General features: G+C 48.9%; 44 protein-coding genes and 1 pseudogene (2 of these 45 only partly in view). 25 read left to right on the top strand and 20 right to left on the bottom strand.

The features are described from left to right. From topA to acnA, 3 genes are all read left to right on the top strand, one after another. Positions 1–2,444 carry the 3' portion of a type I DNA topoisomerase gene (topA, locus tag HA49_RS04705; RefSeq protein WP_038020773.1) on the top strand. 154 nt of this gene lie to the left of the window's left edge, so 2,444 of the gene's 2,598 nt are visible here — the last part of the coding sequence; the start codon falls outside the window, past its left edge; it ends in the stop codon at positions 2,442–2,444. 201 nt (positions 2,445–2,645) lie between these two features. Then, a complete protein-coding gene (cysB, locus tag HA49_RS04700; protein WP_038020935.1) occupies positions 2,646–3,620 on the top strand; it encodes an HTH-type transcriptional regulator CysB in 975 nt (324 codons plus the stop codon). Between the two features lie 421 nt (positions 3,621–4,041). Beyond that, a complete protein-coding gene (acnA, locus tag HA49_RS04695) occupies positions 4,042–6,699 on the top strand; it encodes an aconitate hydratase AcnA (RefSeq protein WP_038020772.1) in 2,658 nt (885 codons plus the stop codon). A 42-nt stretch (positions 6,700–6,741) separates the two neighbouring features. On the opposite strand, the gene ribA is transcribed toward acnA, so the two are convergent. Next, positions 6,742–7,341, bottom strand: coding sequence for a GTP cyclohydrolase II (ribA, locus tag HA49_RS04690; RefSeq protein WP_038020771.1), 600 nt, complete (start codon positions 7,339–7,341; stop codon positions 6,742–6,744). A gap of 210 nt (positions 7,342–7,551) precedes the next feature. On the opposite strand from ribA, the gene HA49_RS04685 reads away from it, so the two are divergent. The 5 genes from HA49_RS04685 (at position 7,552) to yciH (ending at position 11,136) form a co-directional block, all read left to right on the top strand. Continuing rightward, entirely contained in the window at positions 7,552–8,274 is a 723-nt protein-coding gene (locus tag HA49_RS04685) for a phosphatase PAP2 family protein (protein ID WP_046791674.1), read from the top strand. Between the two features lie 152 nt (positions 8,275–8,426). Continuing rightward, complete coding sequence (locus HA49_RS04680; protein ID WP_038020769.1) at positions 8,427–8,738, top strand: LapA family protein; 312 nt, start codon at positions 8,427–8,429, stop codon at positions 8,736–8,738. A 6-nt stretch (positions 8,739–8,744) separates the two neighbouring features. Further along, entirely contained in the window at positions 8,745–9,914 is a 1,170-nt protein-coding gene (gene lapB, locus HA49_RS04675) for a lipopolysaccharide assembly protein LapB (protein WP_038020768.1), read from the top strand. Positions 9,915–10,093: 179 nt separating this feature from the next. Beyond that, entirely contained in the window at positions 10,094–10,816 is a 723-nt protein-coding gene (gene pyrF, locus HA49_RS04670; protein WP_038020767.1) for an orotidine-5'-phosphate decarboxylase, read from the top strand. Next, positions 10,816–11,136 carry a stress response translation initiation inhibitor YciH gene (gene yciH, locus HA49_RS04665; protein WP_425427709.1) on the top strand — a complete coding sequence of 107 codons (321 nt, stop codon included), beginning with the start codon at positions 10,816–10,818 and terminating at the stop codon, positions 11,134–11,136. Before pyrF ends, yciH begins: the two co-directional genes overlap by 1 nt. 49 nt (positions 11,137–11,185) lie before the next feature. On the opposite strand, the gene osmB is transcribed toward yciH, so the two are convergent. From osmB to HA49_RS04650, 3 genes are all read right to left on the bottom strand, one after another. Next, the gene (osmB, locus tag HA49_RS04660; protein WP_038020765.1) at positions 11,186–11,401 is read right to left on the bottom strand and encodes an osmotically-inducible lipoprotein OsmB; all 216 of its coding nucleotides are present in this window, start codon (positions 11,399–11,401) and stop codon (positions 11,186–11,188) included. A gap of 338 nt (positions 11,402–11,739) precedes the next feature. Beyond that, positions 11,740–13,674, bottom strand: coding sequence for an exoribonuclease II (locus HA49_RS04655; protein WP_038020763.1), 1,935 nt, complete (start codon positions 13,672–13,674; stop codon positions 11,740–11,742). 123 nt (positions 13,675–13,797) lie between these two features. Beyond that, positions 13,798–16,107 (bottom strand): FdhF/YdeP family oxidoreductase, encoded by a 2,310-nt coding sequence (locus HA49_RS04650; protein WP_038020762.1) that lies wholly within the window; start codon positions 16,105–16,107, stop codon positions 13,798–13,800. Between the two features lie 245 nt (positions 16,108–16,352). Between HA49_RS04650 and HA49_RS04645 the strand changes: the two genes are divergently transcribed. Next, complete coding sequence (locus HA49_RS04645; protein WP_038020933.1) at positions 16,353–17,261, top strand: LysR family transcriptional regulator; 909 nt, start codon at positions 16,353–16,355, stop codon at positions 17,259–17,261. Here the strand turns inward: HA49_RS04645 and HA49_RS04640 are convergent. From HA49_RS04640 to pspF, 8 genes are all read right to left on the bottom strand, one after another. After that, positions 17,258–18,313, bottom strand: coding sequence for a hypothetical protein (locus HA49_RS04640; RefSeq protein ID WP_038020760.1), 1,056 nt, complete (start codon positions 18,311–18,313; stop codon positions 17,258–17,260). The two genes, HA49_RS04645 and HA49_RS04640, sit on opposite strands and share 4 nt — an antisense overlap. Before the next feature lie 213 nt (positions 18,314–18,526). After that, positions 18,527–19,315 carry an enoyl-ACP reductase FabI gene (gene fabI, locus HA49_RS04635; RefSeq protein WP_038020759.1) on the bottom strand — a complete coding sequence of 263 codons (789 nt, stop codon included), beginning with the start codon at positions 19,313–19,315 and terminating at the stop codon, positions 18,527–18,529. 141 nt (positions 19,316–19,456) lie between these two features. Next, complete coding sequence (gene sapF, locus HA49_RS04630) at positions 19,457–20,266, bottom strand: putrescine export ABC transporter ATP-binding protein SapF (RefSeq protein ID WP_038020757.1); 810 nt, start codon at positions 20,264–20,266, stop codon at positions 19,457–19,459. After that, positions 20,266–21,261, bottom strand: coding sequence for a putrescine export ABC transporter ATP-binding protein SapD (gene sapD / locus HA49_RS04625; RefSeq protein WP_038020756.1), 996 nt, complete (start codon positions 21,259–21,261; stop codon positions 20,266–20,268). The genes sapF and sapD overlap by 1 nt, the downstream gene beginning before the upstream one ends. Continuing rightward, positions 21,261–22,151, bottom strand: coding sequence for a putrescine export ABC transporter permease SapC (gene sapC, locus HA49_RS04620; protein ID WP_038020755.1), 891 nt, complete (start codon positions 22,149–22,151; stop codon positions 21,261–21,263). The genes sapD and sapC overlap by 1 nt, the downstream gene beginning before the upstream one ends. Positions 22,152–22,403: 252 nt before the next feature. Then, entirely contained in the window at positions 22,404–23,369 is a 966-nt protein-coding gene (gene sapB, locus HA49_RS04615; RefSeq protein WP_038020754.1) for a putrescine export ABC transporter permease SapB, read from the bottom strand. Beyond that, positions 23,366–25,012, bottom strand: a complete 1,647-nt coding sequence (gene sapA, locus HA49_RS04610; RefSeq protein ID WP_038020753.1) for an ABC transporter substrate-binding protein SapA — start codon at positions 25,010–25,012, stop codon at positions 23,366–23,368. The genes sapB and sapA overlap by 4 nt, the downstream gene beginning before the upstream one ends. 147 nt (positions 25,013–25,159) lie before the next feature. Continuing rightward, positions 25,160–26,170 (bottom strand): phage shock protein operon transcriptional activator, encoded by a 1,011-nt coding sequence (gene pspF / locus HA49_RS04605; protein WP_038020932.1) that lies wholly within the window; start codon positions 26,168–26,170, stop codon positions 25,160–25,162. 177 nt (positions 26,171–26,347) lie between these two features. Here pspF and pspA point away from each other — a divergent pair, with 177 nt between their 5' ends. The 7 genes and pseudogenes from pspA to tyrR all read left to right on the top strand — a co-directional run bounded on the left by pspA (position 26,348) and on the right by tyrR (position 32,132). Beyond that, entirely contained in the window at positions 26,348–27,019 is a 672-nt protein-coding gene (gene pspA / locus HA49_RS04600) for a phage shock protein PspA (RefSeq protein ID WP_038020752.1), read from the top strand. 48 nt (positions 27,020–27,067) lie between these two features. After that, on the top strand, positions 27,068–27,301 hold the full coding sequence (gene pspB, locus HA49_RS04595) for an envelope stress response membrane protein PspB (protein ID WP_038020751.1): 234 nt from the start codon (positions 27,068–27,070) through the stop codon (positions 27,299–27,301). Beyond that, positions 27,298–27,659, top strand: a pseudogene (pspC, locus tag HA49_RS04590) (envelope stress response membrane protein PspC). The gene pspB and the pseudogene pspC overlap by 4 nt, the downstream one beginning before the upstream one ends. Positions 27,660–27,692: 33 nt before the next feature. Further along, positions 27,693–27,941 carry a phage shock protein PspD gene (locus HA49_RS04585; RefSeq protein WP_038020748.1) on the top strand — a complete coding sequence of 83 codons (249 nt, stop codon included), beginning with the start codon at positions 27,693–27,695 and terminating at the stop codon, positions 27,939–27,941. Beyond that, entirely contained in the window at positions 27,922–29,319 is a 1,398-nt protein-coding gene (locus HA49_RS04580) for a YcjX family GTP-binding protein (RefSeq protein ID WP_038020746.1), read from the top strand. The genes HA49_RS04585 and HA49_RS04580 overlap by 20 nt, the downstream gene beginning before the upstream one ends. Next, complete coding sequence (locus HA49_RS04575) at positions 29,316–30,401, top strand: YcjF family protein (protein WP_038020745.1); 1,086 nt, start codon at positions 29,316–29,318, stop codon at positions 30,399–30,401. Before HA49_RS04580 ends, HA49_RS04575 begins: the two co-directional genes overlap by 4 nt. A 150-nt stretch (positions 30,402–30,551) precedes the next feature. Further along, a complete protein-coding gene (tyrR, locus tag HA49_RS04570; RefSeq protein ID WP_038020743.1) occupies positions 30,552–32,132 on the top strand; it encodes a transcriptional regulator TyrR in 1,581 nt (526 codons plus the stop codon). A 46-nt stretch (positions 32,133–32,178) separates the two neighbouring features. Here the strand turns inward: tyrR and tpx are convergent, their stop codons facing one another. Then, positions 32,179–32,682, bottom strand: coding sequence for a thiol peroxidase (tpx, locus tag HA49_RS04565; RefSeq protein WP_038020742.1), 504 nt, complete (start codon positions 32,680–32,682; stop codon positions 32,179–32,181). A gap of 243 nt (positions 32,683–32,925) precedes the next feature. Between tpx and HA49_RS04560 the strand changes: the two genes are divergently transcribed. From HA49_RS04560 to HA49_RS04545, 4 genes are all read left to right on the top strand, one after another. Then, positions 32,926–34,569: a peptide ABC transporter substrate-binding protein gene (locus tag HA49_RS04560; RefSeq protein ID WP_169748763.1), complete on the top strand. Its 1,644-nt coding sequence runs from the start codon at positions 32,926–32,928 to the stop codon at positions 34,567–34,569. 162 nt (positions 34,570–34,731) lie between these two features. Further along, positions 34,732–35,715, top strand: a complete 984-nt coding sequence (zntB, locus tag HA49_RS04555) for a zinc transporter ZntB (RefSeq protein WP_038020740.1) — start codon at positions 34,732–34,734, stop codon at positions 35,713–35,715. A gap of 387 nt (positions 35,716–36,102) precedes the next feature. Next, the gene (gene ttcA / locus HA49_RS04550; protein ID WP_038020739.1) at positions 36,103–36,996 is read left to right on the top strand and encodes a tRNA 2-thiocytidine(32) synthetase TtcA; all 894 of its coding nucleotides are present in this window, start codon (positions 36,103–36,105) and stop codon (positions 36,994–36,996) included. A 248-nt stretch (positions 36,997–37,244) separates the two neighbouring features. Then, entirely contained in the window at positions 37,245–37,517 is a 273-nt protein-coding gene (locus HA49_RS04545) for a putative hemolysin (protein ID WP_038020738.1), read from the top strand. A gap of 39 nt (positions 37,518–37,556) precedes the next feature. Here the strand turns inward: HA49_RS04545 and HA49_RS04540 are convergent, their stop codons facing one another. After that, entirely contained in the window at positions 37,557–38,555 is a 999-nt protein-coding gene (locus HA49_RS04540; RefSeq protein ID WP_038020737.1) for a 2-hydroxyacid dehydrogenase, read from the bottom strand. Positions 38,556–39,723: 1,168 nt separating this feature from the next. Between HA49_RS04540 and HA49_RS04535 the strand changes: the two genes are divergently transcribed. From HA49_RS04535 to HA49_RS21125, 4 genes are all read left to right on the top strand, one after another. Continuing rightward, positions 39,724–40,968: a hypothetical protein gene (locus HA49_RS04535; protein WP_038020735.1), complete on the top strand. Its 1,245-nt coding sequence runs from the start codon at positions 39,724–39,726 to the stop codon at positions 40,966–40,968. A gap of 303 nt (positions 40,969–41,271) precedes the next feature. Then, on the top strand, positions 41,272–46,278 hold the full coding sequence (locus tag HA49_RS04530) for an RHS repeat-associated core domain-containing protein (RefSeq protein ID WP_052752434.1): 5,007 nt from the start codon (positions 41,272–41,274) through the stop codon (positions 46,276–46,278). A gap of 420 nt (positions 46,279–46,698) precedes the next feature. Next, the gene (locus HA49_RS04525; RefSeq protein ID WP_038020733.1) at positions 46,699–49,317 is read left to right on the top strand and encodes a YdbH family protein; all 2,619 of its coding nucleotides are present in this window, start codon (positions 46,699–46,701) and stop codon (positions 49,315–49,317) included. A gap of 14 nt (positions 49,318–49,331) precedes the next feature. Then, a complete protein-coding gene (locus tag HA49_RS21125) occupies positions 49,332–49,556 on the top strand; it encodes a YnbE family lipoprotein (RefSeq protein WP_156994599.1) in 225 nt (74 codons plus the stop codon). Between the two features lie 31 nt (positions 49,557–49,587). Here the strand turns inward: HA49_RS21125 and HA49_RS04515 are convergent, their stop codons facing one another. Continuing rightward, entirely contained in the window at positions 49,588–50,187 is a 600-nt protein-coding gene (locus HA49_RS04515; RefSeq protein ID WP_038020731.1) for an FMN-dependent NADH-azoreductase, read from the bottom strand. 267 nt (positions 50,188–50,454) lie between these two features. Here HA49_RS04515 and hrpA point away from each other — a divergent pair, with 267 nt between their 5' ends. Next, positions 50,455–54,357: an ATP-dependent RNA helicase HrpA gene (gene hrpA / locus HA49_RS04510; protein ID WP_038020730.1), complete on the top strand. Its 3,903-nt coding sequence runs from the start codon at positions 50,455–50,457 to the stop codon at positions 54,355–54,357. Between the two features lie 44 nt (positions 54,358–54,401). Here hrpA and HA49_RS04505 read toward each other — a convergent pair whose 3' ends face one another. The 5 genes from HA49_RS04505 to rstB form a co-directional block, all read right to left on the bottom strand. Then, positions 54,402–55,211, bottom strand: coding sequence for a trypsin-like serine peptidase (locus tag HA49_RS04505; RefSeq protein WP_038020729.1), 810 nt, complete (start codon positions 55,209–55,211; stop codon positions 54,402–54,404). A gap of 110 nt (positions 55,212–55,321) precedes the next feature. Then, complete coding sequence (ydgU, locus tag HA49_RS22105) at positions 55,322–55,402, bottom strand: small membrane protein YdgU (protein WP_483855316.1); 81 nt, start codon at positions 55,400–55,402, stop codon at positions 55,322–55,324. A gap of 83 nt (positions 55,403–55,485) precedes the next feature. Next, positions 55,486–55,980: an acid resistance repetitive basic protein Asr gene (asr, locus tag HA49_RS04500; RefSeq protein WP_046791672.1), complete on the bottom strand. Its 495-nt coding sequence runs from the start codon at positions 55,978–55,980 to the stop codon at positions 55,486–55,488. Positions 55,981–56,161: 181 nt separating this feature from the next. Beyond that, the gene (locus tag HA49_RS04495) at positions 56,162–57,646 is read right to left on the bottom strand and encodes a carboxypeptidase M32 (RefSeq protein ID WP_038020726.1); all 1,485 of its coding nucleotides are present in this window, start codon (positions 57,644–57,646) and stop codon (positions 56,162–56,164) included. 1 nt (position 57,647) lies between these two features. Continuing rightward, positions 57,648–57,671 carry the end of a two-component system sensor histidine kinase RstB gene (rstB, locus tag HA49_RS04490; RefSeq protein WP_038020725.1) on the bottom strand. It continues 1,296 nt past the right edge of the window, so only the last 24 of its 1,320 coding nucleotides appear in the window; its start codon lies beyond the right edge, outside the window — the gene reads right to left on this strand; it ends in the stop codon at positions 57,648–57,650.

Below are 57,671 nucleotides of genomic sequence, written 5' to 3'. Positions count from 1 at the left end.
AGGCTAAAACAACGAAAACCGGTAAGAAAGACGAGAAAAGTGCGCTGGTCAACCGTATGGGCGTCGATCCCTGGCATGGCTGGAAGGCTAACTACCAGATTTTACCGGGTAAAGAAAAAGTCGTTTCTGAACTGCAGGCACTAGCTGCTGATGCTGACCACATTTATCTCGCAACGGATTTGGACAGAGAAGGGGAGGCGATTGCCTGGCACCTGCGTGAAGTGATTGGTGGGGACGATAAACGTTTCAGCCGCGTGGTGTTTAACGAAATTACTAAAAATGCTATTCGTCAGGCATTTGAACAACCTGGTGAACTGAATATTGATCGTGTCAATGCCCAGCAGGCACGGCGTTTTATGGACCGTGTCGTGGGTTATATGGTCTCGCCACTGTTATGGAAAAAAATCGCCCGTGGTTTATCCGCCGGACGTGTTCAGTCAGTGGCAGTCCGGTTGGTGGTAGAGCGTGAACGCGAAATTAAGGCCTTTGTTCCTGAAGAGTATTGGGAGGTTGATGTCCGCCTGAATACTCCGAAGGGGGATGAACTCCAGATGCGGGTGACTCACCAGGGTGAGACTGTATTTCGTCCGGAGAACAAAGCCGACACTCAGTCTGCTGTCGCGCTACTGGAAAAAGCCAGCTATCAGGTAACTGAACGTGAAGACAGGCCAACCAGCAGTAAACCAGGTGCGCCGTTTATCACTTCCACTCTGCAACAGGCCGCGAGCACGCGTCTCGGCTTCGGGGTGAAAAAAACCATGATGATGGCTCAGCGTCTGTATGAGGCAGGACATATCACTTATATGCGTACTGACTCTACTAACCTGAGTCAGGACGCGATTGAAATGGCCCGTGGCTATATCGAAGGAAATTTTGGTGATAATTATTTACCAAAAACCGCTACCGTATATGCCAATAAAGATAACTCGCAGGAAGCGCATGAAGCCATTCGTCCTTCTGATGTGAATGTGGAGGCCGATCAGTTGAAAGATATGGAAGCTGACGCGCAGAAACTTTATCAGTTGATCTGGCGGCAGTTTGTTGCCTGTCAGATGGTGGCTGCGAAATATGACTCAACCACGCTGACGGTCCAGGCGGGAGAATATCGTCTCAAGGCCAAAGGCCGTACTTTGCGGTTCGACGGCTGGACCCGTGTTATGCCGGCGTTGCGTAAAAACGATGATGATTTAACTCTGCCGGCGGTCGAGGTCGGTGAAACACCGTCGTTGCTCGATGTAGTGCCTGCCCAGCACTTTACTAAACCACCGGCCCGTTTCAGTGAGGCATCTCTGGTGCGTGAGCTGGAAAAAAGAGGTATCGGTCGTCCTTCAACTTACGCCTCTATCATTTCAACAATCCAGGATCGTGGCTATGTCAGGACCGAAAGCCGTCGCTTTTATGCTGAGAAAATGGGTGAAATTGTCACTGACCGGCTGGAAGATAATTTTCGCGAATTGATGAATTACGATTTTACCGCCCGGATGGAAGATAATCTTGACCAGGTTGCTAATAATCAGGCAGAGTGGCGTGCAGTGCTGGATCACTTCTTCACCGATTTTAGTCAGCAACTGGAACAGGCCGACAAGGATCCACAGGATGGTGGTATGCAACCTAACCAGATGGTGGTGACCTCTATCGAGTGTCCGACCTGTCAGCGTCATATGGGGATTCGTACCGCCACTACCGGGGTATTCCTCGGCTGTTCAGGTTATGCATTACCACCGAAAGAGCGCTGTAAACAAACGATCAATCTTATTCCTGAGAATGAAGTCCTTAATGTTCTGGAAGGCGATGACGCGGAAACCAATGCGTTACGCGCACGTCCTCGCTGTCGCAAATGTGGTACTGCGATGGACAGTTATCTGATTGATGAGAAGCGTAAACTGCATGTTTGCGGTAATAACCCCTCCTGTGATGGTTATGAAATTGAAGAGGGTGAGTTCCGCATTAAGGGTTATGACGGCCCGATTGTGGAATGTGAAAAATGCGGTAGTGAAATGCACCTGAAAATGGGGCGTTTTGGTAAATATATGGCCTGTACCAATGAGGCTTGTAAAAATACCCGAAAAATTCTTCGGAATGGTGATGTAGCTCCTCCGAAAGAAGATCCGGTACCTTTACCTGAACTTGCCTGTGAAAAATCGGATGCTTATTTCGTGTTGCGTGACGGTGCAGCCGGCATATTCCTTGCTGCCAACACCTTCCCGAAATCCCGCGAAACCCGCGCACCGCTGGTGGAAGAATTAAAACGCTTCAGTGATCGTCTGCCGGAAAAATTCAGCTACCTGACCGAAGCGCCAGTGACGGATCCAGAGGGCAACAAGGCAATGGTTCGCTTTAGTCGAAAAACCAAACAGCAATATATCTCTTCGGAAAAAGACGGTAAGGCAACAGGCTGGTCAATGTTCTATATTGACGGGAAATGGCAGGAAGCTAAAAAATAATGTTTTCTGTGAAAAAGGCCAGCTTTTGCTGGCTTTTTTACTTTTAACTTATATAGCTATTTGTTCTGTTGATAATATTTTAATGCTATAGTGGTTATAGAAAAAATGAATGTGCTGTCTGTTAAGGATTCGACAATTTTTACCAGATAACTCTTTGCAGGTATGCAGGCACTGAGTGCCCCTTGTCCTGAATGGTGGGCTATGAAATTACAGCAATTGCGCTATATCGTCGAAGTTGTAAACCATAATCTTAATGTTTCCTCGACGGCCGAAGGGTTATATACCTCTCAGCCGGGTATCAGTAAACAAGTCCGAATGCTGGAAGACGAGCTGGGTGTTCAGATCTTCTCCCGCAGTGGGAAGCACCTGACTCAGGTCACCCCGGCAGGCGATGAAATTATTCGAATTGCCCGCGAAGTCCTGTCTAAAGTTGATGCCATTAAGTCAGTGGCAGGTGAGCACACCTGGCCTGACCAGGGATCACTGTATGTCGCAACCACGCATACCCAGGCTCGCTATGCACTTCCTCCGGTGATCAAAGGTTTTATCCAACGTTACCCTCGTGTTTCACTGCATATGCATCAGGGTTCACCGATGCAGATTGCCGAAGCTGTCTCCAAAGGGAATGCCGATTTTGCGATCGCCACCGAAGCGCTGCATCTATATGACGATCTGGTCATGCTACCTTGTTACCACTGGAATCGCGCGATTGTGGTTCCTCCAGGACATCCACTTAGCGAAAAGTCTCATGTGACGATTCATGATTTAGCTGAGTATCCGCTGGTGACCTATACCTTTGGTTTTACCGGGCGTTCAGAGCTGGATTCGGCGTTTAATCATGCCGGACTCACCCCAAAAATAGTGTTTACCGCGACTGATGCGGATGTGATTAAAACCTATGTCCGTCTGGGTTTAGGCATTGGCGTGATTGCCAGCATGGCGATTGATCCGGTTTCTGACCCTGACCTGGTGAAAATTGAGGCGTCAGACATTTTTACCTACAGCACTACTAAAATTGGATTCCGTAGCAGTAGCTTCCTCCGGACCTATATGTATGACTTCATTCAGCGTTTCGCGCCGCATCTTACCAGAGATGTGGTTGATACCGCGATTGCGTTGCGGTCTAATGAAGATATCGAAGCGATGTTTAAGGATATCCGCCTGCCGGTAAAATAAAATATAGCGGACCGCATCTATTCTTATGCGGGGCATACGGTTTTCTCTTATGCTATCCATGCCTGTCAAGGATGACTCGCAAAGCAGTAACGCCTGTGTTGGTTTTGGGGGGCGTTATTCTTGTTTAACAGGGAGGTAATATGTTTTTTTCAGCTTTCATCGATGCAGTTCAACGTTTTTTTCATCCTGATAAGATTATTTCCCTCCATCTGTATCGACGTCGGATTTGGCTGACGGCTTTAACAGGTTGTACTTTGTTCTGGTTGTTAGCCGGGTTAGTTATTATTCGACTGTTTTCCTGTTAGTTTACTGTTTTAAGTTTGTTATTTAGTGTTATCAGGGAAACAACTCTTCTTATTTGGTCTATTTTTAAATAAACCCTGTTAATCTGCGGGGTCTTTGCCACTGCAAAGGAGGAGCTATGTCGTTATCATTACGTGAACGCAGCCAGAAGGTACTGGCGGTTAATGGCAGAAATTATAGCTATTACAGCCTTCCCGAACTGGAATCACTGACCCGTCCCTGTGCTGCACTCCCGAAATCACTTAAAATTCTACTGGAAAATCTCCTGCGCTGGCAGGACGATCAAACTGTTACGCAACAGGATATTCTGGCGGTTATTGATTGGCTGAAAGAGGCTAAAGCCGACCGGGAAATAGCCTACCGCCCGGCACGCGTACTGATGCAGGATTTTACCGGCGTACCTGCAGTCGTTGACCTTGCTGCCATGCGTGAAGCCGTTGCCAGGCTGGGCGGTGATGTCAGTAAAGTGAATCCACTTTCACCGGTCGATCTGGTGATTGATCACTCAGTTACCGTTGATTATGCCGGCCAGCAGAATGCCTTTATGCAAAATGTTGGCCTGGAAATGCAGCGAAATCATGAGCGTTATATCTTTTTGCGCTGGGGGCAACAGGCCTTCCGTCAATTCCGTGTTGTGCCCCCTGGTACCGGTATCTGTCATCAGGTAAATCTTGAATACCTGGGACAAGCTGTCTGGCAACAGGAAACAGAAAACGGCACGTTGATTTATCCTGATACTTTGGTCGGCACCGATTCGCATACCACCATGATTAACGGACTCGGAGTGCTGGGCTGGGGAGTGGGGGGTATTGAAGCTGAGGCGGCAATGCTTGGTCAGCCTGTCTCTATGCTGATTCCTGAAGTCGTTGGGTTCAGGCTAAGCGGAAAATTACGCCCCGGTATTACAGCCACAGATCTGGTATTAACTGTGACACAGATGCTCAGAAAGCACGGAGTGGTCGGGAAGTTCGTCGAATTTTATGGTGACGGGTTGGCCGATCTGCCACTGGCAGACAGAGCGACCATCGCCAATATGGCTCCGGAATATGGTGCCACTTGTGGATTTTTTCCGATAGATCAGGTAACCCTGGACTATATGGCTCTCACCGGTCGTAGTGATGAACAGATTGCGCTGACTGAAGCTTATGCCAAAGCTCAGGGTTTGTGGCGTGAAGCGGGTGATGAACCGGTATTCACCAGTACTCTGTCTCTGGATATGTCAGAAGTAGTCAGTAGTCTGGCCGGGCCGAAGCGTCCTCAGGACAGGGTGGCGCTGAATAAAGTTCCGGAAGCCTTTGAGTTGGCGGCACAGACCGGTCACTCTGCATCAGGTCCGGTATCTGAACATCCCGGGCTTCCCGTTGATGGATCTGTGGTTATTGCAGCGATTACCTCCTGCACAAACACCTCTAATCCCGCCGTCATGATGACCGCTGGCTTACTGGCTAAAAACGCTGTGGCGCGCGGGTTGAAACGCCAGCCGTGGGTAAAAGCATCGCTGGCTCCGGGATCCAAAGTGGTGACAGATTATCTGGCCTCCGCAGGATTAACAGAATCCCTGAATCAGCTGGGATTCAACCTGGTGGGATACGGCTGTACAACCTGTATCGGTAACTCCGGGCCTTTATCTGATGAGGTTGAAAATGCGATTAAAACAGCCGACCTGACAGTCGGGGCAGTATTGTCCGGAAACCGTAACTTTGAAGGGCGTATCCATCCGTTGGTCAAAACTAACTGGCTGGCCTCTCCGCCGCTGGTGGTTGCCTATGCGCTTGCCGGTAATCTGAACATCAATCTGGAAGATTCACCACTCGGTATAGGGAGTGATGGTCATCCTGTCTGGCTGAAGGATATCTGGCCGACGCCCGGGGAGACCGACCAGGCGGTCCAGAAAGTCAATAGTAGTATGTTTCATAAAGAGTATGCTGAAGTGTTTCAGGGAAGCGAAGAATGGCAGGAGATTTCGGTCAGTAACAGCGCGTTATACTCCTGGGACGCTGCTTCTACGTATATTCGTAAGGCCCCGTTCTTTGATCTAATGGACAGTTCGGTACCGGAAGTGGCGGACATACAGTCTGCCCGGGTTTTGGCCATGCTCGGTGATTCCGTGACAACAGACCATATTTCCCCTGCCGGGAACATTAAAGCTGATAGTCCTGCCGGCCGTTATCTGGCAGAGCAGGGGGTTGCCCCACAGGATTATAACTCTTATGGATCCCGACGAGGTAATCATGAAGTTATGATGCGAGGGACCTTTGCTAATATCCGTATACGCAATGAAATAGTCCCTGGCATCGAAGGTGGCTACACACGTTATTTTCCTCAGCAACAGCAGCTTTCAATCTATGATGCGGCGATGAAGTATCAGCAGGATGGTACGCCACTGGCGATTATCGCCGGTAAAGAGTACGGTTCAGGCTCCAGCCGCGACTGGGCAGCGAAAGGACCAAGATTACAGGGGGTAAGGGTAGTGATTGCTGAGTCATTTGAGCGAATCCATCGCTCAAATCTGATTGGGATGGGGATTCTGCCGCTGGAATTCCCTGCGGGGGTTAGCCGTAAAACACTGCAACTGACCGGTGAGGAAATTATCGATATTCATGGCTTAGCGGGGATTACCCCGGGAGCGAATGTCCCGGTGACTCTGACGGCAACCAATGGGCAGGTGCAGCAGGTGAATATGCATTGCCGGATTGATACTGCCACTGAGTTGTTGTACTACCGAAATGGCGGGATATTGCACTATGTTATCAGGAAGTTGTTGCAGGAAGAATAACGGGGAGTTGATGTCGCCCCTGTGACAGGGGCGGCGCAATGACTAATCGTCGTTATGGTGAAGCAGGTGGCCCATTTTTAACGCTTTGGTGTCCAGATAACCGGTGTTTTTAGGATTACGGCCAACCTCAAGCGGAACCCGTTCTGCAATATTAATACCGGCTTCGGTCAGAACTCTGACTTTTTTCGGATTGTTGGTCAGTAACCGTACTGCTGAGACTTCGAGTAGTTTAAACATATCAGCACACAGGGTGAAATCACGTTCATCAGCCGCAAAACCTAACTTCAGGTTAGCCTCGACGGTGTCATATCCCTGGTCCTGAAGCGAGTAAGCACGTATTTTGTTCAGCAAACCGATATTACGACCTTCCTGACGATGATAGAGCAGAACCCCGCGCCCTTCGGTGGCAATGGCATTCAGTGCTGACTCCAACTGAAAACCGCAATCACATCTCAGACTGAATAAGGCATCCCCTGTCAGGCATTCTGAATGAACCCTCGCCAGTACCGGCTCAGGTCCTGAAATATCACCAAAGACCAGTGCAACATGATCCTTGCCGGTACTGATTTCTTCAAAACCCACCATCTGGAAATCACCCCATGGTGTGGGCAGTGTGGCTTGAGCCACCCGCTTAAGTTTCATGCAAACTCCACTGTCTAAAACGTATTATTATCAGTACTCTGAATTCAGAGTTGAAACGATTATTGTGCCACAATCATCAGTAGTCTGCGTCATACTCTTCGACACAGAAAAAAGATAAAGCACAATCCGACTAGTGGCGCAGATTAACGTAATTCTCAATACTCAGAAAATGATAATTATCGATTTAGCTACGGAGAAAAAGTATATACGATGTTAAAACTGGTTAAACTTATCGGTAGCGGAATGCTGATTTTACTGCTTCTGCCGCTGGCATTCTGGCTGTCTGGCTGGCACTGGCTTCCCGCTCAAGCTGAAGGCTGGCAGTTGATATTGTTTGCTTTTACCGAAACAGTAACTCGACCGGCCGGTGTTGTGACCACGCTTTTACTCGGAGGCTGGCTGTTGTGGAAATTACGCCATGAGCAACGCACTTTACGGCAACGGTTAGTCGTTGTGCTGAGCGTCATTATCGTGGTGTGGGGCGGACAGGGAATCAATTCATTGATCAAACTTCAGGTCAAAGAGGCGAGACCCTACGTGGTGTGGTTACAGTCTGAAATGGCACAACCCACAGAGGATTTTTACCAGGTACCGGCAGTCGACCGCAGTGCACGGATCCATCAGTTTACCCGCGATAATCCGTTGTTGCCTGGTTGGTTAACCAAACACTGGGCTGCGGAAACAGGTTACTCTTTTCCGTCAGGGCATAGCATGTTTGCAGCCTGTTGGGCATTGCTTATGCTGTTCTGGTTATGGCCGCGGGGCCATGTTATCAGCGTTGTGATGACCTTTATTTGGGCAATGGTGGTCATCTGGAGCCGGTTAGCTCTCGGAATGCACTGGCCTCAGGATGTTAGTATGTCTGTCATTAATGCCGGATGGCTGGTGATAATTGTCGGACTGACAATAAATTCCCGTTATATCACCCGATAAAGCATGGAATGATGCGTTGAAACGTAAAGCTATATTGTAAATATGTTCTGCATCCCCATAATAGAAAGATGCAGGTGTGCCGGAAATGTCACTCGTCAGCGACAGAAGCCTTCCGTCGGGAGCTGACGGCAAAAACGATAACAGGATGCATTGTGAAATATTTAGTCATTTTTTTAATAGTTTTGGTCATTTTTATTATCTCAATCACTCTTGGGGCGAAAAATGATCAAGTTGTGACCTTTAATTATCTGCTGGCTCAAGGCGATTTCCGTGTTTCTACGTTGCTTGCCAGTTTGTTTGGCGCAGGATTTATTCTTGGCTGGGTTATCTGTGGTTTATTCTGGTTACGGGTTCGTCTGTCTCTGTCACGTGCCCAGAGAAAAATTAAGCGCCTTGAAACGCAGTTTAATACTCCGACTGCTGCCACCACCACGACCAACAATAAAGTTGTGGTGAAGGAATAACCCGGTATGCTCGAACTGCTGTTTCTGTTATTGCCGGTTGCTGCAGCCTACGGCTGGTATATGGGTCGTAGAAGTGCGCAACAGGATAAACAACAGGAAGCTAATCGCCTGTCGCGTGATTACGTTGCTGGTGTTAACTTTCTACTTTCAAATCAGCAGGACAAAGCGGTCGATCTGTTTCTTGATATGCTTAAAGAGGACAGTGGTGCCATTGAAGCTCACCTGACCCTCGGTAACCTGTTTCGATCCCGTGGTGAGGTGGACCGCGCAATCCGAATTCACCAGTCACTTATGGAAAGTGCCTCACTGGATTATGACCAGCGACTCCTCGCGATTCAGCAACTTGGTAGAGATTACCTTGCCGCCGGATTGTACGACAGGGCTGAAGATATGTTCAGCCAACTGACGGATGAAACAGATTTCCGTGAAGGGGCCCTACAGCAGTTATTACTGATTTATCAGCAGACCAGTGACTGGGCACAGGCGATTGAAACAGCGGAGCGTCTGGTTAAGCTGGGTAAAAATAAGCAGACCACTGAAATTGCTCATTTTTACTGTGAGCTGGCTCTGCAGGCCATGAGTAGTGATGACCTTGATAAAGCGATGAGTTTGTTGCGTAAAGGCGAGTCTGCAGATAAGCAGTGTGCCCGGGTATCGATTATGATGGGCCGTATCTACATTGAGCAAGGTGAAGAGCAGAAGGCGGTACAGTCCCTGCAGCGGGTTTTACAACAAGACCCTGAACTGGTCAGTGAAGTTTTATCATTACTGGAAGGTTGCTATCAACGACTCAATTCTCCACAATTGTGGCTGGAGTTTTTGCAACAGTGTGTCGCACAGGAAACGGGGAACGCCGCAGAGCTTTACCTGGCTGATATCATTGATAACAACGAAGGTTCTGAGGCTGCTCAGTTATTCCTGATGAAGCAACTGGAGCAGCATCCAACGACACGGGGTTTTCACCGGTTAATAAATTACTATCTGCAGGATGCTGAAGACGGCAGGGCTAAACAGAGCCTGGTAGTTCTGCGTGATATGGTGGGCGAACAGATTCGTATCAAACCGCGTTACCGGTGTCATAAATGCGGTTTTACCGCCCATGCAATTTACTGGCATTGTCCTTCCTGCCGAAGCTGGGCAACAGTTAAACCGATTCGCGGCCTCGATGGACAGTAAAATGACAGAACCTGAGGGTTCTGTTTTTTTAACACTCCGGTTAGTTACAACATACTAATAGCAATCATTTAAAGGAAACATCAGCAAAGTGCAAAACAGGTGACATCGCAGGCCAGGCAGGTAGAATAAGCGCCGTTTGCCCATATCTTTCACCTGCCTGATTTAAAAGGAACTCTGCAATGACTGATTTATCGCCATCTTCTGTTACTTCACCGGTAGTAGTCGCTCTTGATTTTGACGATATTCATCGGGCGTTGTCGTTGGTTGACCAGATTGATCCGACCAGTTGTCGGCTTAAGGTCGGTAAAGAGATGTTCACCCGATTCGGGCCAGAATGGGTTAAGACCTTGCACGCCCGTGGTTTTGAGGTGTTCCTGGATCTCAAATTTCATGATATTCCGAATACTGTGGCACATGCAGTTGCTGCTGCCGCAGATTTGGGCGTGTGGATGGTGAATGTGCATGCCAGCGGGGGGGCACGAATGATGAATGCTGCCCGTGAGGCTCTGCTGCCGATGGGAAAAGATTCACCGTTGCTGATTGCTGTTACGGTTCTCACCAGCATGGAGGCCAGTGATTTACAGGGACTGGGTATTGACCGAACACCGGCTGAGCAGGCACTGTTACTGGCTAGTCTCACCCGTGATTGCGGTCTGGATGGTGTGGTGTGTTCCGCCCGGGAAGCCGTTACTTTCAAACAGCAACTTGGTTCTGACTTTATGCTTGTGACCCCGGGGATCCGCCCGGCCGGTACTGAAGCACAAGACCAGCGCCGGATTATGACACCTCCTCAGGCTAAAGCTGCAGGTGTTGATTATATGGTGATTGGCCGGCCGGTGACGCAGGCTACTGATCCTGCCGCTGCACTATCGTCAATCCTACATTCACTTCAGGTGTCATGATGACTAAAGACTATCTGGTGTATTCCACAGAAAGTGGCCGTATTACTCCACAACAACAGCCCGTAGAACGTCCTAAAGGCGATGGTATTGTGCGTATTTCCCGTCAGACCTCTGGAAGAAAGGGTAAAGGCGTCTGCATTATTAGTGGCCTGGACCTTGAGGATAGTGAACTGTCTAAACTCGCCGCAGAACTAAAAAAGAAATGCGGTTGTGGCGGTGCAGTGAAAGAAGGTGAGATTGAAATTCAGGGAGACAAGCGCGATTTACTGAAAACATTGCTGGAAGCAAGAGGTTTTAAGGTCAAACTCGCGGGTGGTTAGGTGAGAAATAGCCGGAAAAGGGGTATCCACACTTTTCCGGCCTGATCTATTAATGGACCTGATGACCGACAACACCACCGACCGCCGCACCGCCCACAGTTCCTAAGGTGCTGCCACCGGTCAGGATATTCCCTCCGATAGCACCAACTCCGGCACCCAATGCGGTATTTCTGTCACGCTTTGACCAGTTTGAACAGCCAGACAGGCTGCATAAAATGAGTGTTGCAATCAGGGCAGAGGTAATGCTTTTTTTTGTGATTATCACAGTCAACTCCTTAATTATTCACCGTGTTTCCGGCAGACAAGACGACTGAATTATATTGATATCCACCTGAACCCAGGTGCCATATGATTAAACCCGGATATGTCGCTGCAGCAACCCGTGGCGATATCCGGCCCTATTTTATGCATTACCTGACCAGGGGGAATGGTGAATATTCCTAATCAGAGTTCAGCATTTTCTTAGTTTAGGCTGATTTTTAAAATTTGCAGTGGTGTATGCGGGTTTTGAGGTTTGCTTAGACCCGGGCATAACGTCCATGCCTAAATAGGGGGCCAGGGGAAATCAGCGCGCACCGGTAATCCGGTGCGCGGCTGTTGATGTCAGATGACAGGACGCGCAACAACATTACGGTTTTCCATTCGGACTTCCGCAATTGTGACTTCAATAATATCGGTGACCCGATAGCGCTCTTCACCTTTAATCTGTACGGTACCACTTTCCTGCGAACAGACTAATTCGTCACGGACACTATGGATAAATGGCGCTGGAATAAAGGCGACTGCACCGTTATCCGTTAACCGTACACGCATGCCGCCACGGGAGACATCGATAATTTCAGCGGTGAACTTTTGATCACTCCCCGCATAAGGCGCGAGGTAACGGGCATACAGCCAGTCACCGACGTCACGTTCCGCCATACGGTTCAGGCGGCGCCTTTCACCCATGATAGTCGTCAGTTCCGGGACAGGTGGCTGAGGCTGCTGCCCGAGAATAATGGCTTTCAGCAGACGATGATTCACCATATCGCCATATTTTCGGATAGGTGACGTCCAGGTAGCGTAGGCATCAAGTCCTAAACCAAAGTGAGGCCCGGGTTGGGTACTAATTTCGGCAAATGACTGGAAACGGCGAATTCTGCTATCCAGATATTGCGTAGGCTGGCTATCAAGCTCTCGACGCATCACCCTGAAGCCTTCGAGGGTGGCAATTTCTTTCGGATCCACGGTGATCCCATGACCCGCAAGAACACCGGCAACCTGTTCAGCATTTGCCTCATCGAAGCCTGCATGTACGTTATAAATTCCGAAGCCCAGCGATTCACTTAGTACTTTAGCAGCACAGATATTCGCAGTAATCATCGCTTCCTCGATCATCCGGTTAGCAATCCGGCGTGGTTCGGCGATAATTTCCAGCACTTCACCTTTTTCACCCAACAGGAAACGATAATCGGGACGATCTTTAAATACCAGCGCATGGGCCTGACGCCATTCACTGCGGGCGAGGCAGAAACGGTGCAACAGGGTGACCTGTTGTGCAATGGTTTCGCTGGCGGGTTGCCATTCTCCGGTGTTTTCCAGCCAGTCAGAGACATCGTCGTAAGCCAGTTTAGCTTTAGATTCAATCCAGGCGGCAAAGAAACGTACATCATTTTCCGGGGTACCGTCTGCTCCTATTGTGATGTGGCAGGCCAGTACCGGACGGCGTACCCCTGGGCGCAGCGAACAGACATCATCAGATAACTGGCGAGGTAACATCGGAATATTGAAGCCAGGCAGATAATTGGTAAAGGCGCGGAGTGATGCCAGTTTATCCAGTTCACTGCCTTCTGCAACATAGGCAGTAGGATCAGCAATTGCCACCGTCAGCCGCAGTTTATTGCCAGGCAATTCCTCAATAAATAACGCGTCATCCATATCTTCCGTACTGGCACTGTCAATGGTGATAAACTCCAGGGCGGACAGATCTTCACGCTCCAGTTTTTCATCCATCATCTCTCCGAAGGCAATTTCCGGAGCAGACCGTTCAAGGTTATGACGTGACAGCGTCACCCACCACGGAGCCAGATGATCATCTGAATAGGTAATGAACTCAGTGAGTTCGGCATAGAAACTACGATCACCTTTCAATGGGTGGCGGCGCATCTCAGCCACTGCCCAGTCACCCGACTGGAAATTATGTTCCACATTTCGGGCAGGGCGGCACTGAATGGCGTCTTTGAGCAATGGGTGGTCAGGTATAATGGATAACCGATCATCTTTTTTCTGAATTCGTCCGACAAAGCGGGTCAGAAAGGGTTCAACCAGTGTTTCCGGTTCGGCGCTCTCTTTACCATTATTCGTCTGTATGACAGCGACGATACGATCGCCGTGCATCACTTTTTTCATTTGCGGAGGCGGGATAAAGTAACTTTTTTGGGCATCGACTTCCAGAAAGCCGAACCCTTTATCGGTACCTTTTACTACACCCTCAGCGCGTGGAGTCTGGGCATGAAGCGTTTGTTTTAGCTGCGACAGCAGCGGATTATCCTGGAACATAGTTTTTAAGTTTCGTGGCCTAAAGCGGCAGACATTTTTACGCGAATCGTGGCGCCCGGGCAAGAGCCAAACGGCGAAAGATAAAAAAAGCCGGAGTCATCTCCGGCTTTTTCACTCAATAACTCAGGCAATTCTGAGAGATGGCTGTTCTGTGGTCAGTGACAGTTTTACCGGCACCGATTTCGAGGTTGGAGTACCACTGTCATCACCAAAGCTGGAGAGGGGGACCAGTGGGTTGGTTTCAGGGTAATAAGCGGCCAGATTTCCCCGCGGGATATTATAAGGCACCAAAACAAATCCCTGTACCTGGCGGGTTATGCCATCGTTCCACAGGGTTTCTATATCAACCTGCTGGCCCTCACTGAGTCCCCGGGCACTCATATCTTCAGGATTAATGAACACTACCTTTCTCTGACCATAGACCCCACGGTAACGGTCATCCAGACCGTAAATCGTAGTGTTGTATTGGTCATGTGAACGTAATGTCTGCAACACAAACGGCGCAGTTTCTCCGGCAAGTTGTGGAAACAGAGATACCGGCAACGCAGACGCATTAAATTCGGCTTTACGCGACGGGGTATTAAACTCCAGTCTTGCTGCTGCATTACCCAGATAGAAGCCACCGGGTTGGTCGCATTTTTGGTTAAAATCGCTAAAGCCCGGGATGGTGGCTGCAATATGATTGCGAATAATTCCATAATCATCGGCCATTCCCAGCCAGTCGAGTTTTTCTGAACCCAATACGGCGTTTGCAATTCCGGCAACTATCGAAGTTTCTGAGCGTTGGGTATCTGCCAGCGGAATGCCTACCCCTTCAGAAGCATGAACCATGCTAAAAGAGTCTTCTACGGTAATAAACTGTGAACCAGTAGCGCGAATATCGCGTTCAGTACGGCCCAGTGTGGGCAGAATCAGGCTATTCTGGAAACCTGGTACCAGATGGGTCCGGTTCAGTTTCGTGCTGATATGCACAGTCAGTGCGCAACGTTGTATAGCTTCTTCAGTGCGAGGGGAATCCGGAGCTGCCGCCGCCAGATTTCCCCCGAGGGTCACCAGTACTCTGATTTCATCACGTAGCATGGCCTCAATCGCTTCTACTGTGTTGTGGCCTGCTTCACGTGGTGGCTGGAAATCAAAATGGCTGGCCAATGCATTCAGGAATGGGGCATTGGGTTTTTCATCAATCCCCATAGTCCGGTTACCCTGAACGTTACTGTGACCACGGACAGGGCATAATCCGGCGCCTTTTTTTCCTAACTGACCAAACAGCAGTTGTAGGTTAACAATTTCACGCACCGTATCCACTGAGTGTTTGTGTTGAGTGATCCCCATTGCCCAGGTACAAATAACCCGTTCAGCGCTCTGATAGATTGCCGCTGCCTGGCGAATCTCTTCTTCCGACAACCCGGACTGAAAGGTTATCTGCTCCCAGGAAGTTGCATCTACTGCGGCCAGGTAATCATCCACGCCGACAGTATGTGACTGGATAAACTCGTCATCAAAAATCCCTGGCTTACCTTCAGCAATATTATTCCGGTGTTGTGCGAGTAAAGTTTTCACCATACCGCGGACTGCAGCCATATCACCACCCAGTTTGGGCTGGTAATAGGACGAGCTGATTTTCCCTGCCATCGGGGTGACGACTTCCAGTGGTTTTTGTGGATCAGCGAATCGTTCCAGACCACGTTCCCGAAGCGTATTGAATGTCACGATCTTCGCTCCGTGATCTGCCGCATGACGCAGGCTATGTAACATTCGCGGATGGTTGGTTCCCGGATTCTGGCCAAACACAAAAATGGCATCTGCGTGGTCAAAGTCATCGAGCCGGATGGTCCCTTTACCCACACCAATGCTACGTTTAAGACCGGTACCACTGGCTTCGTGGCACATATTAGAACAGTCGGGAAAGTTATTGGTGCCGAGCATTCTGCCGAACAGTTGATACAGCCATGAAGCTTCATTACTGGCACGGCCAGAAGTATAGAGTTCGATTTGATCCGGATTATCCATCTCTCCGATATGCTGGGCGATCAGGGTAAAAGCATCTTCCCAACTGATGGGCTCATAGTGATCGGTTTCGGCATTGTATGAAAGCGGATGGGTCAGACGCCCCTGATATTCCAGAAAATAATCACTTTCCAGATACAGACGGCTGACCGAATGGGCAGCAAAAAAATCATTATCGACTACCCGACGAGTTGCTTCCCAGGTGACCGCTTTAGCTCCATTTTCACAAAAGCTGAACGTGCTTTTGTTATCGTCCCCCCAGGCACATCCCGGGCAGTCAAAACCACGGGCCTTGTTCATGCGCAGCAGGTTGCGCATATTTTTCAGAACTGCCTTACTCTCAAAAACATAGCGGGTAGTAGCTTCCAGCGATCCCCAGCCACCGGCTGCAGCGCGATAAGGTTTAATCTGGCGTTTGAATTTCATATTAAGCTACTCATGTGATCTGATTGTTATTGTGGTGTGTTAATTATATAAACGAAATTGTGCTTTCGTGTTTGTGTAATGTCTAATTGATTACAATAAACGAGCAATAGATGATCCTTATCGCGGGCTTAACACTTGCGTATGAGATGAAACCGCGTGATCCTGATAACAGGTACATCGATACCACTCTGCCTGATGTCTGGCAGGGAAAAATAAGTCGTATTGAGCAGAGGGGAGCAAAGGCAATGGATTTAAAACAACTGGTGTATTTGTGCAATCTGGAGCGCGAAAAACACTTCGGACGTGCCGCTGAAGCCAGTTTTGTCAGTCAACCGACATTGTCTCTGCGCCTGAAAAATCTGGAAAAAGAGTTAGGTGTATCACTGATCAACCGGAGTAATAATTTTTCTGGTTTCACTCCGGAAGGCGAAAGAGTGCTGAGTTGGGCTCGTGAAATTGTTTCTGTGTATCAGGGGCTTAAGCTCGAAGTTGATGCCATGAAACATGGTATGCAGGGAACACTTCGCATCGGGGTCGTGCCTCAGTGTAGTATGTCTTTGTCCGGAGTATTGCAGGCCGTTTCTCGTCATTATCCGGAGATAAACTATCGGATTGATGTGATGAGTGCAGATCAGTTACTGGAAGCCATTAACAGCCATACGGTTGACGTAGCATTTGGTTTCTTTGAAATGAGCACTTTACGTGAGCTTCAGTTCCAGGATGCTCTGTTTCCCGATCAGGGCGTTGTAGCACTCTACTGCGGTAATGCCTTTGAGTTGCCGGACAATGAATCACCTGTTTCTCTGGCGAAGATTGCTGAATTTCCGTTATGTCTGGCCGCACAAACACGTTATTTCCGCCGTTATCTGGATAATAGCTTTCGACAGGCTGGCGTGCCTTTTCGGGTAATTATCGAAAGCTCATCTGTATTGCAATTGCTGGAGTCGGCACACCAGGGAATCGGTATTATGCTGGCTCCTTCCGGGAACGTCTTACCGGTCATGCTTGGCGAACTGTCGCAGGTGGTGGTGGACATCCCGAAGATGACCAGACAGGGTGCCATGGTGATCGCTGGCAGCAGCAGGGCTACCCCGTTAACTCAGCATTTTTTTGATGAAGCCAGACTGTTGTTACCCTCATTAAATAGTTTTTAACTGAGAGGGGTCAGTGCCCGGTCCCAGCCAGAGGATGCCACAACAGACAGCATTTGAAGTATTGCTTCTAATTTCCAGCCATTGCGGTTAAGTCGTTCAGTCTCTGTAAAACAGTCCCGCGCCGGCATCTGTAATAGCTGACGGATCAGATGACTGACAGATCCGGAAATGCTGTGATCACTGGCAGTATTGGCGGGTAAGTACACAGCTAACTCAAGTTCGCGGGATTGAGCTTCGGAGAGGCTGCCCGGGCTGATACTGCGCAGGCAGAGCCAGGCCTGAGCGGGGGCCGGTGCATGAGCAATCACCAGTGGTACAAAATCAGGGTGATTTAACGTTTGTACTTCCCTGAGTATCTCCAGAGCAGGTTCGCGCAGCAGATTAAATTCTGCGGGCGGCAACTTCTGTGGTGAAACTGTATCTGACAGCAGGTCAGGAAATACCGGAGCACTGGTGAACATAAAAAAGGCCGGAAGCTTGATTCCTGACAACGCCATTATCCCTGTCATCATTCGTGACTGCCAGCTGATAAAACCACAAATGTGGTGCAGTGTCAGGATATCTGAAGCGGTCAGGCCAACATTCTGTAACCGTGAAATTGCAGGTGCACATGCTGTCGCCGGGAAGCATGCCAGCTGGCGCGCGTACTGAGTAATTTCAGTCAGGCGGTTATTATTTTCTTTAGTCCCGGAGGGGCCGGCAAGGGGGCTCAGATGATTGGCATAAAAATCACACAACAAACTAATATCGCTTAACTGAGCCACCGTCAGTGCAATATTGAGGCGGTCATAAAGTGTCAGCGAACAATTAATTTCCGGACAGGGAGTTTCCGGAAACAACCGGCTGTAGATAGCCGCACTATGGCGGGTGACAGGTAATAATAATCGTCTGAGGGATACGGAAACAGCAGAATGCTGTAACAGTCCGGCAAACAAATCGTCCGGGTGACGAAGGGTATTTGTACCTGTTCCTGCAGGCAGGTATAACTGACAGGACCCGGAGTGTGATTCGCTCATCAGGGTGTAGCTGCTTTGACGCTGGCGTAATTCCATAGTAATTCCTTCTGATGTCACGCAGATGAATTCGGAAAAAGGGTCACCTGCAAACGGTCATAAGCCTATAGTGTCTTAGGTAGAGTGGCGGCAAAAGGAATGTTAGAGACTAACTAATAACAAGCTGATCTATGGATGAATTTGCGCGGGTTACGAAGCAGAGGGGGAAGGGGAAAAGTCGCGGCAGGTGGATTCACCTCCTGCCGCAGAAACTTATTTCAGTTCAAGTTCGTTCATTGCTGCAATGCTGAAGCCGCCATCAACGTGGACAACTTCACCAGTGATACCTCCCGCAAGATCTGAACACAGGAAGGCAGCAGAATTACCCACATCTTCGATAGTGACAGTACGGCGGATTGGCGTCACAGATTCGCAGTGTGACAGCATTTTACGGAAATCTTTAATTCCTGAGGCTGCAAGAGTACGGATTGGACCGGCAGACACAGCATTAACACGCACCCCCTCAGGACCCATTGCGTTAGCCATATAACGAACATTGGCTTCCAGAGATGCTTTTGCCAGACCCATCACGTTATAGTTAGGGATAGCACGCTCTGCACCCAGATAAGAGAGGGTTAATAATGCTGAATTTGGGTTCAGCATAGCGCGACACTCCTTTGCCATAGCGACAAAACTGTAGGCGCTGATGTCATGGGCAATTTTGAAGCCTTCACGGGTGACAGCGTTCACATAGTCGCCATCCAGCTGGTCGCCTGGTGCAAAACCAATAGAGTGAACAAAACCATCGAATTTTGGCCATACTTTAGCCAGATCGGTGAACAGCGCTTTAATGCTGTCATCTTCAGCTACATCACATGGTAGAACGATATCTGAACCTAAATCTTTGGCAAACTCTTCAACGCGAGCTTTTAATTTTTCGTTTTGGTAAGTGAATGCCAGTTCAGCACCCTGCTTATGCATCGCCTGGGCGATACCCCATGCAATAGACAGTTTACTGGCAACGCCAGTGACCAGAATGCGCTTACCGGAAAGAAAACCCATAGCTGTAATCCTTAATATGGTTATTGTTGTCGGCGGTGTCTGGTTGTTTTTTATCCAGCCCGCAATGTTCAATCCGGCGATTCTAACACGACAATGGGTTATCAGGTAAAGTCACGTACGCTCAGGTCAAAATTCTGTGATTTATCGTTCATTTCGTCGCCAGGCTTCTGCGGTCAATGCCTCACCAAAGTGGCTGGTAATCAGTCGTTTAGTCAGATCATGCAGAGGGGAAGCCAGCACATCGGCGGTGCCGCCACGTTCTACAACTTCTCCCTGATGCATTACCATCACCAAATCACTGATATGTTTCATCATCCCAATATGCTGTGTCACGTAGATATAGGACAATCCGTCACGCTCCTGCAATTCCAGCATCAGATTCACCAGTTGCGAACGCATAGTCATATCCAGAGAAGCCAGCGCTTCATCAGCGACAATCACTTTGGGTTCCAGTATCAGCGCCCGCGCCAGGGCCAGACGTTGTTTCTGCCCTGGCGCCAGCATATGCGGATAATAACCGGCGTGATCGCGAAGCAGACCGACCTTACGCAACGTTTCGATAATCCGTTGTTCACGCGCTTCAGGCATCAGTTCAGTATTTAACCGCAATGGAAGATCAAGAATCTGGCTGACCCGCTGGCGTGGATTGAGGGAAGTTCCCGGATCCTGGAAGATCATCCGTATCACCTGACTACGATAACCGTAATCTCCAAATTCCAGCGCATGATTATTGATGATGATTTCTCCGGAGGTCGGCGCTATCATTCCACTCAGCATTTTTGCCAGTGTCGATTTTCCGGATCCATTTTCACCAATAATCGCCAGCGTTTGTTTTTCCCGTAGGGTGAAACTGACGTTTTTTACCGCATCCACCAGCTGTGGCCGGAATAAACCTGTCTTATAACGGTAGGTTTTAGATAAATCACGGACTTCGAGTAAGGTTTCCATAATTACTGCGGCTCTTTATTCAGCGGGAAGTGGCAGGCATAAAGGTGAGTCTTATTGCCGGTCAAACGTGGGGCGACAACACATTCGCGCTGTGCATAAGGACAGCGGGGGCCAAGGCGGCAACCTACCGGCAGATGTTCCAGCGAAGGTATGGCACCCGACAGTGTATTGAGTCGGCTTTTATGCGGTAACGCTCTGCCAAAATCAGGCATAGAACGAATCAATGCCTGAGTATAAGGGTGATTTGGTGCATTGATCAGTTCTTCACTCTGGGCTGTTTCAACTGTCTGACCGCAATACATCACATTGATCCGGTTTGCCCACTGGCTCATGGTGCGCAGATCATGGCTTATCAACAGGATAGTGGTGTTATTGTTCTGGTTCAGCCGACTCAGCAGCCTGAAAATCTGGGCCTGAGTGGTGGGTTCCATGGCGTTCGTGGGTTCATCGGCAATCAGCAAGGTTGGCTTATTTGCCAGAGCTATCGCTATCATGACTTTCTGGCATTCGCCTTCGGTCAGTTCATAAGGAAAACTTCGCATAATATCTTTATGATCTTTAATACCGACCCGATGTAACAGCTCTATCGCTCGTTTTTTTCGCCAGAACCATAGACGTCGATACCAGTGTCCTTTCAATGTCCAGCCCGGAATAGCCTGTATCAACTGACGTCCAATACTTTCAGAAGGATCAAGGCACGACTGTGGTTCCTGAAAAATCATCGAGATATTACGGCCAATAATCTTACGGCGTTCGCGTGGGGAAAGACGTAACAGATCGATATCATTGAAGCGCATCCGGTCAGCCGTTACCCGCCAGTTATCTGAAGTCACTCCACAGATGGCTTTAGCTATCAGGCTCTTTCCGGAGCCTGACTCGCCGACCAGTCCACGGATTTCACCTTCGCTCAGGATCAAATTGACCCGGTCTACGGCTTTCACCGGGCCTTCTGAGGTAGAGAATTCAATAGTGAGGTTACGTATATCCAGTAATGGCATTATTTCACCCCGGCCTCAATAGCACGACGGATTCCATCGCCTAACAGATTAATAATCAGTACGCTTAACATCAGCAGGACACCCGGAAGCATAACGGTCCAGGGCGCAACGTAAATTAATTCCAATGAATCTCCCAGCATTGCTCCCCATTCGGGGGAAGGTAACTGAGCTCCGAGCCCCAGGAATCCCAGAGCCGCAATATCCAGTATAGCCATCGACAACCCACGGGTGAACTCGCTGACCAGAAGAGGTAATACATTCGGTAAGATGGTATCCTTCAGGAGAGTCAGCTGACTGGCACCGTCCAGTCTGGCAGCGACGACATACTCTTTTTCCATTTGATCATGAATGGCGATATAGATAGCCCTGACCAGTCGTGGCATTAAGGCCAGCCAAACGGCAATCAACGCATGGAACAAACTCGGACCTGCAAAAGCAACAACAATGATTGCCAGCAACAAAGAAGGGATGGAAAGCAGCGTATCCAGAATATGGTTCATTACGGCTGAACGAAAACCATGAGTCAGACCGGCAAGGATCCCTATGACCAAAGCACACACTGCAGATAACAGAGTGACAAGGATGGCTGATCCTACTGTGGGTGCGGCGCCACTTAACAGACGACTCAGCAGGTCTCTGCCTAAATCATCCGTTCCCATAAAAAATGACACATCACCATAACGGGACCAGGAGGGTGGCAATAGCTGGTATCCCATAAATTGCTGATCCACACCATAAGGTGCCAGCAGGCCGCCAAACAGACAAAGCAGCAGCAGGGCCGCAAAACTGTACAGACCCACCATGGCCGCAGTATCGTGATAAAACTTCCTCCAGGATTGACGAAAGGTACCCGGCAGGCGCTTTTCCTGATAGATATTATCAGCGGGCATAAATCACCGTTTTACATCTGTTATTTATCATGTTTATCGCTTTTATTGTTACTCCGGTTATCCCGGCGTTGTTGCACTCTGGCTGTGTCGGTTCATCGTTGAAAAGGTCACTGACAATGTGCCGCCCTTTGCACGGTCGACAGAAAATACCAGGCCCTGCAACTACTGATTATAACGTTGTTTAGCCTCGTCCTGTGGTCGGGGATGCCGTCACGGATTCTTCTGTAACCTGTCAGCTCATATCCGTCTCAATTAGCGAAGTGCATACCATTCTTTGTGCTTCAGTGGATTCAGCGCAGCACCGATGATGTCAGACAGAACATTGACAATCACGACCATACTGCCAATGACCATCACACCCGCAGAAATGGCGGTGTAATCCTGCTGGCGAACTGCCCCTATAAGCCAGTGGCCGACGCCGGGCCAGTTAAACACTACCTCGGTTATCATGGTCAGGGTCAACATAGTTGAAAACTGTAACCCAAGATGGGGGATGACCGGAGGTAAGGCGTTATGCAATACGTGACGACGGATAACCGTAAATCTTGACAGGCCACGGGTGATGGCCGCTTTGATATAGCTTTTATCAATCACTTCCAGGGTACTGTTACGGATTAACCGGATCACCTCGGTCATAGGAGCTACTGCCAGGGTAATCACCGGTAACAACAGATGCTGAAAAATACTGATAAGCATCTGATGCCGCCAGACTGAATGGGAAAGCAGGGTATCAATCAGCACAAAACCTGTGACATGGGGCAATGGATAGAGAAGATTCAGGCGGCCGGAAACGGGCAGCCAGCCGAGAGTGAGTGAAAAGAATAGTGTCAGTAGTAATGCCAGCCAGAACACGGGTAATGAAAAGCCAATCAGTGCTAACGCGCTGATAAGTTTATCCTGCCATTTTTTGCGCATTACTGCAGCGATGATTCCCAGTGGAATTCCCAACAGTAATGCCATGGCAAACGCCAATACACACAGTTCGAGGGTGGCCGGCACGACTTCGGTCAGTTGTTGGAAAATAGGCTGTCCGTTGACATTCGACACACCGAAATCAAGCTGTAACATCCCTTTAAACCAGAACCACCAGGCATCAGATAGTGAAGCCCCTTCCAGTGGAGCGTGTGGGGTAAAATAACTCAGGCTGAAAGCCACCAGGGACAGCATAAACAGTGTCACCAGCAGCAGAACCAGACGGCGTAGAATAAAAATGATCATGGTGCGTTCTCTTCGGAATCATCACGGTACACCCCGGCGAACGAAGTATTACCAAACGGACTTAACACCAGCCCTTTAATATCATAGCGATAAGCCTGTAATCTCAGAGACGAGGCCAGGGGTAACACCGGTAACTGCGCTGCCAGCATTTGCTGGGCCTGGTCATAGCTGTCAATCCGGTCAGCCAGTTGCTGAGAAATTAAGGCAGTATGTAGTATCTGGTCGAATTGCGGATTACACCAGTGCGCATAGTTAGTGGCAGAACCGATGGCCGCGCAACTTAGCAGTGGCCGGAAAAAACTGTCCGGGTCATTACTGTCGGTTGACCAGCCCGATAGCGTCATATCATGATTTAGCGCCATCAGCTGAGCCTCCTGGAATCGACCCTCGACCGGAATAATATCCACGGTAACACCAATCCGTGCGAGGTCGGCCTGAATCAGTTCAGCCATTTTTAGCGGACTCGGGTTCCAGGGCTGTGACTCAGTCGGCACCATGAGTCTGAGATGCAGATCCTGAATTTTCAGCTGCTCCAACTGTTTACGGGCTTTGGCAGGATCATAATCTGAAATACTGGCCTGATTATCATAAGCCCAGGAGGCGCGGGGCAGGATGGAGGCTGCTGTCTCGGCAGTTCCGTAATAAATAGACGACATCAGGCGTTCGTTATTAATCGCCAGAGAGAGAGCTTTACGAACTTCCGGGTTATCCAATGGAGGTTTTCGGGTATTAAATGCCAGATAGGCAATATTCATCCCCGGGCGTAACGTCATTCGCAGCCTGGGGTCGTCACGTAAAATCGGTAGCTGACTGGCAGCGGGGTATGCCAGTACATCGCATTCCCCGGTCAGCAGTTTGGATAAACGCCCGGTTCCGCCAGCGCCGATATCAATCACAACCTGCTGCATACGGGGGATACCTTTCCAGTAGTGAGGATTTCTGTTGAGACGAATGAACAGACCCGCACGGTAGACACTGAGTTGATAAGGGCCGGTACCTACCGGCAGACGGTCCATCATTTCCTGATGTCCGCTCGCCGTCAGTTGATCTGCATACTCTTTGGACAGCACCGGGGCATAATGGGTGGCAATATGCCACAGGAACGAGGCATCGGGATTGGCCAGCCGGAACTCGACACTGTAGTTGTCCAGTTTTTTGATACTCACGACACTGTCCGCAAATTGCAGACTGTCAAAATAAGGGTAATTGCCGCCGCCGACGTCATGCCATGGACTACTGCGATCGAACATTCGCGAAAAGCTAAACACCACATCATCGGCATTCATGGTTCTGTGTGGGGTAAACCAGGAGGTGGTCTGGAAATTCACACCATGACGCAGGTGGAAAATGTAAGTGGCACCGTTATCTCTGACTTCCCAGCTGTCTGCCAGTTCCGGTATCAGCCGGTAAGTATAGGGGTCCACAGCCAGCAGGCGATCGTATAACTGTGCAGCTAAGGTATCTACCGTCAGGCCACCACTGGCAAGTTGCGGATTAAAGGTATTCAGCACACCGTTGACACAATAGACAAAGCCACTTTGCCGGATATCGTGGTTAACCGCGGCGAAAGCTGAACTGAAACACAGGCTCAGTCCCAGGCTCAGTGCAGATAACATTTTCGACGCAGATAATATTTTCGACATAGTACTCAGGATGTTTTGTAGTTTACAGGCAGTGTATCTCAAACCCTGCGATGACCCCAAATTTGCTGAAACAACCCTGAAGTTTTTTCTACAGGATGACAACAAACTGTACAGATAAGGGGAGGCTGCCGCCACAACAGGCGACAGTCAACGTTCGGTGGGTATCTGATGTTTTTTAATTAATGCTCTCAGCTGATGATAGGTCAGACCCAAAGCTTCAGCAGCTTTACGCTGATGGTAGTGATGTTGCCGCAAACTTTTTTCGGTGATCAAATATTCCTGATGATTTTGCCATTCACGCAGATTCAGTGGCAGTGCAGGTAAAACAGGACTGCCGTGAATACTGCTTTCCGGAACAGCGGTAGCAGGAGAGTCAGGTGTAAAATCCGGACGGAATGGATTGAAGATGATCTTGTCGAGCATTTCATCACTGTTGTTGTGCCGGTAGACTGAACGTTCAATCACGTTTTTTAGTTCCCTGACATTGCCCGGCCAATGCCATGCCAGCAGTTGGCGGCGTGCTTTCTCGCTAAAGCCCGGGAACAGTGGTAATTCCAGCTCGCGGCACATGTGGATGGCAAAATGTTCGCCCATCACCAGAATATCTGACTGACGTTCACGTAACGGAGGAATATTTACCACATCGAACGCCAGACGGTCGAGTAAGTCGGCGCGAAACTTCCCCCGGGCCGCCAGATCTGGCAGATCCTCATTAGTCGCGCATACCAGGCGAACATTTACCTGCAGAGACTGGTTACCACCGACACGTTCCAGTTGACCATACTCAATCACTCTCAGGAGTTTTTCCTGAACAATCATCGGTGCTGTCGCCAGTTCATCCAGGAACAGAGTACCGCCGTCTGCCCGCTCAAACCGGCCCAGGTGGCGTTTTTGTGCGCCGGTAAATGCACCGGCTTCGTGGCCAAATAACTCTGAATCCAGCAGGTTATCATTCAGTGCTGCACAATTCAGCGAGATAAATGGCCCCTGCCAGCGTGAAGAGAGATAATGCAGACGACTGGCAATCAACTCTTTACCGGTGCCTCGTTCACCGATCACCAGTACCGGTTTATCAAGTGGCGCCAGTGCCGAAACCTGCTCAAGCATCTCAAGAAAATTATTTGATTCACCTAACAGATTATCCTGACGCTCATTCATGATGAAATTAACCACTTAGTAATGAATATCACCATTTTACGCGAACAATCCTGTAGGGCAATGATATTAATTTCCTATAAAACAATAAGATAAAAAACTGGCACGCTGGTTGCAATAACCTGTGCGAGTAATTTTATTATCCCGGCTAAAACGCCGGCTGATTTCAGGAGATATAGCATGGGTATTTTTTCTCGTTTTACTGACATCGTGAATGCCAACATTAATTCACTGCTGGAGCGGGCTGAAGATCCACAGAAACTGGTTCGCCTGATGATTCAGGAAATGGAAGATACACTGGTCGAGGTCCGCACCACGTCGGCCCGTGCGCTGGCGGAAAAGAAACAACTAACTCGTCGGGCAGAGCAGTCAGCGGCTCAGGCGGTGGAGTGGCAGGAAAAAGCTGAACTGGCTATCCGTAAAGATAAAGAAGACCTTGCGCGCGCGGCATTACTTGAAAAACAGAAACTGGATGCTTTAACTGTTTCTCTGCATCAGGAAATTGCCCAGACCGACGATACTCTGGATCGTATGAAAGGGGAAATCACCGAACTGGAAAACAAACTGACAGAAACCCGCGCACGTCAGCAGGCGCTGACACTGCGACATCAGGCGGCCTCTGCTTCACGCGATGTTCGTCGTCAGTTGGATAACGGAAAAATCGACCAGGCGATGGCCCGTTTTGAGTCTTTTGAACGTCGTATCGACCATATGGAAGCGGAAGCAGAAAGCCAGCGCTTTGGTAAGCCTCAGACGCTTGACCAGCAGTTTGCCAGCCTGAAAGCCGACGATGATATTAGTCAGCAACTGGCCGCATTGAAAGAAAAAATGCAGCGTAATGACGGACAATAAGCTCTGTCACCCCTTCAGGCTGAACCGCGACTCAGGTAAGGAGAGTTCATGAGCGCAATGATACTTTTTATGATCCCGCTGACAATATTTGTACTGTTTGTGGCACCGATCTGGCTGTGGCTGCACTACAGCAACAAAAACAGTAACGGCAGCCAATTGTCGCCCCAGGAAATGCAGCGCCTGCAGCAGCTAACAGTGGATGCACGGCGGATGCAGGAGCGAATCCGGTCCCTGGAAGCGATACTGGATGCAGAAAATTCACAGTGGAGACAACAGCAATGAACCAGCAGCCTGTAACTTCCCGCCGGTTATGGCGTGATCCGCAGAACGGTAAACTAATGGGCGTGTGCGCAGGGATGGCAGAATATCTTAATGTACCCGTCAATCTGATTCGTATAATGGTGGTGATTTCGCTGTTTATCGGACTGTTTTTTATTACGGTAGTGGTTTATTTCGCTCTTGGTTTTTTCTCGACAAAAAACCACTTACTGCAGAAAACGCAGAGGATAGCCCGACTGCTACTGAACTGCTGAATCAGCTGGAACAGCAGATGCAGCAGGGCGAACAGCGGGTCAGAGAAATTGAACGCTATGTCACCTCAGAAACTTTTTCGGTACGTAGCCGGTTCAGGCAGTTATAGGTAGCCATAGGTAATTTCCGTCGGAGGTGAGTTATGAAATATCAGCAGTCGCAGGGCAGATGGCAACGCCTGATGCCAGCATTACTTTCGGTGGTCAAATTTATCATTCTTACAGTGATCAGCCGGACACCGGCGGGGATTAGCGCCAGAGTACTGAACCGGGTTGCCCGGAAACCATTACGTATCGCGCTGGCACTGGTGCTTGAACCGGCGTTGTCTGCAATAATGAAGAAATTGTCGTCGCGTCTGTTCAGGGAGAAACATGAAGAAGCTGCAAAATGAGATAGTTTCGCTGGTGAACCGTGGGGCGGATAAACATCTGCGGCTGGCGGTGACCGGACTCAGCCGCAGTGGCAAAACAGCATTTATCACCTCACTGGTGAACCAGTTACTTAATATCCATAATGGCGCCCGGTTGCCGTTGTTTTCAGTCGTCAGAGAAGAGCGGTTGCTGGGGGTTAAACGTATTCCGCAACGGGATATGGGAATTGCACGGTTCAATTATGACAGCGGACTGGCGCAGCTTTATCAGCAACCTCCGGAATGGCCGACGCCGACCCGCGGCATCAGCGAAATGCGTCTGGCACTGCGGTATCGCTCACAGGACTCATTGCTGCGTTACTTCAAAGACACTTCGACTCTCTATCTTGAAATTATTGATTATCCGGGCGAATGGCTGCTGGATTTACCGATGCTTGGCCAGGATTACCTGAACTGGTCGCAACAAATGATTGGTCTGTTGCAAGGTGAACGGGGAGAACGTGCCGCCCACTGGCGCAAACTGGCCGCAGGACTGGAGCCGGGAACTGTTGCTGATGAGCAGCAACTGGCCGACATCTCCGCCGCATGGACCGCTTATCTGCATGACTGCAAGGAGAGCGGTATGCATTTTATTCAGCCGGGCCGTTGTGTGATGCCTGGTGATATGGCCGGAGCCCCTGCATTACAATTTTTTCCGTGGCCATTCGTTGATGAAGCCTCCCTTGCCGGACTTAACAAAACGGATAAACACTCTGCCTTTGGCATGTTACAGGCCCGTTATGACTATTACTGCCAGCATGTCATCAGACGATTCTATAAAGACTACTTTGTGAAATTCGACCGGCAAATTGTGCTCGTCGATTGTCTGCAACCACTGAACAGTGGGCCGCAATCATTTAATGATATGCGACTGGCATTAACTCAACTGATGCAAAGTTTCCATTACGGACAGCGAACACTGTTACGACGACTGTTTTCGCCGGTGATTGATAAGTTATTATTTGCGGCCAGTAAAGCGGATCATATCACTCATGATCAGCATGTAAATCTGGTGTCTCTGCTTCAGCAAATGGTTCAGGATGCCTGGCAGAATGCCGCCTTCGAAGGAATCAAAATAGACTGTCTGGGGCTGTCGGCCATTAAGGCAACAGAATCAGGTAATATCAACCATCAGCAACAAGTATTACCTGCGTTACGGGGTCACCGGTTAGCGGACGGTCAGCCTCTGACCTTTTATCCCGGAGAGGTTCCCTCCAGATTGCCTGCTCCTGGATTCTGGCAAACCCAGGGATTTCGTTTTGAAGCGTTTCGTCCGGCAGAGATGGACATCGATGCGCCGTTGCCGCATATCCGTATGGACAGTGCGCTGGAATTTTTACTGGGAGATAAATTACGATGAGCGAACCGGCACCTATCAAACCGCGCGTTGATTTTAATGACTCCACCGGGAAGAGATCCGAAGAGCTGCGGCCAGCTCAACATTTTGATAATGACGACGCTTCCTTCACTCTATTGGCTCCACTCACTGATGTTCCCCCGGAAGGGGTAGCAGACGAAGAACCTGTGGTGGCAGCCTTACGCCCACGCCGGACGCTGTGGCAAAAAATACTCATGGCGGCGGTAGTGATATTTCTGTTCAGTGTCGCTGGTCAGACTGTCAACTGGCTGATCAGTGCCTGGCAAACCCGCCAGTGGGCTGAGCTGGGCGCCGCTACGGCACTCGGTCTGGTCATCGTGGCTGGACTCGGGAGCCTGGCGGTTGAATGGCGACGGTTATTTGTATTGCGTCACAGGGCTCAGGAGCGTGATGAGGCTCAGGAATTACTCAGCAGTCATGGGAACGGAAAAGCCAGAGCTTTTTGTGAAAATTTGGCAGCACGGGCGGGAATTGATGCCTCTCATCCGGCATATCGCCGCTGGCAGGCTGAGTTACAGGACTCCCATAATGATCGGGAAGTGATGGTGTTATATGCGGCCAGAGTGCAGCCTGTGGCCGATAAACAGGCCAGGGCCAAAATCAGCCGTTATGCTGCCGAATCGACATTAATGATTGCCGTCAGTCCACTGGCAATGGTGGATATGGCGTTCATAGCCTGGCGTAATATCAGGATGATTAATCAGATTGCCCGTATCTATGGAATTGAGCTGGGTTATTTCAGCCGCTTACGGCTGTTCCGTGGGGTGCTGTTTAATATTGCTTTTGCGGGAGCCAGTGAGTTAGTGCGTGAAGTGGGGCTGGACTGGATGTCTCAGGACATTATGGCCAGGTTATCGGCCCGGGCTGCTCAGGGGATCGGTGCAGGGCTGCTCACCGCCCGGCTGGGTATTAAAGCGATGGAACTCTGTCGTCCGTTACCCTGGTTGAATGACGATAAACCCCGGCTGGCGGATTTTCGTAGTGAGCTACTGATACAGTTGCGTGAATCGATGAGAAAGAAAACCACCACAGCTTCAAAAGCGGATAAACCTGTCGATCATTAACTGAGATATCACGTCAATTAAATGATACAACTCCGGTCGGGTCTGGCCGGAGGAACTGCATTGCTGTCAACTTTTCATGACAGGGTATCTTCTGCTGTGCTGGCTACCGGGTTATTATGACAAAATAATGTCATTGCCGGGAAAAGACTGATGCGCCTCGAAATAGTATGTAAAGACAGGTTAGGGCTGGTACGTGAACTGCTCGATCTGCTGGTCACCAGAAAAATTGATTTGTACGGCATTGAGATCCTTGCGCTGGAACGACTGTATCTGCGTTTTAGCCCGATTCCCTTCGATGAGTTTAGTTCTCTGATGGCAGAAATACGCCGCACACCCGGGGTTACGGATGTCAGGACAGTCACTGATATGCCTTCAGAACGAGAAAACCGTGTACTTAATTCATTGCTGGTGGCAATGCCGGAACCGGTACTTTCAGTCGATCTAAAAGGGCGGATTGAACTGGCGAACCCTGCTGCGTTAAGTCTGTTTGGCCAGGATGAGAAAAAAATCCGCCACCATAATATCAGCCAGCTGATTGAGGATTTTCGTTTCCCTCAGGTAAGTGAAGGTGACGTTGTCACGTCTCTGGCGCAGTGTGTGGTGATCCATGGGCGTGATTTCCTGATGGAATTGATACCTATCTATTTGCCGGATAACCAGGAACAACAGGTTTCGCCGGTAGGTGCCATGATCATGCTGAAATCCACTGCCCGGATGGGACATCAGTTGCAAAATCTCAATAGCTCTGACGATTCTGGCTTTGCGCATATTGTCGCCGTCAGTCCGGGGATGCGACAGCTGGTGAATCAGGCAAAAAAACTGGCGATGCATGATGCCCCGCTGCTCATTATTGGTGAAACCGGTACCGGCAAAGACGTACTTGCCAGGGCCTGCCATATGCGGAGTAAGCGTAGTGCTAAGCCCTTCCTGGCACTGAATTGTGCGTCACTGCCTGATGATGTGGCCGAAAGTGAATTGTTTGGTCATGCTGCCGGAGCGTACCCTAATGCATTAGAAAATAAGAAAGGATTTTTTGAGCAGGCCAGCGGCGGGTCGGTACTGCTGGATGAAATTGGAGAAATGTCTCCCAGAATGCAAACCAAATTGCTGCGGTTCCTCAATGACGGCACATTCCGTCGGGTCGGTGAAGAACACGAGGTTCATGTTGACGTACGGGTGATTTGTGCCACTCAGAAAAATTTACAGGAGTTGGTCACTCGCGGGGAGTTTCGTGAAGATTTGTTTTACCGTCTTAACGTGCTGACGCTGAATCTGCCTGCCTTACGGGAACATCCTCAGGATATTCTGCCGTTGACAGAAATGTTCGTTGCCCGTTTCTCCGATGAACAGGGTATTCGTTGTCCGGCAATTTCACCACAGCTGCCGGCCTTTTTAGGGCGATACAGTTGGCCGGGAAATGTCAGACAGTTAAAAAATATTCTGTACCGTGCTATGACCCAACTGGAAGGTGAAGAGCTGCAACCTAAAGATATCGTGCTACCCGAACAGTACATTGCTGACCTGACCCGGGATGATAATCTTGAAGGCTCACTGGATGATATTACCAGCCGCTATGAACGTGCGGTATTGACCCGTTTATATGACCACTATCCGAGCACCCGGAAACTGGCGAAACGCCTTGGGGTATCTCATACCGCGATTGCAAATAAGCTGCGGGAGTATGGGCTGAATAATAAGAAGGGGGCAACGGCAGAAGAAGAATCATCCTGACCGACTCCGTTACAGGTCCGGGAAATTCACCCGGACCTTAACCCGGTTACTTCAGTACTGCCAGCGCAGCATCGTAGTCAGGTTCGTGAGCAATTTCTGAAACCAGTTCAGCATGCAGTACGGTATTGTTTTCATCCAGAACCAGCACAGCACGCGCAGTCAGTGCTTTCAGCGGGCCTTGTTCAATTTCGACGCCATAATCCTGTTTGAAATTGCTGCCGCGCAGTGTCGACAGGGTAATCACATTGTCGAGACCATCGGCACCACAAAAACGGCTCTGCGCAAATGGCAGGTCAGCGGAGATACATAACACCACCGTATCGGCCAGCTGTGAGGCCAGTTGGTTAAATTTACGTACTGATGTTGCACAGGTACTGGTATCAATACTTGGAAAAATATTCAGGACCTTTCGTTTTCCGGCATAATCGCCAAGAGAAACTTCACTCAGATCTTTTGCCAGTAAGGTGAAGTCAGGGGCAGTTTCCCCGGTAGCCGGAAACTGGCCGGCGACTGCAACAGCCTGGCCTTTAAAGTTAACTGTCTGAGACATTTGCTGTTCCTTTTAATCATAAGTAATTTACTGTTACGCTGTTGGTTCAGATAACAGTGCAAGTGACCGGTTAATTTATCCCATATTTTGCTCTGTTTTACGAGTCAGGCTCACAGAAAACCGGACAAAACACCGTTCCTGTTCACCTCAGCTATCGTAAAACCACAGGCACAGAGATGCACAGGAAATTTCCAATTCCCGGCCGATACCCGCTGTATGGAACGCGGCGGTAGGGTAAGGAGCATGAGCAGACATTATCGTCAACGCAGACGGAACAGGGAGAGTATGATGGTTTATCCGATAAGTTCGATTCTACTGGCACTGGCGGTGATTATGTCAGCCCCGGTAAAGGCGGTCGATATTTCTGAGGGCTCGAGGCCGCCCGACCGTCAGGTGGTGGTCCGGCAGGTGACCTCTTTGCCTTCGACATTTGATCCGTTGAAACAAACTCAACCTGAAGATGCTCCGTGGTTGCAGGATTTGTTCGAGGGACTAACCCGGGTGGACCCTCAGGGAAATATCCTTCCCGGGGTTGCTGTCAGTTGGGGCAGTAACGATAACCGGAACTGGATATTCACGCTTAGAAAAAATGCCCGCTGGTCAGACGGAACCCCTGTCACCGCAGATGATTTTGTTCACGGCTGGCAACGGCTGGCCGAGACAGACACCGCATCCCTGTATAAAACTTATCTGCAGCAAAGCGGGGTGAAAAACGCACAACAAGTGATTCGTGGTGAGTTGCCACCTCAGGCATTGGGGATCACCGCCATAGATAGTACTCATCTGAAAATCACCCTGGCACGGCCGCTGGCCTATTTTCCTGTAATGACCACACATCCGGCATTTTATCCACAAAAACACCGTAACCAGAGTGGCCATTGGTGGGACAACGGACAAACTCAACTATTTAATGGTGCCTGGATGTTGTCCGGCCACAGCCAGCCACACTCCATCGACCTCACTCCTAACCCTTATTATTACAACGCAGCAGGGACAGTGCTCACTAAAGTGACCTATATTGAAATAAAGAATGATCCGGAATTATTCCGGCGTTACGCTCTGGGAAATGTTCACATTTCTGCTCCACTGAAACTACACCAACCAGTGAACGAACCCTTCAAAAATCAGATCGTGAGTTCCCCACGTCTCGCCAACTGGCTGTTGGTGTTTGACCAGGTAAATGGCCCAACGACTGATGTGCGGGTGAGAAAAGCGTTATCCTGGAGTATTGACAGGAAAGCGATTGTTGCCAGTATTTTGCAAAACAGGGCGATAGTTGCCTGGCAAATGACGCCTGCGTCGACTGGAAATTTTACACCGCAATTATTATCTGCTGAACAGCATACGGTACAGGAAAGAATAACTCAGGCCAAATCGCTACTGTTGTCGGCGGGTTATGGGCCATCCCGGCCGCTAAGCCTGACTTTCAGCTACCGTGATGCCGGCGATGAGCCGCAGGTTGTCCGTGCCATTGCTGCCATGTGGCAAAAACAGCTTCATGCACAAATCATTCTGAAACCACTCTCGCCAGGTCAGCCACCTGAGCCGGTCGCTAATGTAACAGGCGCGACAGTTCTGGCTGAGTTTAATCATCCTGCAGCATTTCTTAATCCACTGACCACCGGACACCCACAAAATATCAGTAAATTCAGTAATAAACAGTACGACTCTCTGATCCACAGAGCGGAACAGGAGTCTTCTGATCAACTCAGAAACCAGGACTATAATCAGGCAGAACATCTCATTGCCGAACAGGTGCCAGTGGCACCGGTATATCAGTATGCCACGCAGCGGCTGGTTGCTCCTGAACTTCAGGGGTATCAGGAGAAAAATCCACAAGGGCTTTACTACAGCCGTGAGTTGTGGATGGGGCTGCCGGCTGAGTAAAGTGTGGTGGCATTTTAAAATATCATGTTGATTTAAATGATTATTACCTTAATTATGTACTAACCGCTGAAATGCGCCTTTACGTTTTAACCACCTTAATTGTTAAGCAATCCACTACAATACAGTTTTATGAAATTGGTCAGAATGACGTAAGGGGAAATTGTGAGCATTATTGACGGTAAAGAACTGCATATCCCGGATGCGATTATTTCCTGTCAGTTGGATGGGCAGGGAGGTATGTTGCCGATCAGTGACAATGAGATGGTGAATTGCGAACGTCCGTGTTGGCTGCACTTAAATTATGCTCAGCAGGGAAGTGCGGAATGGCTGCAGGCTACCCCATTGATCCCGGATTCTGTCCGCGATGCTCTGGCGGGAGAGAGTATGCGCCCAAGGGTCAGTAAGCTGGCCGACGGTTTTATGATCACTCTGCGCAGTATTAATTTTAATCATGATTCAAGACCAGATGAACTGGTAGCGGTCAGAATCTTTATCAATGACCGGCTGATTGTCTCCACCAGGCAGCGTAAGGTGGCGGCAGTCGAAGATGTCTGGTCGAATCTTAAAAACAATGTAGGGCCGGATAATGCCGGTGACTGGTTGGTTGAGTTTTGCGACTCTCTGACTGATCATATCAGTGAATTTATTGAAGATTTACACGATAAAATTATCGATATGGAAGATGGGCTGTTGACAGGAAAGACCCCACAGCGCGGTCAGATGGCGCTCTTGCGTAAGCAACTTATTGTTATGCGACGGTATATGGCGCCACAACGGGATGTGCTGGCGCGAATTGCCAGTGAAAAATTCCAGTGGATGGATGATGCTCAGCGCCGGCTGATGCAGGATATCTCTGAAAGGTTGGGAAGGGGGCTGGAAGATTTGGATGCCAGTGTTGCCCGCACCGCAGTGCTTAATGATGAAATTGACTCACAACGTGCCGAAGCAATGAACCGTCGGACCTATATTATGTCGTTACTGGCAATGGTCTTTTTACCCGCCACATTTCTGACCGGATTGTTTGGGGTAAACCTGGGAGGCATTCCCGGGGGACAGTGGCATTACGGATTTTCGGTATTCTGTGGGGTTCTGGTGCTTATCGCTGTGGGTATCACCTGGTGGCTGAAAGATCGTAAATGGCTGTAACGAATGATGTGGAAATATCCGGAAAAAATATGATCTTAATCAACTCATCACCGTGCCAGATAGCAGATACTTCTTTCCGCAGGTGAATGCAACGTCAAGCGATGGGCGTTGTGCTCCACATTGTCTTACTTTTGAATTACTGCATAGCACATTTAATTCTTATGACCCCGGCGTTTCTGACGCCGTTTTTTTTTGCTGAATATACCGGCCACCTTTCTGCGTTCGGCCCTGACGGTCGCTTACCCTCCTTTTCTGCTCAAATGCTTTCTGTCACTGCCTCTGATAAGGAGATTTCCCCGTTGAGGAAAAATCCGTATAATCCGCTGCTATGCAGGCATCTAACCAGGAAATATACTGCCGGTCTCTCCGGCGATGTGAACAGAAGCTATGATTCAGACAGATACCAGAAAAGAAACGCTCGAATTCAATAAACTTCAGAAACGTCTTCGTCGCAATGTAGGTAACGCGATTACGGATTATCAGATGATAGAAGACAATGATGTAGTGATGGCCTGCATGAGCGGCGGCAAAGATTCATTTGCAATGTTAGATATTCTGCTGAGCCTGCAGAAGGTTGCCCCGATCAAATTCGAGGTGATTGCCGTCAACCTCGATCAGAAACAACCGGGCTTTCCTGAACACATTTTACCGGACTACTTTGAACGACTCGATATTCCGTATTATATCGTCGATAAAGATACCTACTCGGTGGTTAAAGAGAAAATCCCTGAAGGTAAAACGACCTGCGGACTGTGTTCAAGACTGCGTCGCGGCACCTTGTACTCGTTTGCTGAAAAAATTGGCGCAACCAAAATTGCGCTGGGTCACCATATGGATGATATTGTCGAGACACTGTTTCTGAACATGTTCCACGGTGCACGGATGAAAGCCATGCCACCAAAATTACGTTCAGACGACGGCCGCAATGTAGTTATCCGGCCATTAACTTATTGCCGTGAAAAAGACCTGATTAGTTTTGCTGAGCATAAAGATTTCCCGATTATTCCGTGTAATCTTTGTGGGTCTCAGGAAAACCTGCAACGTCAGTCGATTAAATCGATGCTGACTGAGTGGGATAAAAAAGAACCTGGCCGGGTGGAAAGCGTGTTTAAGTCGCTGCAAAATGTCAGTCCAAGCCAGTTAGCAGACCGTGAACTGTTCGACTTTGAAAATCTGCCGCTAGACAGGCAGGGCGAGCGTGAAGCTTACGCATTTACTGAAGCGACAGTTTCTTCTACCAATATTGATGAGTCGCTGTATATCAATGTGACTAATCTTTGACCTCTTTTTAACCGCTTTTGACGTTTTTCTGCGGTGCAAATTGCCGCAGAGAAATATTTTATCGTTGCAATTAACACTGGTTTATTGCGATTTTTATCGCTGATAAAAGAGTGCAAATATTATCCTGGATAATTCTGCTGGCAATTTTCGCCGGAATAAATCGTAAATTCATGTAACAGCTGTCGACGGAATACAGTGTGCTGACATATTCTGTGTTGCGAACTGTCCAAATCCCCGGAGCCCGATCGATGAAAATAGCCACGATGTTGCTGGTCACTGCCACTGTGTTTCTTTCTGCCTGCAGTAGTAATAACGATAATAATGAGCCGCCACAGCAGGCAACAGCAGCGCATATTCAGCCCGTGGTGATGTCTTCTTTAGCGGAAACTAATTGTGCCGGTGCCGGCGGTATCCTGGCATATTCCCGTCAACTTGATGGCAGTCGAATTGGTATGTGTCAGTTGGCAAACGGAAAACGTTGCAGCGAAAACGCATTGATCAGTGGTAACTGCGCCCGTTAAACGAGCACAGTACCCGGCATTTAGCAGGCGGTACGGGTGTTAAATGTCGGCCGACACCTGATTATTACAGCTTTGCCCTTGTGCTAATTGCTGAAGATTGTTCAGAGTGACCTGAGCGATGGCGCTCAGGGCTTCAGTGGTCAGAAAAGCCTGATGGCCTGTAAATAACACGTTATGACAGGATGAAAGTCTGCGGAATATATCGTCCTGAATAACATCGTTGGATTTGTCCTCAAAAAACAGGTCCCGTTCGTTTTCATAAACGTCCATCCCCAGTGCACCGATTTTTTGTTGTTTCAGCGCGTCAATAGCGGCCTGAGAATCAATCAGACCACCGCGACTTGTGTTAATTATCATCACACCGTCTTTCATGCGAGAAAAGGCCGCAGCATCCAGCAGATGATGATTGGCAGAATTTAACGGGCAATGCAGGGAAATAATATCTGACTGCTCTAAGAGAGTCGGAATATCGGTATATTCCACCTGTAAATCCAGTGCCTGCTGTGACGGGTATGGATCACTGGCCAGCAATCTCATGCCAAAACCCTTCAGGATTCTCAGCGTTGCCAACCCTATTTTGCCGGTCCCGATAATTCCAGCCGTCTTCCCATGCATCGTAAATCCGGTCAAACCCTCCAGAGAAAAATTGGCATCACGCGTTCTCTGATATGCGCGATGTATCCGCCGGTTCAGCGTCATCATTAGACCAACAGCATGTTCCGCAACGGCTTCAGGGGAATATGCAGGGACCCTGACCACACGGATCCCTGCAGCGGCGGCAGCCTGTAAATCAACATTATCAAAGCCGGCACAGCGTAAGGCGATGTAACGGACACCCAGCGACGCCAGTTCATGAACAACTTCCGCTGTACACTCATCATTAACAAAAATGCAAATAGCTTCGAAACCTGCGGCATTTTTCGCGGTATGCCTGTCGAGTCTGAAATCATAGAAGGTCAATGAGCAATCAAATTGCTGATTAACGAGTTCCAGAGAATGCTGATCATAATTCTTAGTGCTGTAGACTGCGATTTTCATTGCTTAACTCCGGGTTAACTTTGCAGGGAATGGCCCGTGATAATATCGTTTCGTTACATTATTAACTAAAATAGAAGTTTCTTACCAGTGATGTCGACAGGGATAATCTGTGCAGTTATTTCATGGATGCCGAAGATAATCTGACAGTCAGAATAGATAAGAGTACAGCATGCATTATTTATGACAGGGAAATGGCGCGGTTCCTGATCATAGTGTTAAGTCTGCTGATTATCCTAACGACAGCTATCATTTCAGTAAGTCATTTGCTGTCGCGGCTGGTCAGACCCCGTCTTTTTACTGAGGGGAACAGTAAACCGCTTGTTTCCATAGAACGGCATTGGGGACTTCTGACACGTGATTGTTTAATGGTTTTCCCTCTGATCATTTCAGCAAATTATTCAGCGTGGTGTTGGCGATGAGGCTTGCGCCTCCTGGATCGGAAAATCCTGATGGGCGGCAGTTAGTACGTTATGGCAGAACGACAGTGATGGCTGTCTGAATGTTTGCCGGCGAATCCCGGACAGGGCTCTGCCATTTTGCTAACCTATAGATTGATGGTGTTCACCCGAAAGGAGGAATAAATAACATTTATGCTTAGTGGGCGAAGCAGATTTATAAGATAAGTAAAGTTTCGTGCTGAGTCCGGAAAAATTCTAAGGGTTTTAACAAAAGGATAAAATATCTCTAATGTAACAGGCCACAAGCCTTAGAAACACTACAGGAGCTTTTTCAGTTATTTTCTGCCCGATGGTTTGTTTTTGTTCTTTACCTACAACACTTTCCTTTTTCCGGGTGGTGTTATAAATTCATCAGCACGATAAACTGAACATTTTTAAGAATTTTACAAATAACTTCCCGGTATAATTAAAGGCTAAACCATTATCTGCAATGCGTTTTTTTACGAAAACCAGAAGGGTAAAAACAGCATAAAATATCCATTTTTAAAGATTGGTAGAATATACTTTCGCAAATCAATGGATATTCATCAGTGATTTGCAACAACCCCCCAGAATAAAGATAAAATATAACTTATGTTACACTTTTACATCTTTTTGTTTTTTTTGGTAATTCATATAAACATAAGATGCGTGAAACTAAAAAAAGCGGGGGTTCACATATACGATAACGGGTGTCAGATATTTCGTGACATCACAATGGAGTAATATAAATGGCTGATTCATTAAATGACGCGACCAGTATTGAACTGAAAATTTCCGCAGCATCAGGTTCACTCATGCCTTCTATTTATGCCAATGGGCGAAATCAGCTGGCTATTGAGGTCAGTGCCAATGCTTATAAAACAGTTAATGGTGAGGATATCACCATGGAGATATCAGAGCGCGAATGGCAAAATGCCTTATCGCTTTGCTATGCTGAAAGTGATAAAAAACTGAAAGTTAATGGTACCAGTGACTGGTGTTACACCTTGTATGAAAATGAATTCTCCAGGGAGATCGTCAACAACTCTGCAAACAGGACATCGTCAAACAATAAGCCTGACATTAGCTCTGATACTGATAAGTTACAATCAGTAACGCTATTAATGTTTTATCTTTATACAACAGATGTCAACGTTAAGCGTATTGCTGTGAGATGTGATACTGATAATGGACAACACTATACCACCGCAGATAACGCCCTGGGGGTGGAAAAATCGAGTGTCAGGGTTAATGCTGTTTCCGGATTAAACTATAACTCATCCCAATATCTGAAGGTTTATCCAGAAGCATGGGTCACAAACGGCATCGATTATCATTTTTATAACCAAATATGGGGACAGAGCTCCTATAGCCACTACACCTGCACTGTCCAGCACAAAAGAATCAAAATAATATTAAGCAATGGTTATGAAATTAAATATAAAAAAATTGTGAGCTCGGGTATCCCATCCAGTTACCCGGTTAAAAAATGGTATGTAAACAATGAAGCCCCATACGCATTAGTGCTGGCACACAGTTCACCTATCGACAGTCAGGGAAATGGTTGTTATTTAAATAGCTGGTATATAGAGCCTGAAGATGGTCATAGAATTGGCCACCCGCCAGAGTTGAATCCTAATTTCACGGGTATGGCTATGTATCAAGCCGGCTGGCCTTCCTTGTACTTTAGCGGTTCGGAAAGTGGACGCTATGATGCGGCCACCTGGGCATACTGGCCCAATTTTACCAAAAATAATACTTCAGATAAAACGCCAAATCATGCGGCATCTGCATATGAAAATGAAGTTACGGTTTATGCTTACCAACTTCATATCCCTAACAGCTCTTCAATATATTGGGGGCTTTATTGCAAACCCTCCGGTTCACAATTAAAAAACACCGCTACCGTTTCCATAACGGACAATTATGGAAACTCTGGCCAGTTTATTGTTAGCTTTAACTCCGACGTTGACGCCAGTATAACTCTTTCCTGATGACTACATGAATATAAGAGCCCGCTAACCATCAGGGTGGAGACAATATCCTTGATGGTTAGTTTTTCCCTTCTTCTCGGATTAGATGAGATCACCAATAATAATTAGATATTATTTTTATTAACATATTCCGCTCCTTGGATCTTCGATATTAGCAAGCTGTTTAAAAAGGTGGTGGTTTGATTTTCTTTTGAAAAGTTCAACGCTTTGTTTTACGCATTACAAATATGGCCATCAGAAAGCTGAATAACTTATTTTATCGCTGAAGTGAACGTTCATGAAGTATTCTATAGGATATTTAATATGACTGTAACTAATTCTGATTTTTATTCACAAGCATCAAACTTTATTAGCTCTGTCGGAGGTGGTGTGGATCCCCGGACAGGATTGTTTAACGTTACTTTTCCGTTGATCAATCTGCATTCCGGTTCACTGGCCGGACCGATATTGTCTCTGTCACTCTTGTATAGCCCACTCTCAGATGTTAACCACGGATTTGGTTCAGGCTTTAGCCTCAATTTGTCTTCCTGCGATACCAATACCGGAAAACTACAACTCTCCTCAGGCGAAGAATATCGTGTGAATATTAAAACCCTGGCAGTCAAACAGAAAAAGCTTAAAAACTTTATTTTAAATAAAACGGACGACACCCATTTCCAGATTATTCACAAGTCCGGGCTGAAGGAAGTTCTGTCCCTGCGTAAGGATGTGTACGTTCCCTCGCAAATCATCGCACCCGACGGTCGCACGCTGACGTTTACATGGGATTCAGGTTACACACCTGTACGCCTGTCCCGGGTAACGGATGGTGAGGGCTCAGTTCTGCTCTCGGTCTCTTACCCGGATGGGTCGGTAGCCAGCACAAAATTTACCTTACTGCCAGACGATATCGAAGCAGGCTACAACATGATCTTCAGATTTAAGGATGAACATCTGATCAGTGTGACCAGCCAGTCGGTTGATCCGGCTTTAGTATGGACGTTTGACTACGATGACGTGGGCCCCCGGAGCAGTTACCGGGCCCTTACTGGTCTGACTTTCCCTACTGGTAAGAAGGAAAAAGTATCTTATTACTCAGATTCCGGGATGGCCTTTCCGGAAAGTGCAGGACTACCAGATTTACCTTGTGTTCACCGGCATACCGTTACTCCCGGCAAAGGACAACCTCAGACGGTCACATTATGGAGCTGGACACAGTATAATTACCTTGGCAAAGACGCCGGCCTGAACCAGTGGCAACCTGATACCGATCAGATGCTAAATATTCTGCTTATTGGCTATATTTATGGCTCCACGGCTAAGGTAATGGATACTGATGGCAGCACTGTGCTCAATACGGTAACCCGTCGCTATAATAGCTACCATCTGCTGGTGTCTGAAACCACACTCCGGCACGATAAAACGTTTTCAACGACGGTGGAGTACCATGCCAGGCCGGGTGTGAATTTTGAGGTGCAACCTGAACAATATGCTCTGCCTGCAGTACAAACTGAGTCCTGGAGTGATGACAGCGGTGCGGCACCCCGTACACGGGTCACGCTCACACAGTTTGATGAATCGGGTAACCCGTTGCACCAAGAGACGCCTGAAGGTACCGTTATGGAGTATGTATATTATCCGGCGGAGGGTGAGGGTGATGCCTGTCCGGCAGACCCTGATGGGTTTGTCCGCTGGCTAAAGAGTAAAACAGTCACGCCACCTCAGATTAAAGGGGATGAACCAGTCTCAGTCACGGTAACAACCTGGAAAAAGTTGAGCACGGCCAATGGCGATGGTTACAATCTGGTGTCGGATAAGGAGGTACAGAAAACAGGTGGCACCCAGTCAGTAGTGGTACGGGACTATTATAGTGACAGCGGTGATATGCTGACCTACGCACGAGAGAAATCTCAGACCACAACCCTGGTCCCCGATATAATCCGGGCCGATTCTTTTACCAGCAGGCGGGACTTTACCTACCAGACTACCGGACAGGGTCTTATTCAGACTGAAACGTTTACCGGTCATGATAATGTAACACTGACCCGGTCAACTCTCAGCCATAAACACACAGGTCTGGTTCTGTCTGAGACTGATGCTCAAAACGTTACATTAACGAATACTTACGACAACATCGGCCGCCCGCTGACCCGTACAATCGCACGGGGAACACCTTATGAAAATGTCTGCTGCTGGACCTATGCCCTGGAAAAGGGCGGTCCCGTTACTGTGACAACCGATCAGAATGGCAATCAGCTGAAAATCTACCTGGATGGGCTGGGGCGAGAGATTAGCCGTGAGATTCTTGACAAAGATGACACGCAGCAGTGGTTTGAGATGGCGTCACGAACTTACACCCCGCTGGGAGAAGTCGGGAGCAGTATCAGCCATGACTGGCTCCCTGGCTCCTCAGAACAATTCAGTGTCGACGCGACAGCCTCTTATGATGGATGGGGGAGGGTCAGCCAGCGGGCCTTTTCCGATGGTACCCGGGATCTTCAGCAAACCGATCTGGTCGCACTTCGTAATAGCACTTATTCTCAGGGTCGTGCAGGTAATGATTATCTGAGTTCAGGGAAAACCACCACAACATATGATGTGCAAAGTTTGGTGCCGTTGATTGAGGAGCGCACCGATACAAGCGGGCAGCCTGTTGGTGTACGCTACTATGCGTGGGATGGCCTCGGTAGGCTTCGACTGGAAACGGATGAACGAAATAATGAAACGGAGCGAACTTACGACGAATATGGTCGGGTACTGACCTTAACCCTGCCGGATGGGAGCAGGGTCACCCGGTGCTACGCCCCTCACCTGACCAATGACAGTGTGGCCAGCATCAGTGTAACCGGACCGGATGCGTACGGGCAGACACGTACCTGGCTATTGGGTACGCGGACCTTTGACAGTCTGGGGCGCGTGACAGAGCTTAACTGTGGAGGGCGCACCACAACGTATACTTATGAGGGGGCCTCCCCGGCTCCTTCTCTGGTGACGCTGCCCTCAAGTAATATACTGGAGTATAAGTATATTCCTGAACTGGGAAATGTGGTAAGCAGCCTGAAAGTGAACGGCATCATGCAGGCCTTCAGCTATGATGCGGTAACCGGCGACTTGTTGACAGCGAAGGAGGGCAGTACGGAAGACCACCAATCGTGGAACCCATCTGGCAGCCTGGCAAACGAAACATTCAGCCGGGATGGAGAAAAGCGCCAGGCGGGATATACGTATACCCTGGCTGGTGAACTGACCGGGTGCAACGATATCTGCGCGGCGCAGACAACCAGTGGCCGCGATATATATGGACGGGTGATTACTCTGACGGACGACGCCCTGATCGTTGGCCTGGAATACGATGAACTGAGTCGCTTGTCGGTACAGACGGTAACGGACAGCGCCACTCAGGTCTCAATGACAACCGGACTGCACTATGATGATTTTGACCGTGAGGTCAGCCGCACTATCACTGACAACAGTGGCGTCACGCTAACGCTAAAACAAACCTGGTTGCCAAATAACCTAATTTCATCACGCACTACTCAACGAGACGGCAGTACAATTAAACAAGAACGGTTTAATTATGATGTCCGTAACCGCCTGATTGAGTATGCAGTAACCGGTGATGCTCTGCCGGAAGATGGATACGGTCACAGGATGACCGCACAAACCTATCAGTATGATGCACTGAATAAACTGACCGTGATCATCACCACACTGGAAGACGGCAGTATTGATACTGCTACGTATCTCTATGAAAACGTTAACGACCCGACGCAACTGACTTCAGTAATTCACACCCATACGGATTACCCGCAGACTATCACGCTGAAATATGATACCGATGGTCGCATGACACAGGATGAAGCCGGGCGTTTGCTGGATTATGATGTCATTGGCAGGCTGATCAGTGTCAGTGGGGACAATATCAGCGGTGGCCGCTACGGTTATGATGCTCTTAACCGTCTGGTCAGCCAGAACGTTACTGACGGGGATACCCGGCAATTGTACTACCAGTCTAATGAGCTGGTGAACGAGGTCCTTGTAGAGAAAAATAAGGCAACACGGCTGATTAAAAATGGCCATACCTGCCTGGGGGTGAGCGACGGCAGCCGATTAACACTGACCGGAGGTGACCAAAATAACAGTCTGTTGTGGTCACGTAACGGCGATGGGCAGGAAGCGCAACAACACAACTGGTCGCCTTACGGCAGCGGTGATGCTACGGAGCTGCTGCCAGGCTATAACGGTGAGCGCACCGACCCGGTAAGCGGCACTTATCATCTGGGTAACGGGTACCGGGCCTACAATCCGGTGTTGATGCGCTTTAACTGCCCGGACAGCCTGAGTCCTTTCGGGGCCGGGGGGATAAATCCGTATGCATATTGTTCAGGCGACCCGGTGAACTATACCGACCCAACGGGACACATCAGTTGGCAGGGGATTTTGGGGATCATCACTGGTGCGCTGGGGCTGGCATTCTCAGTGTTCACGGCGGGTGCCTCGATAGCGGCTGCAGGCGGGGTGATGGCGGCAATGGGAGCGGCTTCGGCGACCTCTCTTGTTGTCGGCGGTTTAAGTGTGGTGGCAGACGTTACTGGGATAGCCAGTGGTGCGGTGGAGGAGAGTAATCCACAGGCATCATCTATTCTGGGATGGGTAGCGATGGCTACAGGGTTGGCAGGGCTTGGAGCAGGTGTCAGACAGGGTGTCAGTTCAGCTGCTGGCCGAGCCAGATCTGCATCAGGTGATATGCAATCCTGGACTACTACTGAACTAGACCAGTCCATCAGTCGTTCAGGAAATACCATATATCGTATGGGTTACACCGATAACTGGCGTGGGCTGAAGGAGGAAGGGCTTCTCCTACATGGGGGCAAAACGCCTTGCTTTTCCATCGGAGGAAAAGTCAGAGAAAATATAGACGAAATGGAACGATTCTTTTTTGGGCTAAGTTATTCCGTAGAACCTCAGATTATTCATCCTTCGGAGCTGAATGGAATACTTAAGCAGAATTATGGTATAGACCTCAGCATAGGTAAAACTCCACTGCACTTAAACAGTTGTTATGCCAAGAGGGGGGCTGCTCAGTTACTGGCAGATGACATTGGTCGCCCTGTGATAGCATACTCAAAACATGGGACAACCAACAAAGGTATAGGTATTGAAGGTATAGAAAAACCCAGTTTTTTGGTGAAAGCTCTTTACCGGAAGCATGACATCAGATTGCTGTTAACAGGCAGGTGGAAACATAATCCTTCGCCGAGAATTTATTATCCACAGGACTCGGCACTGGCATCACGAACCGGAGAACGTTGGAAACTCACTTCCTGGTGAAATCTACAGTAAATTCTATCACTTATTGCAATGGCGTCTGTTGTTAGCACAGCAGACGCCACAGTTTAAAAACCAGAGGTGGCAGTATATTCTGCCACATACATGGCGTTGGTATTGGTAGAGACACACTGTTCTCTTAATCAGGGAGGGGGCTAAGCCTCACTGTACGAGATGCCGTAACGCGATATTTCGCATCGCGGACTGCCAGAGCCGATGTCTAATAGAGGTGATTTTAAAGGTTAATTTTCCGATAATCTTCATTTTACAGGTATTCAGTGGCAGTTTCAGCTAAATTTCTACATAACCTATAATAGTGGACAACTGTTGATTTAACGGACATCGGACCTGCAATCCTCAGAAACGAAAACGATAGATTAACTATCAGCCAAAAGACAGATCAGGAGAAAGGATGCAATATCTATGACAGGAAAAAAGCCAAAGTTCCTGATCATTTTGTTAAGCCTGCTGGTTGTTATAATAACAGCAATACTTTCAGTAAATCAGTGGGTCTCACAGTTAGCAGGATTCTGGTTACCGGAAGGAACCCGGTTGCAACTTAAAGGGCAGTTCCATTTCTCAGACCGATCTCTGGTATTACCGGATCTCACTCTGGCAAGCGCAAATTGTGACCTCGCCTCTGTTACCGCATTATCTCTGGGCTATCAACAGCAAATGTGGAGGTTAACAGCCGGAGACATTAGCATAGATTCTGCATGTCTGGCCCGGTTACCGTCAACATCGTCGGCTTCGACAACCCCGGCGAAAACCATTGCTGACTGGCAGAATCTATTACCGGATGCCCGTGTTTATGTAAAAAACCTCCGGGTGCTGCCCTGGTCAAACTATTCAGGTGAAATTACCCTGATGAACAGGCACGGACGCCAGTCGCTGAACTTTACCGGCAAAACAGTACAACTTGAGGCTGAGCTTGATAAGCAACAGTTGCAGATTAAAAAATTACAATTGACTCAGATGGAATTACCCGGGACGGCGATAATTGAAGGAAATATCAGCCTTTCACCGCTGATAACCGCGTGGCCTGAAACCGGGACAATCAACGGACAATTCGTTCTGGCTCAAACACCCTTAAATCTTACACTCCGCTGGCAGCAGCAACGAGGTAAAATCTTACTGACCACACCTCAGCAACCACGGTATCTATTGTCACTCCCCTGGACTGTCACACCACAAATCATAGAAATTAGTCAGGGAGAGTGGTTTTGGCCGTTTGGCCAACAGCCTTTGCAGGGGGGTATTTCTCTCAAAGCAAGCAACTGGATGGCCGGGCCGGATCAAACAAAATTCAGCGGACGTCTTAATATATTAACTGCAGGTCGCGGAGGTAAAGGGAACGCAGTACTTAACCTTGGTCCGGGAAAGCTCAGCCTGCAACAAAGCGATTTACCATTGCGCCTTACCGGGAATGCAAACAGCGCAGATTTACAGTTTTTTGCCAGCCTGCCCGCACGTTTAACCGGTCCCTTGTTGATGCCTGAAGTACATTTCCTGAGCGGGGCATTACTGCGGGCTCGTGGAAGAATCCTCGATACATTACAGGTCGATGAAGTACGCTGGCCACTGGTGGGGGTCCGGATGGCTCCACAAGGTGTTAGCGGGCCACTCCAGGCAATACTTAAACTGCATGAACCTGTCTATGGGCATTACCGTTTGCAATTATCCGGTAAGGCTGAACAGTTCTGGCCGGATAACGGACGCTGGGCATGGCGTTACTGGGGGAATGGATACCTGAGGCCACTCCAGGCACAATGGGATATCCGTGGACAAGGGGAGTGGGAAAACAAGCTCATTACCGTGAAGACCCTGTCTACCGGGCTGGACCGGATTAAATATGCGGATATTACTTCAGAATCGCCCCGGCTGGTACTTAGCCAGCCTCTCCAATGGTCACGGGACGTTGTGGCGCCGTCATTTGACGGAAAGTTTTTGCTTACCACCGGAAACTCACGCTTTAGCTATGGTGGCTCACTGGCGGCAGGACAGTTACCTGTGACTATACATGGCCTGAGTCCGGATAATTTTCAGTACCAGGCACAACTCACTGCCGGGGATGCCGGTCCTTTGATTTCGCGGGGCCGCTGGGATGGTCAACGATTACGTGGTCAAATCTGGTGGCCGTCTCAGCCATTGCAGGTATTCCAGTCACTGGCTAAGCCAACCCTGAAAATGAAACTGACCGGCGGGACGCTCCGTGGCCAGGCCGCATTCTCTGTTTCAGGAGATCAGGGTTTTCAGGCAGGCGGTCACTGGGTGATAAGTCAGGGAAGTTTGTGGACCCCTGACAACCAGATTAGTGGTGTCGATTTCTCGCTACCATTTCGTTATCACCGGCAGCGCTGGCAGTTTGGTTATCATCAGCCGGTTCATCTGACTATTGGCAGTGTGACTAATCAGATAACCATCAGCCACATTACTGCCAGTTTGCAAGGTCATTACCCCTGGAGCGAGTCACAACCCCTGACACTAAGCGATGTCAGCATGTCGTTGCTGGACGGGAAGATGAGTCTGAGTGACCTGCGGTTGCCTCAACACCAGCCGGCGGTACTAAAAGCAGAAAATATTAGCCTCAGCCCATTGATTACTGCATTACATCCAAAACAAATAGCCATGTCCGGGCGTGTTGACGGGGAATTACCCCTGCTGATTGATGATCCGAAGTATGTGATTCGTCAGGGCTGGATAAAAAATAACGGGCCACTGACGTTACGGGTAGATAAAGATCTGATCGATTCGATCACTAGTAACAATATGGCTGCCGGGGTCGCGGTAGACTGGTTACGATATATGGAAATCAGTCGTTCAGAGGCCACACTGCAGCTTACCAGCCAGGGTGAACTGACTATGAAGTCGAGTGTGCAGGGCACTAGCCGCTTCAGTAATAAAGACCAGCGGGTGAATCTGAATTACACTCATCAGGAAAATGTATTCATGCTGTGGCGCAGCCTGAGTTTTGCTGACAATCTGCAATCGCAATTGTCACAACACCTTAAATTACCTGCACAAAAGGAACTGAATCAGTGAAAACCGTAAACCTGATGGTCTGCCTGGGGCCGGCTTTCATCCTGAGTGGATGTATTCCCCGCATTGAAGTGGCCGCGCCTAAAGAACCGATCACTATTGATATGAACGTAAAAATAGAACATCAAATCACGGTAAAAGCAGATAAGGACGTGCAGACGTTGCTGGATGATGATAAGGCTAAGACAAATCAACAGCAGGGCGGACAGCAGGCAACAACTGGTACCAGCGTGAGCGAATAACGTCCGGACCCTCAGGCCCGGACATCAGACATCAGGCTGCCAGAATTGACTCGATAGCGCTCTTAGCATCGGTAGTCGCTTTGGCCGCCACTTCCGGACCATAGCCATAACCTTCTGCAAACACGAAGTTTACGTCTGTCATTCCCAGGAAGCCCAGGAACACTTTCAGATAAGGGGTCAGCAGATCAGCCGGAGTATCTTTGTGAACACCACCACGGCTGGAAATCACTACGACACGTTTGTCTTTAATCAGCCCTTCAGGGCCTGACTCGGTGTAACGGAATGTAATGCCAGCGCGAGCGACCAGATCAAAATAGTTTTTTAGCTGGGTAGGGATGTTGAAGTTATACATTGGGGCGGTAATAACGATAACATCGTGAGCCTGCAATTCGTTGATCAGTTCATCAGATAATGCTGCAATATCTTTCTGACGTTGTGACAGAGGCGTATCAGATGGACGCAGACCGCCGACCAGTTCACCATCCAGAACAGGAATTGGTTGATCCGCCAAATCACGTACAGTGACAGTGTCACCTTTTGCTGTTGCCTGAGCAGCATAAAAATCGGCCAACTGACCTGACTGAGAATAACCGGCAAGAATACTTGATTTAAGGATCAGAACTTTACTCATTTGATATTTTCCTGTCTGTAAGGCGGAACCACTCTCCGCTGAATGACAGACACTCTACGGGGCATACGGCCCGGAGGAAAGCAGAAAATTTCGCGACCTATATTCGAAAAATCTGAACAACATCTTCAGGGGCCTTAGATGTTCAGAGATAACGGCTAAACAGCGATTATGTTACAATCAGTAGTCATCACAGACTGCCGGAGAGAACTTTCACTATTGCAGGTCATCCGGTCATTTTGTCATATAAAATCAAGGTAACAGATTATTATGTCTTCTCAGGATTTTTCACCATTATCCTCTCTTCGTCAGCGACTTGAGCCGTTGATTCTGCGTGATCGTCAACAGCTAAAACGCAGACTCGCGGGTGCCGAAAAGGTGAAAAACCCGCGGGACCGTGCAGAAATAGCCAGTAAGATTGAACAGGAAATTGCAGATGCCGAAACTCGTCTGTCATTGCGTATAGCTTCTGCCCCGCAACAGATAGAATTTCCGGACAATTTACCCGTCAGCCAGAAGCAGCAGGAAATTGCTGCCGCCATCCTCGACCATCAGGTGGTGATTATTGCCGGAGAGACCGGCTCGGGGAAAACCACACAGATCCCTAAAATCTGCCTGACTCTGGGACGTGGGAATCGCGGGCTCATTGGCCACACTCAGCCACGGCGTCTGGCAGCCAGAACGGTGGCTACCCGTATCGCAGAAGAGATGAAATGCCCTCTGGGCGATTACGTGGGCTATAAGGTCAGGTTTAACGATCAGGTCAGCGACAACACTCGGGTCAAACTGATGACCGACGGCATTTTGCTGGCCGAAATACAGCAGGACCGGTTGTTACTGCAATATGATACGCTGATTATTGATGAAGCGCATGAACGTAGTCTGAATATTGATTTCCTGCTTGGCTATCTGCGTGAGTTATTGCCGCGCCGGCCAGACCTGAAAGTGATTATTACTTCAGCGACTATCGATCCGCAGCGTTTTTCCCGTCATTTTAATAACGCACCTGTTATCGAGGTTTCAGGACGAACCTATCCGGTTGAAGTTCGATATCGTCCGGTTTCTGAGGATTCGAGCGACGGTGACCGTGATCAGTTACAGGCTATCTTCGACGCTGTGGATGAACTGATGCGGGAAGCCCCCGGTGATATCCTCATTTTTATGAGTGGAGAGCGGGAAATTCGCGATACGGCGGATGCACTTAATCGTCGGGAATTGCGGCATACTGAAATCCTGCCATTGTATGCCAGATTATCAAACAGCGAGCAAAATCGTGTATTTCAGCCACACGCGGGGCGGCGAATTGTACTGGCGACGAACGTGGCAGAAACCTCACTGACTGTGCCGGGAATCAAGTACGTCATAGATCCGGGAACCGCCAGAATCAGTCGTTATAGCTACCGGACTAAAGTGCAACGACTCCCCATAGAGCCGGTTTCTCAGGCTTCGGCGAATCAGCGTAAAGGACGGTGCGGTCGGGTTTCGGAAGGAATTTGTATCCGTCTCTACTCTGAACAGGATTTTGACAACCGACCAGAATTTACCGACCCGGAAATCCTTCGTACCAATCTGGCGTCAGTTATTCTACAAATGACGGCACTGGGACTGGGAGAAATTGCCGCTTTTCCTTTCGTTGAAGCGCCTGATAAACGTCATATTCAGGATGGTGTACGTCTGCTCGAAGAGCTGGGCGGGATTCTGCCGGCAGTCGATGGACATTACAAACTAACGCCATTGGGCCGGCAACTGGCACAGCTGCCGGTGGATCCGCGCCTGGCGAGAATGGTACTCGCGGCACAGCAATTTGGTTGTGTGCGTGAAATGATGATCATCACCTCTGCGTTGTCAATTCAGGATCCCCGGGAGCGCCCGGCCGATCGTCAGCAAGCTTCCGACGAGAAACATCGGCGCTTCGCGGATAAAGAATCTGACTTCCAGGCCTGGGTAAATCTTTGGAACTATCTACAGGAACAACAGCAACAGCTTTCCGGCAATCAGTTCCGTCGACAGTGTAAACTGGATTTTCTCAACTATCTGCGGGTTCGTGAGTGGCAGGATATCTATACCCAGTTACGTCAGGTCGTCAAAGAACTGCGTTTGCCGATTAACAACGAGCCGGCTCCTTATCGTGAAGTACACAGTGCATTGTTATGTGGTTTGTTGTCGCATATTGGACAGAAAGATGTAGAGAAACAGGAATTTACCGGGGCACGCAATGCGCGTTTTTCTATCTTTCCGGGGTCAGGGTTGTTTAAAAAGCCGCCAAAATGGGTTGTGGTGGCAGAGCTGGTGGAAACCAGCAGATTATGGGGCAGGATTGCGGCACGTATAGACCCGGAATGGATTGAGCCGCTGGCTAAGCATCTGGTGAAATATCACTATAGTGAACCCCACTGGGAAAAAAGCCAGGGGGCCGTAATGGCGATTGAAAAAGTTACTCTCTATGGCTTGCCGTTAATTAGCGGCAGGAAAGTGAATTACAGCAAGATAGATCCCCCTTTATCGCGGGAACTTTTTATTCGTCATGCGCTGGTGGAAGGTGACTGGCAAAGCCGTCATGCTTTCCTGAAAAACAACCGTAAACTTCTAAATGAAGTTGAGGATCTTGAGCATAAATCCCGCCGCAGAGATATTTTGGTCGATGACGACACGCTATTTGCTTTTTATGACCAGCGTATTGGTCATGAGGTAGTTTCAGCACGGCATTTTGATCAATGGTGGAAACAGGTCAGTCAGCAACAACCGGAGCTGCTTAGTTTCGATAAACAGATGCTGATCAAAGACGGGGCATCACAGGTCAGTCAGCTCGATTATCCGAACTTCTGGCACCAGGGTAACCTGAAACTGCGTCTAAGTTATCAGTTTGAACCGGGTGCCGGGGCTGATGGTGTCACGGTACATATTCCGTTGCCATTACTCAATCAGGTTGAAGACAGCGGTTTTGAATGGCAAATTCCTGGCGTCCGACGCGAACTGATTATTGCGCTGATTAAGTCACTCCCTAAACCTTTACGCCGGAATTTTGTCCCCGCGCCTAATTATGCAGAAGCTTTTTTACAACGGGTGAGCGATACCGACCAGCCGTTGGCCGATCGTCTGGAACGTGAGTTTCGGCGGATGACCGGGGTGACAGTCAGTCGTGAAGACTGGCAGTGGGATGCGATACCCGATCATCTGAAAATTACCTTCCGGATAGCGGATGAAAACAACCGGACGCTGGCTGAAGGAAAAGATCTGACAGCACTGAAGGAATCACTTAAGGATAAAGTGCAGGCCACCTTGTCAGATGTAGCGGATGACGGTGTGGAACAGCAGGGATTGCATGTCTGGAGTTTTGGCGATCTGCCGCAAAGTTATCAGCAAAAGCGGGGGAATTACCAGTTGCAGGCCTGGCCAGCACTGGTGGATGAAAAAGACAGTGTTGCTATTCGCCTGTTCGACAGCCCGGCGGAGCAGGGCAAGCATATGTGGCGCGGTCAGCGACGCCTGTTATGGCTTAATATTCCTTCGCCGGTAAAATATTTGCATGAGAAATTACCGAATAAAGCCAAACTGGGTCTCTATTTTAACCCTTACGGTAAAGTTACCGAACTAATTGATGACTGTATCTCCTGCGGGATAGATAAACTGATGGCAGAGCATGGCGGTCCGGCCTGGACTGAACAAGACTTTAGCCGGCTGAAAGAGATTATTCGTGCTGAGTTGAATGATACCGTGGTGGCGATTGCCATACAGACCGAACAAATTCTCACCACAGTCTTTCAGATTAATAAACGTTTGAAAGGTAAGGTAGATATGAGCCAGGCATTGGCGTTATCCGATATTAAGGCCCAGATGGCGGGGTTGATTTATCGTGGCTTTGTGACAGGGAATGGCTGGCAGCATCTGAGCAATACCCTGCGTTATTTGCAGGCGATAGAGCGCAGGTTGGATAAGCTGCCGGTGGATCCACACAGTGACCGCAGCAGAATGCTGAAAATACAGGCAGTGGAGCAACAGTGGCAGCAATGGCGCAGTAAACTACCTCCGCAACAGCAGGATGATGAAGATGTCATTGCGATTCGCTGGATGCTGGAAGAGTTGCGGGTGAGTCTGTTTGCTCAGCAACTGGGAACACCTTATCCGGTCTCTGAAAAAAGGATATTACAGGCGATGGAGCAAAAGACGTTGTAAACAAAAAGGGGGGGCGCAGTAACATTCGCTACTGCGCTGACAGGTTACTCACGCGCTAATTGTTGTAACCTGTTATAAAACGATGTTACAGCAATGGCTCTATTATCAGCACGATAACGATCCTGAGCTCCCGGAGCGGAACTTTGTACCGCGATAATCTGCCAGCCATTGTCGGCTTTCAGCATCAGAGGGGACCCGCTATCTCCCGGGAGCGTATCACAGCGGTGAGATAACACCGATTTCTGTGCCCATCCGGTGATCGGACAATCCTGATGTGCGTACAGATTATCCAGATGGTCTGCCGGGTATCCCGCCTGAGTGACCAGATTATCTTTAGCTTTCAGTGCGGCAATCAGTTCTGCACGACTCCCTGAAAATACCGGCACTGGCTGAATCGCTGAAGGGGGATTATGAATAATCACCACCGCATAATCGTAAGGCGCAGCCGAGGGTGGGACTAACCAGCCATCTCCGTCTGCTTTGAGTTTACCCATCAGTAAGGGTTCAACCCTGGCATCTATATCATGGATTTCATAGCGCCAGCCTTTAGCCGTGGCCATAAAACGAATGGCGACCGGAGGATCAAATTTTCCCGGAGGGGTAAGCAGGCAATGCCCCGCGGTCAGGGCGATATGTGGAGAAATAAGCGTCGCGGTACATAAATTACCGCTGTCAGTTTCCAGCTGGCCGATAGCATCCCAGGGCGCATTGTCGATGTCAGTAATGGCCTTACGATGATCTTTACCAAAAAACAGGGTTTTAATTTCGTCAGGAGTCGGTGTGTCATCGTCATCTGCATGAACCTGCACACTAAAACAGAACAAACTTAGAAAAAATACAGTAAGCAGGCGCATAATTCTCTCAACTGCGGGAAGTATGTAGGTTAATCTTCAGATTATTGAACGATTACTATAGTCCGTAAGGTGGTAAAAAGGGAGAGATATTGCGTATTTACGGTCTGAAGTTAAATAAAAAAGCTGGCAGCAACCACACCACACATTATTACCACGACCAGAATGATTTCGAAACGATAGCGACGCACCATTTTAGTAACTCCGGGAAAGAAACACCCGGCATAACCGGGTGTTTTAATCACTATGACGCGGAATCAGGAGTGTTTCCTGGCGGTCAGGTGCTTATTTTTTTACTGATTTTTTTAGCAGCTTTATGGTGCTTTTTAGCAGCCTGAGCTTTCTGAGCAGGTGCTTTTTTAGCTACTGCTTTTTTGTGGTGTTTTTTAGCAGCCTGAGCTTTCTGAGCAGGTGCTTTTTTAGCTACTGCTTTTTTATGGTGTTTTTTAGCAGCCTGGGCTTTCTGAGCAGGTGCTTTTTTAGTTACTTTCTTGTGGTGTTTTTTAGCAGCCTGAGCTTTCTGTGCAGCCGCTTTTTTCTTAGCTACTTTCTTGTGGTGTTTTTTAGCAGCCTGGGCTTTCTGTGCAGCGGCTTTTTTCTTGGTCGCTTTTTTATGATGGCTTTTCTTATGATGCTTGGTAGCAGTATGCTTAACCGGAGCAGCAGTGGTTGCTGCAGCAGTTGGTGCCGGAGTAGCAGTAGTTTCTGCCGCGAAAGCAACAGAGGACAGACCCATAGCAGCGGCAACTACCAGTGCAAATAATTTTTTCATTGCAAATTCCTCGAATTCATTTCATTTAATAGCCCACTGCGGGGCCGGTGAAATGAATATATGAGAATATTTTCGGGACGTCCGTTGTGGAATGGTATCGCTGTGTAACCGATTGTACAAAGCGTAAATACCCGGATTTTTCTGAGTCCGGCCAGTCAAAAAAAACTGACCGGACAGCAGGTTAAGCCAGGTAACGTTGTTCCAGGTGACTACGGAAGAACTGGCTGTTTAATGGCTCTCTGGTGGCGTTTATCAGCAACTGTTCGACCGATATCAGGCTGCCATGTTGCCAGATATTTTCTTTTAGCCAGTTAAACAGAGGGGTCAGTTCACCACGTGAAATTTCGTCGATCACAGCAGGGTGCTGTTGGCGGAAAGTCGCGAACAGCTGGGCTGCGTACATAGCGCCCAGAGTGTAAGTCGGGAAGTAGCCAAATGCCCCGTCTGTCCAGTGAATATCCTGCATACACCCGTGCTGGTAATTACCCCGGGTATCAAGCCCCAGATAGTTATGCATTTTTTCGTCCCATAAGGACGGGATATCGTCAACTTCAATATCACCCTCGATCAATGCCCGTTCTATTTCATAGCGTAACATCACATGTGCAGGGTAACTGACTTCATCTGCCTCCACACGAATCAGTCCCGGTTTTACCTGTTGAGCCAGACGGATAAAATTATCCATTTCCAGGGCCGGCTGCACACCAAAAGCCTCCACGACCCTGGGGTGGATAAGTTGTAAAAATTGCGCACTGCGTGCCAGTTGCATTTCCAGCATCAGGCTTTGAGATTCATGGACGGCAGTGGAGCGGGCCAGCCCTGCTGGCAGACCGGCCAGACTGGCAGGCAGATTCTGCTCGTAGCGTGCGTGTCCGGTTTCATGAATGACGCCCATCAGAGCGCTCAGAAACAGTGTGTCATGGTAGCGGGTGGTGATTCGTACATCCTGCGGCACGCCACCGCAGAATGGATGGGCACTGACGTCCAGCCTGCCATGTTCAAAATCGAAGCCAAGTAATGCCATGGCTTCAAGACCCAGTTTCTTTTGCGCAGCAACAGGGAAGGTGCCGGTCACTGGCTGGGGCAGGTGATGTGATTGTTTCTCCACAACCTGTTCCAGCAGGGATGGCAGCCACTGTTTCAGATCAGCAAAAATGGTGTCCAGTTGGACACTGGTCATTCCAGGTTCATACAGGTCCAGTAATGCATCATAACGCGATGTGCCATTGGCGTTGGCCCGGATATCCGCTTCCTGGCGGGTTAATTCAACCACATCCCGCAAATTGGCTGAGAAACCCGACCAGTCATTAGCCGGACGCTGTTTCCGCCATGCGTGCTCACAACGTGAACCTGCAATAGCTTTAGCTTCTACCAGGGAAGCGGGTAATACCGACGACTGTTGCCACTGCCGGGTCATTTCATTCAGATTGGCCCGTTCGGTATCGGTTAACGATTGTTGCTCCGCGGCTTTCAGCCATTCGCCGACTTGTTTGTCGGTTAATAACTCATGGCGCAGTAAACTAAGTTCAGCTAACGCTTCTCCGCGAGCTGCGCTGCCGCCAGGCGGCATCATGGTTTGCATATCCCAGCCAGCAATTGCCGATAAATGCTCAAAGCGGGAAAGACGGCGGAATCGCTGACATAGCTGTTGGTAAGCGTTATTCATTTTAATCCCTCCGGGGACTGACTGA

Origin of the sequence: Tatumella morbirosei (assembly GCF_000757425.2) — a bacterium.
Taxonomy (GTDB): domain Bacteria; phylum Pseudomonadota; class Gammaproteobacteria; order Enterobacterales; family Enterobacteriaceae; genus Tatumella; species Tatumella morbirosei.
This window is presented reverse-complemented; position numbering and strand designations above follow the sequence as displayed.

What these genes read in the sequence shown, in the direction of transcription:
- cysB (WP_038020935.1), top strand. Translation starts at nt 2,646, where the DNA reads ATGAAATTACAGCAATTGCGCTATATCGTCGAAGTTGTAAACCATAAT.
- acnA (WP_038020772.1), top strand. Translation starts at nt 4,042, where the DNA reads ATGTCGTTATCATTACGTGAACGCAGCCAGAAGGTACTGGCGGTTAAT.
- ribA (WP_038020771.1), bottom strand. Translation starts at nt 7,341, where the DNA reads ATGAAACTTAAGCGGGTGGCTCAAGCCACACTGCCCACACCATGGGGT.
- HA49_RS04685 (WP_046791674.1), top strand. Translation starts at nt 7,552, where the DNA reads ATGTTAAAACTGGTTAAACTTATCGGTAGCGGAATGCTGATTTTACTG.
- lapB (WP_038020768.1), top strand. Translation starts at nt 8,745, where the DNA reads ATGCTCGAACTGCTGTTTCTGTTATTGCCGGTTGCTGCAGCCTACGGC.
- pyrF (WP_038020767.1), top strand. Translation starts at nt 10,094, where the DNA reads ATGACTGATTTATCGCCATCTTCTGTTACTTCACCGGTAGTAGTCGCT.
- yciH (WP_425427709.1), top strand. Translation starts at nt 10,816, where the DNA reads ATGACTAAAGACTATCTGGTGTATTCCACAGAAAGTGGCCGTATTACT.
- HA49_RS04655 (WP_038020763.1), bottom strand. Translation starts at nt 13,674, where the DNA reads ATGTTCCAGGATAATCCGCTGCTGTCGCAGCTAAAACAAACGCTTCAT.
- HA49_RS04650 (WP_038020762.1), bottom strand. Translation starts at nt 16,107, where the DNA reads ATGAAATTCAAACGCCAGATTAAACCTTATCGCGCTGCAGCCGGTGGC.
- HA49_RS04645 (WP_038020933.1), top strand. Translation starts at nt 16,353, where the DNA reads ATGGATTTAAAACAACTGGTGTATTTGTGCAATCTGGAGCGCGAAAAA.
- HA49_RS04640 (WP_038020760.1), bottom strand. Translation starts at nt 18,313, where the DNA reads ATGGAATTACGCCAGCGTCAAAGCAGCTACACCCTGATGAGCGAATCA.
- fabI (WP_038020759.1), bottom strand. Translation starts at nt 19,315, where the DNA reads ATGGGTTTTCTTTCCGGTAAGCGCATTCTGGTCACTGGCGTTGCCAGT.
- sapD (WP_038020756.1), bottom strand. Translation starts at nt 21,261, where the DNA reads ATGCCATTACTGGATATACGTAACCTCACTATTGAATTCTCTACCTCA.
- sapC (WP_038020755.1), bottom strand. Translation starts at nt 22,151, where the DNA reads ATGCCCGCTGATAATATCTATCAGGAAAAGCGCCTGCCGGGTACCTTT.
- sapB (WP_038020754.1), bottom strand. Translation starts at nt 23,369, where the DNA reads ATGATCATTTTTATTCTACGCCGTCTGGTTCTGCTGCTGGTGACACTG.
- sapA (WP_038020753.1), bottom strand. Translation starts at nt 25,012, where the DNA reads ATGTCGAAAATATTATCTGCGTCGAAAATGTTATCTGCACTGAGCCTG.
- pspF (WP_038020932.1), bottom strand. Translation starts at nt 26,170, where the DNA reads ATGAATGAGCGTCAGGATAATCTGTTAGGTGAATCAAATAATTTTCTT.
- pspA (WP_038020752.1), top strand. Translation starts at nt 26,348, where the DNA reads ATGGGTATTTTTTCTCGTTTTACTGACATCGTGAATGCCAACATTAAT.
- pspB (WP_038020751.1), top strand. Translation starts at nt 27,068, where the DNA reads ATGAGCGCAATGATACTTTTTATGATCCCGCTGACAATATTTGTACTG.
- HA49_RS04585 (WP_038020748.1), top strand. Translation starts at nt 27,693, where the DNA reads ATGAAATATCAGCAGTCGCAGGGCAGATGGCAACGCCTGATGCCAGCA.
- HA49_RS04580 (WP_038020746.1), top strand. Translation starts at nt 27,922, where the DNA reads ATGAAGAAGCTGCAAAATGAGATAGTTTCGCTGGTGAACCGTGGGGCG.
- HA49_RS04575 (WP_038020745.1), top strand. Translation starts at nt 29,316, where the DNA reads ATGAGCGAACCGGCACCTATCAAACCGCGCGTTGATTTTAATGACTCC.
- tyrR (WP_038020743.1), top strand. Translation starts at nt 30,552, where the DNA reads ATGCGCCTCGAAATAGTATGTAAAGACAGGTTAGGGCTGGTACGTGAA.
- tpx (WP_038020742.1), bottom strand. Translation starts at nt 32,682, where the DNA reads ATGTCTCAGACAGTTAACTTTAAAGGCCAGGCTGTTGCAGTCGCCGGC.
- HA49_RS04560 (WP_169748763.1), top strand. Translation starts at nt 32,926, where the DNA reads ATGAGCAGACATTATCGTCAACGCAGACGGAACAGGGAGAGTATGATG.
- ttcA (WP_038020739.1), top strand. Translation starts at nt 36,103, where the DNA reads ATGATTCAGACAGATACCAGAAAAGAAACGCTCGAATTCAATAAACTT.
- HA49_RS04545 (WP_038020738.1), top strand. Translation starts at nt 37,245, where the DNA reads ATGAAAATAGCCACGATGTTGCTGGTCACTGCCACTGTGTTTCTTTCT.
- HA49_RS04540 (WP_038020737.1), bottom strand. Translation starts at nt 38,555, where the DNA reads ATGAAAATCGCAGTCTACAGCACTAAGAATTATGATCAGCATTCTCTG.
- HA49_RS04535 (WP_038020735.1), top strand. Translation starts at nt 39,724, where the DNA reads ATGGCTGATTCATTAAATGACGCGACCAGTATTGAACTGAAAATTTCC.
- HA49_RS04530 (WP_052752434.1), top strand. Translation starts at nt 41,272, where the DNA reads ATGACTGTAACTAATTCTGATTTTTATTCACAAGCATCAAACTTTATT.
- HA49_RS04525 (WP_038020733.1), top strand. Translation starts at nt 46,699, where the DNA reads ATGACAGGAAAAAAGCCAAAGTTCCTGATCATTTTGTTAAGCCTGCTG.
- HA49_RS21125 (WP_156994599.1), top strand. Translation starts at nt 49,332, where the DNA reads ATGGTCTGCCTGGGGCCGGCTTTCATCCTGAGTGGATGTATTCCCCGC.
- HA49_RS04515 (WP_038020731.1), bottom strand. Translation starts at nt 50,187, where the DNA reads ATGAGTAAAGTTCTGATCCTTAAATCAAGTATTCTTGCCGGTTATTCT.
- hrpA (WP_038020730.1), top strand. Translation starts at nt 50,455, where the DNA reads ATGTCTTCTCAGGATTTTTCACCATTATCCTCTCTTCGTCAGCGACTT.
- HA49_RS04505 (WP_038020729.1), bottom strand. Translation starts at nt 55,211, where the DNA reads ATGCGCCTGCTTACTGTATTTTTTCTAAGTTTGTTCTGTTTTAGTGTG.
- ydgU (WP_483855316.1), bottom strand. Translation starts at nt 55,402, where the DNA reads ATGGTGCGTCGCTATCGTTTCGAAATCATTCTGGTCGTGGTAATAATG.
- asr (WP_046791672.1), bottom strand. Translation starts at nt 55,980, where the DNA reads ATGAAAAAATTATTTGCACTGGTAGTTGCCGCTGCTATGGGTCTGTCC.
- HA49_RS04495 (WP_038020726.1), bottom strand. Translation starts at nt 57,646, where the DNA reads ATGAATAACGCTTACCAACAGCTATGTCAGCGATTCCGCCGTCTTTCC.